We start from the raw sequence: 56,537 nt of genomic DNA, 5'->3' as shown, positions 1-56,537 counted from the left end.
TCCTCGTCCGGAATGCCCTGGGGCGGCCGCGCCGCGAACACGGTGTTGGGCTCCAGGGTCAGCTGGTAGTGCGAGATGTGCGCCGGCTGCAGGGCGAAGGCGCGCTCCAGGTCGCGCTCGGCCATGGCCAGGGTCTGGCCGGGCAGGGCGTACATCAGGTCCAGGTTGAGATTGTCGAAGCCGGCGTCCTGGGCCAGCTTGACCGCGGCCTCGGCCTCGTCGCTGTCGTGGATCCGGCCCAGCCGGCGCAGGCAGTCGTCGTCGAAGCTCTGGATGCCGAAGCTCAGCCGGTTGACCCCCGCGGCCTTGTACAGCTCGAAGCGGCCGTGTTCGGCGGTGCCGGGGTTGGTCTCCAGGGTGATCTCGCAGCCCGGCGCCAGGCGCAGGCGGGCGGCGGCGGCCTGCAGGAAGCGGTCGACGAATTCCGGCGGAAACAGGCTCGGGGTGCCGCCGCCGAAGAACACGCTGTGCACCGGCCGGCCCCAGACCAGCGGCAGGTCGTGCTCCAGGTCGGCGATCAGGGCGTCGACATAGGCCTGGAACGGCAACGGGCCGCGGCCCTCGTGCGAGTTGAAGTCGCAGTAGGGGCATTTGCGCACGCACCAGGGCAGATGCACGTACAGCGACAGCGGCGGGGTGCTCAGGGTCGAGCCGGCCGGGGGCTGGCTGGCGGGGGAGAAACTGGCTGGAGTCTGGTTCAACGGCGGGCGGCCGGCTGCGGGGGCCGGCCCGGATGACGGACGGAAGCCGACAGCTTACCGGTCGGCGGCCGTACCGTAGCGATACGGCGCCAGCAGGGCGCGCAGATTGGCGTCCAGGGCCACCTCGGGGCGGGCCCGCACGACCTGGCGGACGATGGTCGCCAGCGGCTCGGCGCGGCCGTCGCCGGACATGTCGCCGTCGAAGATCGCCACCGTGTTCCAGTTGCGGTGCGGCGAGGGGGCCAGGCGCAGTTCCAGGGTCGAGGTCAGGCGCAGGCGCCCGTCCTTGGCCCGGTGCAGGGACATCGAGACCACCTCGGCCGGCTCGAAGGCGCGGCTGCGGTGGCCGCTGGTGATGTTGGCGTAGCGGATCGTGCCGATGCCGCCGTCGGCGTCCAGGCTGACCCGTTGGATCGCCGCCAGGGCGACCAGGCCGACCAGGGCGGCCAGCACCCACAGCGCCAATTCCAGGTCCGAGCCGAAGCTGTGGCTGCCGCTGCTCAGGCCGTCGTGGTGGATCCAGATCGCGATCGGCATCGCCAGCAGGTACAGCACCGCCACCGCCAGCACGGTGTGGCCGCCGGCGCGGAACAGGCGCCGGTGCGGGGCGGCGGTGCGGGCCATGCGGTTCACCCGCGCAGCTCCGGCAGGCGCGCGCGCAGCGCGGCCAGGGCGCGGGCGCGGTGGCTGACCCGGTTCTTGAGTTCGTCCTCGATCTCGCCGGCGGACACGGCGTATTCGGTGTCGAAGAACACCGGCTGGTAGCCGAAGCCGCGCTCGCCCTGGCGGGCGTGCAGGATGCGGCCGTTCCAGACCCCTTCGGCGATGATCGGACGCGGGTCGCCGGCATGGCGCAGCAAGACGATGACCGCGTAGAAATGCGCGCTGCGCTGCTCGTCCGGCACCCCGTGCAGGGCGCCGAGCAGCTTGTCGATGTTGGCCTGGGCGTCGCCGTGGCGGCCGGCGTAGCGGGCCGAGTACAGGCCGGGGGCGCCGCCGAGCGCGTCGACGCAGATGCCCGAGTCGTCGGCCAGCGCCGGCAGGCCGGTGACCGCCGAGGCATGACGGGCCTTGAGCAGCGCGTTCTCGACGAAAGTGCTGCCGGTTTCCTCGATGTCTTCGACCCCCAGATCCGTTTGCGCCACCAGTTCGATTCCGGTGTCGCCGAGCAGGTCGCGCAGCTCCGCCAGTTTGCCGGCGTTGCTGCTGGCCAGCACTAATCTCATGCCTTCAGTTCCAGCAAATCCCAGCGGTTACCGTACAGATCTTCGAAAACGGCGACCGTGCCGTAGGTCTCGACGCGGGGAGATTCCAGGAAGCGCACGCCGCGGGCGAGCATCGCGGCGTGATCGCGGGCGAAGTCGTCGGTGTGCAGGAAGAACCCGACCCGGCCGCCGGTCTGGTCGCCGACCCGGGCGCGCTGCGCGTCGCCGTCGGCGCGCGCCAGCAGCAGCGCGGTTTCGGCCTGCGCGCTGGGCGCGACCCGGACCCAGCGCTTGCCGCCGCCCAGGTCGGTGTCCTCGAGCAGGACGAAGCCCAGTCGCTGGGTGTAGTAGGCGATGGCCTGGTCGTAGTCGCCGACCACCAGGGTCAGGCTGCCTAGGGTGCGATGCATGGGCGCGGCGCTCGTCGGTGAGGGCCGGCCAGTGTGCGCGCGCGGCCGCCGCGGCGGCAGCCCGGCGCGGCGGTGCCTGCGGTCCGGACTTGGCCGCAACCGGTGCGCGCTTTCGGTGTGCGCGCGGTCGCGCCGGACTCAGCCGGCCAGCGCCTCGCGCTGCTTGGCGATCAACTCGGCGATGCCGGCTTCGGCCAGGCCGAGCAGGCCGTCGAGCTCCTCGCGCCGGAACGCATGGCCTTCGGCGGTGCCCTGCAGCTCGATGAAGCCGCCGCCGTCGTTCATGACCACGTTCATGTCGGTGTCGCAGTCGCTGTCCTCGGCGTAGTCCAGGTCCAGCACCGGCGAGCCGCGGTAGATCCCGACCGAGACCGCGGCGACCGCGCCGAAGATCGGATCGCGGGCGATCTCGCGCCGCGCCTGCAGCCAGCGCACCGCGTCGACCAGGGCCACGTAGGCGCCGGTGATCGCGGCGGTGCGGGTGCCGCCGTCGGCCTGCAGCACGTCGCAGTCCAGGGTGATGGTGCGCTCGCCCAGCGCCTTGCGGTCGATGCAGGCGCGCAGGGCGCGGCCGATCAGGCGCTGGATTTCCAGGGTCCGGCCGCCCTGCTTGCCGCGCGCGGCCTCGCGGTCGCTGCGGGTGTGGGTGGCGCGCGGCAGCATGCCGTACTCGGCGGTGACCCAGCCCTCGCCCTTGCCGCGCAGGAAGGCCGGCACCTTGTTGTCGACGCTGGCGGTGCACAGCACCCGGGTCTGGCCGAAGCTGACCAGCACCGAGCCCTCGGCGTGGCGGGTGTAGCCGCGCTCGATCCGGACCTCGCGCATCTGCCCGGCGCTGCGCCCGCTGGGGCGGACGACCGGGGCGGCCGGGGCCGGAACGGGGGCGGCGAGGGGACCGGTCATGGGACGAAGTTACCGTTTTGAGGGCCGGCGAGTTTACCATTCACCCCCCGTAAGGCTCGGAATCAGCGAATGATTCGCAGCATGACCGCCTTCGCCAGCGGCGAACGCGCGACACCCTGGGGCACGCTCGGCTGCGAGCTGCGCTCGGTCAATCACCGCTTCCTCGAGCTGGGCGTGCGCCTGGCCGACGAGCTGCGCGTGCTCGAACCGGCGCTGCGCGAACGCGTCGGCGCGCGCCTGAGCCGCGGCAAGCTCGACCTGACCCTGCGCCTGCGCGCGCCGGAAGGCGGCGACGCGCTGCAGCTCAACCCGACCCGGCTGCGCGAGCTCAGCGAACTGGCGATCGACCTGTCGGCGCGGTTCCCGGCGCTGCGCACCGAATTCACCGAGTTGCTGCAGTTCCCCGGCGTGCTGCAGGCCCCGGCCGCGGATCCGGCGGCGTTGCAGGCCGAGGCCCTGGCCCTGCTCGACGGCGTGCTCGACGAATTCGTCGCCTCGCGCGAACGCGAGGGCGCCAAGCTCGCCGCGGTGATCGGCGAGCGCGTCGACGGCATCGCCCGCATCGCCAGCGAGGTGCGCACGATGATGCCGGCGATCCGCGCCGGCCAGCGCACCAAGCTGGAAACCCGCCTGGCCGACCTGGCCCAGCCGGCCGACAACGGCCGCCTGGAGCAGGAACTGGTGTTGTGGCTGCAGAAGCTCGACGTCGACGAAGAACTCGATCGGCTCGACTCGCATGTCGCCGAAGCCCGTCGCGTGCTCAAGCTGCGCGAAGCGGTCGGCCGGCGCCTGGATTTCCTGTTGCAGGAATTCAACCGCGAAGCCAACACCCTGGGCTCCAAGTCGGTCGACGCCCGCAGCTCCGCTGCCGCGGTCGAGCTCAAGGTGCTGATCGATCAGGTGCGCGAGCAGATCCAAAATATCGAGTGAAGAGCTGAGCAGAAGCGAGGAGCGAGCGTTTCCGCTCACTTTCTCGCTCCTCTTCGCTCGTTCCTGTGCCGCATTTTTAGTGGACCCGACCGACCTATGCGCGGAACCCTCTACATCGTCGCCGCCCCCTCCGGGGCCGGCAAATCCAGCATCGTCAACGCGGTGCTCGCGCGCGACCCGAACATCCGGTTGTCGATCTCGTTCACCTCGCGCCAGCCGCGTCCGGGCGAGCGCCACGCCGAGCACTACCACTTCGTCAGCGCGCAGGAATTCGAGGCGATGGTCGAGGCCGGCGATTTCTTCGAGCACGCGCGCGTGCACGGCGACTGGAAGGGTTCGGCGCGGCAGTCGGTGGAGCCGTTCCTGGCCGCCGGCAAGGACGTGCTGCTGGAAATCGACTGGCAGGGCGCGCGCCAGGTGCGGGCCAAGGTGCCGGACGCGGTCAGCGTGTTCATCCTGCCGCCCTCGCGCCAGGCGCTGGAGTCGCGCATGCGCTCGCGCGGCCAGGACAGCGAGGAAACCATCCGCCAGCGCCTGGATGCGGCGCGCGAAGAGATGTCGCACTACCACGAGTTCGACTACGTCATCGTCAACGAGGTTTTCGAGACAGCCGTCGACGAGATGTGCGCGATCTTCCTCGCCAGCCGCCTGCGCCGCGAGCCGCAGGTCGCCCGGCACTCGCGGCTGATCACCGCTTTGTTGGTGGACTAGGGTTTCGGGTTTCGGGTTTCGGGTTTCGGGACTCGGGACTCGGGACTCGGGACTCGGGACTCGCCAGGGCCGCCGAGGGCCGCCGAGGGCGCCCGGCGCAACGCCCCCGCGTTTTCCCCCCTTTGAAAAAGGGGGGGAGGGGGGATTTGCTCCTGCTCATCGGTTCTGCCGACATAATGGTCGCAGGCGCTGCGCTATCTGATTGATTCATAAAGCCTTGCCGCCGGAAGCCTTGCTTCGCCGGACGCCTCCGTCTAGACTCCCCGGTCCCCAACCGCTTGCAAGACGGCCGCACCGGCCGCAGGAGCCCCATGGCCCGCATCACCGTCGAAGATTGCCTGGAAGTGGTCCCGAACCGCTTCGAACTCGTCATGCTGGCCGCCAAGCGCGCCCGTCAGCTGGCCAACGGCGTCGAGCCGCAGCTGGACAACAGCGAAGCCAACGACAAGCCGACCGTGCTGGCGCTGCGCGAGATCGCCGCGCGCCAGGTCAACCCGGACTACATCGACGCGGTCGAGAAGGCCGAGCGCGAGCGCAAGGAACGCGAAGCCCTGGAGTGGGCCGCGGCCGAAGTGGTCGCCGACGACGACCTGTCCAAGGGCGACGACTGATCTTCCGGGCCCGCGCGCCGCGCGGGCGATCCGGCATCGCGAAACGGCTCCGCTGCGGCGGGGCCGTTTTCGTTTTCAGCCCGGCCACGCGGGCGCTTGCCGGCGCGCGGCGTTCGCCTACCTGAACCGCGCGGCGCGCCGCTCGCGCCGGATTTCGCTGCCGGCTTGCGCCGCTGCGGACCGGCGCCACCTTTGAAACAGCCCCGTGCGTTGCTTCCTGCGCCTGAGCGCGCGTAAATTTCCGTTATGACTCCTGCCGAGCCCGCGCTTACCGTCTATCCCGTCGCTCCCGAAGACACGGAGCTGCCGGACTACGTGCGCGAACTGGAACTGGCCGCGCACTATCTGCCCGAGGCGCAGCGCCAACTGCTGCGCCGCGCCTGGGCGGTCGGCGCCGCCGCGCACGCCGGGCAGACGCGCAAGTCCGGCGAGCCCTACATCACCCATCCGGTCGCGGTGGCCAAGGTCCTGGCCGAGCAGGGCCTGGACGTGGAGACCCTGGTCGCGGCGATCCTGCACGACACCATCGAAGACACGCCGCTGACCCGCGAGTGCCTGGCGACCGAGTTCGGCCCGACCGTGGCCGAGTTGGTCGACGGCGTCACCAAGCTGGACAAGCTGCAGTTCCGCGACCGCCAGGAAGCGGCCGCGGAAAGCTTCCGCAAGATGCTGCTGGCGATGGCGCGCGACCTGCGGGTGATCCTGATCAAGCTCGCCGACCGCCTGCACAACATGCGCACCCTCGGCGCGCAGAGCGCCGAGGCGCGCGAGCGCATCGCCCGCGAGACCCTGGAGATCTACGCGCCGATCGCCCAGCGCCTGGGCATGAACCTGATCAAGGCCGAGCTGCAGGACCTGGGCTTCCGCGCCCTGCATCCCTGGCGCCACGCGGTGATCGAAAAACGCATCCGCACCCAGCCGGTGGTGCGGCGCGAGTCGCTGGTGCAGATCGAAGCGCATCTGGCCCAGCGGCTGGCGAAGGAGAAGCTTCAACACCGCCTGATCAGCCGGGTGAAGTCGCCGTGGAGCATCTACACCAAGATGCATCACGAGCATAAGAGCTTCAATCAGGTGATGGACGTGTTCGGCTTCCGGGTGGTGGTGCGCAGCGTGCCGGACTGCTACCACGCCCTGGGCGTGGTGCATTCGGCGTACAAGCCGCTGGATTCGCGCTTCCGCGACTTCATCGCGATCCCCAAGGCCAACGGCTACCAGTCGCTGCATACAGTGCTGTTCGGCCCCTACGGCTCGCCGGTCGAAGTGCAGATCCGCACCGAGGACATGGACCTGATCGCCGAGCGCGGCATCGCCGCGCACTGGTCGTACAAGCACGGCGGCGAAGGCCCGAACAGCGCCCAGTCGCGCGCGCACAGCTGGATCGCCAGCCTGGTCGAATCGCAGCGCGCGACCGGTTCGTCGCTGGAGTTCCTGGAGAACGTCAAGGTCGACCTGTTCCCGGACGAGGTCTACCTGTTCACCCCCAAGGGCGACATCATGTCGCTGCCGCGCAATTCGACCGCGCTGGATTTCGCCTACGCCGTGCACACCGACGTGGGCAACCGAGCGGTCGCCGCGCGGGTGGACAGCAAGCTGGTGCCGCTGCGCACCAAGCTGGCCAGCGGCCAGCGGGTCGAGATCATCACCGCCAAGTCGTCCACGCCCAAGCCGCAGTGGCTGGAGTTCGTGGTCTCCGGCAAGGCCCGCACCTCGATCCGCCAGCAGCTCAAGCAACTCGAGCACGAGGACGCGGTGCAGCTCGGCCATCGCATGCTCGACCGCGCGCTGGAAGCGCTGGAGACCTCGCTCGACCGGATTCCGGCGCTGCGCCTGGAGGGCTACCTGGGCGAGTACCGCTACCCGCGCCTGGAGGCGCTGTTGGCCGACATCGCGCTCGGCAACCGGATGCCCAACCAGGTCGCGCTGGCGCTGGCGCGCGAGGCGCCGGGCAAGTCGCGCGGCCGTCCGATCGACCGGCCGCGCCTGCCCGAAGACAAGATCCTGATCACCGGCGCCGAGCGCGGGGTGATCAGCTTCGCCAATTGTTGCCTGCCGCTGCCGGGCGACGAAATCATGGGCTACCACACCGCCGGCAAGGGGATCGTGGTGCACCGCCTGGATTGCCCCAACGTCGCCGACTACCGCAAGTCGCCCGACCGCTGGGTCGCGATCGGCTGGGACCGCCAGGTTTCCGGCGATTTCTCCGCCGCGCTGCGGATCGAGGTCGACAACCGCCCCGGCTCGCTGGCCCAGGTCGCCGCCGCGATCGCCGAAGCCGAGTCCAACATCGACCGGGTCGAATACCTGGAGCGCGACGCCAACATCGCGATCATGCGATTCGCGATCGAAGTCAGCGACCGCCGCCACCTCGCCGACGTCATGCGCCGGGTCCGGCGCCTGACCGTGGTGCTGGGCGTGCAGCGGATGTAGCGGCGGCTTCGCCGCCGCCGGGACTCGGGACTCGGGATTCGGGACTCGGGACTCGCAAGAGCAGGTGGGGTCCGGGCGATTTTGCTTTTAGGATTGCTGTCTCGAACCTCGAGTCCCGAGTCCCGAGTCCCGAGTCCCGAAGCTCCCGAAGCCCCCGAACCTATCCCAACCTGGCCCACCCATGTCCCGAGAAATCATCCACACCGACCAAGCCCCGGCCGCGATCGGCCCGTATTCCCAGGCCGTGCGCGTCGGCGACACGGTGTATCTGTCCGGCCAGATTCCGCTCGACCCGGCCAGCGGCCTGGTCATCGAGGGCGACATCGAAGCGCAGGCGCACCGTGCGTTCCAGAACCTCAAGGCGGTGTGCGAAGCCGCCGGCGGCTCGCTCGCCGAGGTGGTCCGGCTCGGCCTCTACCTTACCGACCTGGGCGCGTTCGGCAAGGTCAATTCGGTGATGGGCGAGTACTTCAACCCGCCGTACCCGGCGCGCTCGACGGTCGAAGTCTCGGCCCTGCCGCGCGGCGTCGCGTTCGAAGTCGACGCGATCCTGGTCCTGCGCTGAGCCGCAGCGTCAAACCCAACGACGGCCGCACCTGCGGCCGTCGTGCTTCTATGCTCCCGCAGTCCCGCAGTCCCGCAGTCCCGAGTCCCCTCATCCCCGCTCAGACAGAAACCGCTCGCGCAACGCGCGCGGCGTCTCCCCGGTCAGGCGCTTGAAGGCGCGGCGGAAATCGCGCGGGTCCTTGTAGCCGACCGCGGCCCCGACCGCGGCGATGGTCGGCTGGCGTTCGCGCAGCAGGGCGTAGGCGCGGTCGATGCGCAGGCGGTCGTGGATTTCGTGGAAGCTGGTGCCCTCGCCGGTGAGCTGGCGGCGCAGGGTGCGTTCGCTGACATGCAATTGCGCGGCGATTCCGGCCAGCTTCGGGTCCTGGGCCAGTTGCGCGCGCAGCAGGCGCTCGACCGCGGCGGTGACTTCGCCCGGCAGCGGGCCCTGCGGCATCTGCGCCTCGCACAGCGCCAGCACCTGGCGCGAGGCGATCGGGTTATGGGTCGGCAGCGGCGCCGCCAGCCAGTGCGCGTCCAGCACCAGCCGGTCCTGCGGCTGGGCGAACGCCAGCGGGCAGTCGAACACTTCGCGGTAGCGCGCCTCATAGGCCGGGGCGGGGTAGCTGAACTCCACCCGCAGCGGCCGCAACCGCTCGCCGACCAGGCCGCGCGCCAAGGCCAGGCAGCTGCTGAAGAACTCCTCGCAGACGAAGCGGTGGATCGCCGGATAGCTCAGGGTCATGCGCCCGGCCAGGGCCAGGGTGCCCGGTTCGGACACGCTTTCGACGAAGCGCATCAGGCTGCCGACCACCGGGGTGAAGCGCAGGCCGATCTGCAGCGCGTCGCCGAAGGTCGGCGCGGTGGTCATGGCCAGGCCGAGCAGGCCGAAGTTGCCGATGTGCTGGGCGTGGCCGATGTCCAGGCCGATGCTTGCCGGCAGCACCCGCAGCGCGCGCTCGATCACCACCGCGGTCGGCCGGTCGGGCAGGCGCACGCCGGGGTCGCTGACCTGGGCGCGGCTGAGCCCGGTGCCGGCGAACCAGTCGTCGCTGGGCGCGCGCAGCCGGTCCGCCGCTTCCAGCAGACCCCACAGCAGGTTGGGCGACATCATCGCGACGTCGTCCTGGGTTTGGTCCCGATCGGATGGCTGGCGCATCTCCCCACGCTCCTGGCCGCACGGTTGACCGCGATTGCCCCCCTAGTGTGCCGCATTCGCCCTCACGCGCGCTCACGGCGCCGACCCAGACTCCTGGCTTAGCCGTGCGGGGGCACGCCGCGACGCGAACCGCGCCGCATCCGCGCACCGCAAGCCAAACCGGAGAGACCCATGAGCCCGCCGATCCGCGCTGTCGCCGTCGCCGTCCTCGCCGCCGCCGTGGCCGCCTGCGGCCCCGAACAAGCCCAGCACACGCCCAGCCCGCAGGTCGCCGCCGGCGACGCCGCCTTCGCCGAGGCCTTCCGTACCCGCCTGCTCGACGCCAAGCCGGGCGAGGTGATCGAGGTCCCGCCGGGCCGGCACAGCTTCGACCGCAGCCTGACCCTGCGCGTGGACGGGGTCACCATCCGCGGCGCCGGCCCGGACAAGTCGGTGCTGAGCTTCAAGGGCCAGAAAGCCGGCGCCGAGGGGCTGCTGGTCAACGCCAGCCGCTTCGTGCTGGAGAACATCGCCATCGAGGACAGCAAGGGCGACGGGCTCAAGGTCAACGAAGGCGAGCACATCACCATCCGCAACGTGAGGGTGGAATGGACCGGCGGCCCCAGCACCAAGAACGGCGCCTACGGCCTGTACCCGGTCAAGACCCGCAACGTGCTGATCGAGAATTCGGTGGCGATCGGCGCCTCCGACGCGGGCATCTACGTCGGCCAGTCGCGCGACGTGATCGTGCGCAACAGCCGCGCCGAGTTCAACGTCGCCGGGATCGAGATCGAAAACACCGTCAACGCCGACGTCTACGGCAACGTCGCCACCAACAACACCGGCGGCATCCTGGTGTTCAACATGCCGGCGCTGTCGCAGCAGGGCGGCGCGATCCGGGTGTTCCAGAACAAGGTCTACCAGAACAACACCGCCAACTTTGGCGCCAAGGGCACGCCGGTGGCCAGCGTGCCGGCCGGCAGCGGCATCGTGGTCAACTCCAACGACGACGTCGAGATCTTCGACAACGAGATCCGCGACAACGCCACCACCAACATCATCGTCTCCAGCGTCTATTCGACCGGCTACAAGGACGACAAGGCCTCGAAGGATTTCGATCCCTACCCCGAGCGCATCGCGATCTACGGCAACCGCCTGTCCGGCGGCGGCGACTCGCCCGACGGACTCGACCTGAAGGCGCTGAAGACCGCGATCTACGGCTTGCGCGGCCGCCTGCCCGACGTGCTGTGGGACGGCTACGCCAACGCCAAGCTCGCCGGCGGGCCGCAGATCTGCATCCGCGACGTGTCCGGGGTGATCGACGCCGACGGCCCCGGCGGCTACAAGAACCCGAGCCAGGACACCAAGCGCTACGACTGCAGCCTGCCCAAGTTGCCGGCCATCGACCTCAAGCGCGGCTGATCCATGCGAACGAACGCGATCGGCCGCGGTTGGATCGGATTGTTGCTGTCGCTGTGCCTGGCGGCGTGCGCGCGCGAGGCCGCGCCGCCGCCGGTGCGCTTCTTCGCCGAAGGCCAGCCGGCGGACCTGGCCGAATGGAACCTGCTGCGGGTCGCCGACGGGCGCCTGCGCCTCAACCAGGGCGTGCTGGCCTACGACCTCAACACGCCGCTGTTCTCCGACTACGCGCACAAGCTGCGCACGGTGTGGATGCCGCAGGGGCAGGCCGCGGCCTACGACCCCGAGCGCGCCTTCGATTTCCCGGTCGGCACCGTGCTCAGCAAGACATTCTACTACCCGCGCGGCGAGGGCGATGCGGTGCTGCGCAGCGTCGACGGCGGGCCGGCACTGCGCGGCGGCGGGCTGGAGCTGAGCCAAGTGCGGCTGATCGAGACCCGCCTGCTGGTGCGTCGCCGCGAGGGCTGGGTGGCCCTGCCCTATGTCTGGAACGAGCAGCAGACCCAGGCCCGGCTGATGCGCGGCGGCGAACTGGTGCCGCTGCGCCTGCTCGGCGCCGATGGCCGTAGCCAGGACCTGGAGTACCAGGTGCCGGACCAGAACCAGTGCGCCGGTTGCCACGGCACCGACATGAAGATCAAGGCGCTGCAGCCGATCGGGCCGAAGGCGCGCCATCTCAATCGCGATTTCGCCTACGACGACGGCCTGGCCAACCAGATCGCGCGCTGGACCCGGGCCGGCTATCTGCGCGGCGCGCCGGCGCCGCAGGCCGCGCCGCGCGCCGCCCGCTGGCGCGATCCGCGCGCGGATCTGGACGCCCGGGCGCGGGCCTATCTGGACGTCAATTGCGGCCATTGCCACAGCCCCCAAGGGCCGGGCAACACCTCCGGCCTGTGGCTGGACGCGGCCACCCGCGAGCCCTTGCGGCTGGGCCGCTGCAAGCTGCCGATCGCCGCCGGCAAGGGCACCGGCGACCGCCGCTACGGCCTGGTGCCGGGCAAGCCGGAGGAATCGATCTTGGTCTATCGCATGCTCAGCGACGATCCGGCGGTGATGATGCCGGAACTCGGTCGCAGCGTGACGCACGTCGAGGGCGTACAACTGATCCGCGATTGGATCGCCGCGCAGCAGGGGAGCTGCGGCTAGGCGCCCGGCGGTTGGGGAACGCGCCGAACGCGCGCGTTCGATTCTGGAACGAACGAGAGGGGAGCTTTCGATGTCGTTGCGCAAACACCGCCTGGTCGTCGCGACCGGCACCGCCATCGCCGCGTTGTGCGGCGGCGCCTTCCTGCCCGCTGCGGCGCAAGCGCCGGACCAGCCCAAGGAACTGGACAAGATCACCGTCACCGCGCAGAGCCGCGAGCAGGAACTGCAGGACGTGCCGATCGCGTTGCAGGTGGTCACCGACCAGCTGATCGACGACATCGCCGCCCAGGACCTGGGCGACCTGGACAGCTTCGTGCCCGGGCTGGTGGTCGACAGCCAGCAGCCGACCCAGCCCGGGTTCCAGTTGCGCGGCATCAGCACCGACGACTTCGGCATCGGCACCGATCCGGCGGTCGGCGTCTACGTCGACGGCGTCTATGCCGGCCGCGGCGGCGGCGTACTGCTGCCGTTCACCGACGTGGAACGGATCGAGGTGCTGAAGGGGCCGCAAGGCACCTTGTTTGGCCGCAACACCGCCGCCGGCGCGATCTCCATCATCACCCGCAAGCCGAGCACGGCGGCGACCGAAGTCGCGGCTAAGCTGCGCATCGGCAACCACGGCAAGCAATACGTCGACGGCATGCTCAACCTGCCGGTCAGCGACAACTCGGCGTTCCGCTTCAATGCGCTGATCAATCACGCCGACGGCTGGATCCAGGACGCGCAGACCGGGCGCGACCTGAACCCGGAGAACAACTGGGCCACGCGGGCCGCATTCAAGACCCGCTTCGGCGAGCGCACTTCGGTGCTGCTGAGCTGGGACCACGAGAATCTGGACCAGCTCGGCCAGGCCACCACCGGCATCGTCGCCTTGCCGCCGGCGCCGGGACTGCCGCCGCTGCCGGTCGACGAATCGGCCTATCTGGACCCGCGCAAGGTGCCGACCTACAGCGACGCCGAGGGCAACGAAGAGTCGCGGCGCTTCGACGGCGTGACCCTGATCGTCGACCACGGCACCGACTGGGGCAGCTTCACCTCGACCACCTCCTGGCGCGATTACGATTCGCTCAACCGGGTCGAGGAGGACGGCACCAACCGCCGTTACCTGTACGTCGATTCGACCAATACCGAGAGCAACCGCAGCTTCTACCAGGAGTTCAAGTTCGCCGGCAGCAGCGATAAGCTCGACTGGGTCGCCGGCGCCAGCTATTTCGACGAGCGCGCGCGCCAGACCAGCGAGGTCAATGCGATGACCGACTCGGTCGACAGCATCGTCCACAACCTCGGCCTGGCGCCGACCCCGACCGGCTATCTGTTCGGCTACGTCGACCAGCAACTCGGCGCGCTCGGCATTCCGATCAGCCTGCTCGGCCACCGCTGGAACGAGAAGTTCAACAACACCCTGGACACCCGCGCCTACGCGGTGTTCGGCGACGTGATCTGGCACGCCACCGACAAGCTCAACCTGACCTTCGGCCTGCGCTACACCCGCGACGAGAAGAAATTCAGCTGGCTCAACACGCCGCGCTCGGCGCCGGAGCTGGACGCGGCGCTGGATCAGCTCGACGCGCTGGGCTTCTTCGACCTGGCCGGGATCCCGCGCGAGTTTTTCGTCTTCGACGTGGCCTTCATCGACCCGCCGGCGCTGATGAACAAGGGCGTGTTGCGCCGCACCTCCGACAGTTGGACCGATTTCAGCCCGCGCTTCGTCGTCGACTACCACTTCAGCGACGACACCATGGTGTTCGCCTCGCTGGCCAAGGGCTACAAGGCCGGCGGCTTCAACTCGCTGCAGATCGGCAGCAGCTTCGAGAACGAGGACGTCTGGAACTTCGAGACCGGCATCAAGCAGGCCTTCCCGGACCAGCGCCTGCAGCTCAACGCCTCGGTCTACTACTACGTCTACGACAACCGCCAGGCGATACGGCTGGACAACAGCACCGACATTCCGCGCTTCGTCATCGATACCTCCGACCTGGAAGCCTACGGCCTGGACTTCGACCTGCGCTGGCAGGTCAGCGACGCGTTCGGCCTGGACTTCAACGCCGGCTTCATCGACTCGACCTACAAGAACTACGTCACCGCCGACGGCATCGACACCAGCGGCGACCCGACCGGCCTGCCGTACTGGTCCTTCGCCGGCGGCGCGCACTACCGCTGGGACCTCGGCGGCCGCGGCGACCTGCGCGCGTCGTTGCGCCATGCCTACCGCGGCAAGGTCCGCTGCAGCGACGAGTCGCGTTCGCAGAACCGCTGCGGAGTGAGCCCGGCCCTGGACCTGGGCGAAGCGCAGAACCGCACCGACCTGCGTCTGGCCTGGACCTCGCCGCAGGGCCGCTGGGGCTTGGCCGCGTACGCGAACAATGTGTTCGACCACCAGTACGTCAATGCGCTGGGCACCTACGGCAAGAGCGTGCTCGGCACCGTCGGCGCGCGCGTCAGCGAGCCGCGCAGCTATGGGGTGGAGTTCGTGGCGCGTTATTGAGATTGGATCGAGCGGGACTCGTGGCTCGGGACTGGGGACTGGGCAAAAGCGGATGTCGCACATCCGGAGGCCGCGCTGGACAATCGCGTCCAGCGCGCCAATGCTCTTCGAGTCCCGAGTCCCGAGTCCCGAGTCCCGCCCTCATTCCCTTATCCTTAGGGGCATGCCTGCCCGCAAGGACGGACCGTCCGTCGATCTCCACAGCCAGCCGTTGCCGCGCCTGCCCGGGGTCGGGCCGCGCGTGGCCGAAAAGCTCGCCGCGCGCGGGCTGACTACGCTGCAGGATTTCTGGCTGCAGCTGCCGCGGCAATACGAGGACCGGACCCAGATCACCCCGATCCGATTGCTCCAGCCCGGCGTCGCGGCGCAGGTCGAGGGCCGGGTCGAGGCGGTCGAGCGCGGGTTCCGCTATCGGCCGATGCTGCGGGTGGCGATCGACGACGGTTCGCGTTCTTCCCTGGTGCTGCGCTTCTTCCATTTCCGCGCCGCGCAGGTGGCGCAGTTCCGGATCGGCGCGCGGGTGCGGCTGTACGGCACGCCCAAGCCGGGCCAGAACGGCCTGGAGATCGTCCATCCCAGTTACCGCGTGCTCGACGACGAGGCCGAGGTGGCGCTGGGCGAGCGGCTGGATCCGGTTTATCCGACCATCGAGGGCATCGGACCGGCGACCTTGCGGCGCCTGATCGGCTATGCCCTGGACCGCTTGCCCGACGAGACCGAGCTGGAGCTGCTGCCGCAGGACCTGCGTCGGCGCCTGAAGCTGCCGACCCTGCGCGAGGCCTTGCTGACCGTGCATCGGCCGCCGGTCGACGCCGATGTGGCCGCGCTGATCGAAGGCCGTCACCCGGCCCAGCGCCGGCTGGCCCTGGAGGAACTGCTGGCCCATCACCTGAGCCTGCGCCGCCAGCGCATCAGCCAGCAGGCGCACCGCGCGCGGCCGCTGAAGCAACTGCCGCTGGCCGAACGTTTGCGCAAGTCGCTGCCGTTCAAGTTGACCGCGGCGCAACGGCGGGTGTTCGACGAAATCCGCGCCGACCTGGCCAAGCCCTCGCCGATGCTGCGCCTGGTGCAGGGCGACGTCGGCAGCGGCAAGACCGTGGTCGCCGCGTTGGCGGCGATGCTGGCGGTGCAGCATGGCCGCCAGGCGGCGCTGATGGCGCCGACCGAACTGCTCGCCGAGCAGCACCTCAACAACCTGCGTCGCTGGCTGGAGCCGCTGGACGTGCGCGTGGCCTGGCTGGCCGGCAAGGTCACCGGCCGCGCGCGCAAGCAGGTGCTGGCCCAGGTCGCCGCCGGCGAGGCCCAGATGGTGGTCGGCACCCATGCGCTGATGCAGGAGGGCGTGGCCTTCCGCGATCTGGCCCTGGCGATCGTCGACGAACAGCATCGCTTCGGCGTGCACCAGCGCCTGGCGTTGCGCGACAAGGGCGCCGGCGGCAGCGTCGGCGCCGATGCGATCGTGCCGCACCAGTTGGTGATGACCGCCACGCCCATTCCGCGCACCCTGGCGATGACCGCCTACGCCGACCTGGACGTGTCGGCGATCGACGAACTGCCGCCCGGGCGCACCCCGGTGCAGACCGTGGCGCTGAGCGAAGAGCGCCGGCCCGAACTGGTCCAGCGCATCCGCACCGCCTGCGCCGAAGGCCGCCAGGCCTACTGGGTCTGCACCCTGATCGACGAGTCCGACGAGGTCGTGGCCCAGGCCGCGCAATCCACGTTCGAGGAACTGTCGCGCCAGCTCGCGCCTTTGCGCGTGGGCCTGGTGCACGGGCGGATGAAGGCCAAGGAGAAGCAGGCGGTGATGCAGGCCTTCAAGGACGGCGCGCTGGACCTGCTGGTGGCGACCACGGTGATCGAAGTCGGGGTCGACGTGCCCAATGCCTCGCTGATGATCGTCGAGAACGCCGAGCGCCTGGGCCTGGCCCAGTTGCATCAGCTGCGCGGGCGGGTCGGCCGCGGCAGCGCCGCCTCGACCTGCGTGCTGCTGTATCGCTCGCCGCTGTCGGGGCTGGCGCGGCAACGCCTGGAGACCATGCGTCAGACCCACGACGGTTTTGTCATCGCCGAGAAGGACCTGGAACTGCGCGGCCCCGGCGAACTGCTCGGCACCCGCCAGACCGGCCTGGCCGGATTCCGCGTCGCCGATCTGGCCCGCGACGCCGACCTGCTGCCGCTGGTGCAGGAACTGGGCGAGAAACTGCTCGCGCAATCGCCGCAACTGGCCGAGCGCATCGTCGCGCGCTGGGTCGGCGGCGCGGCGCGCTACGCCTCGGCCTGAACCCCCAAGGCGATCATCGCCTGCGCCTGCGCCTGCGCCTGCGCCTGCGCCTGCGCCTGCGTCTGCGTCTGCGTCTGCGTCTGTGCGACATGGCTCTGCTGCAATGATCGCGCGAGCGTGCGCCGCACGGCCGCACCGAGCGCGGAGGGAGTCCCGCGCATTCACGACAGGAGCGTCCTATGCCCGCTTTGTTCGATGTGCCGCAGCACGAATTCGCGTCGTTGCCGGCGGTGGCCGGCGAAGTCCGCCAGGTCGGCGATATGGAATGGGGCCGGGCGACGCGCGATGTGCTGCGTTACCCGGCCGGTCGCCTGTGGCGCGTGCAGTTGTCGGGGCAGGTGCTGACCGGCACTTCCGGCGACGACAGCCTGACCGGCGGCGCCGGCGACGATACGCTGTACGGCCTGGACGGCAACGACCTGCTGCTGGGCGAGGGCGGCAACGACACGCTGTACGCCGGCGACGGCGACGACATCCTCGCCGGCGGCAGCGGCGACGACGCCTTGCACGGCGAACTGGGCAACGACGCCTACGTGTTCGGCCTGGGCGACGGCCACGACCGCATCCACCAGAGCGACGTCGAGGGCCAGTTCCTCACCATCCTGGTGCTGAAGCCCGGCGTTCATCCGGACCAGGTGCAGCTCGAACGCGACGGCCTGGATCTGGTCGTGCGCCTGGCCAGCGCGGAGACCGTCACCCTGGAGGCTTTCTTCCCGCCCGCCGACGATCCCTGGCAGTGGCCGCGCGCGGTGGACCAGTTCTGGTTCCAGGAGGGAGCGGCCTGGGAAATGAGCGACATCCTCGCCCGCCTGCCCGGCGCCGCGACCGCGTCGGCAGGCTGGCGCGGCGGCGTTTCGCCGGTGCCGGTTGCCGGACGGGCGTCGCCGCCGTGCGCGACGGCGCTCTCGCCCGGGCGCCGGTGCGGGGCCTTGTAAGCGCGGCGGGCGCGCTCCCGGTGCCTGAAGCGCCTGGCCGGGAAGCCCGGCGCCAGCCGAAACCCTCGTGCCCGGTCAGCCCGGGCACGACGGTCCCCGAACAGCGCCAAGAGGGCTTGCATTTCGGCCGTGGGATTTGGCTATAGTGTCCCGCCCGCTGGAGCGCCTCACCCGGATGCCGGGAGCCCCTCACAACGCGGCGATGCACTGGTTCGGCCCGGCCTTCGAGCGGCTGCACCCGCGCCTGCAAGCTTTGCACCGCAGCGGCGGTGCGCTGAACGGGCAGATCGGGATTTCCACCGGTCGCGGCCTGGCCGGCCTGATCGGTCGCCGCCTCGCCGCGCGCCTGGGCATTCCCACCGACCGCGCGCTGCGTGGGTTTCGGGTCGACATTTCCCACAGCCAAGACGCCATGCGCTGGCGCCGCCGTTTCGACGACGGCGGCGAACTGCTGTCGGTGTTCCGTCCGGTCGGGCGCTATCCGCAGGGGCATTGGCTCGAATCCACCGGTCCGGCGCGAATCAAGCTGGGCGTCGATCTGGAAGGCGGCGGCTGGCGCTGGCGCGTGCTCGGCGTCGCCGTAGCCGGCGTGCCGCTGCCGCGTTCCGCGTTTCCGCGCACTCAAGCCTACAAGCGCATCGAATCCCATCCCGACGGCGAGCGCTATCGCTTCGCTGTCGCGTTCTCCTGGTTTCCCTTCGGCGAACTGCTGCGCTACGAAGGCGCACTGCACGCCATCCCGGCCGAATCGGCCGATCCTGTCGAAAGAGTGGTTACATGACCGATCGCATTCCCCTGCTTATCGATACCGACCCCGGCGTGGACGATGCGCTGGCGTTGTTGATGGCGTTCAACGACCCGCGCCACCAACTGGTCGGGTTGACCATCGCCGCCGGCAACGTCGGCCTCAAGCACACCGTGGCCAACGCGCTGAAGCTGTGCGAAGTCGCCGGGGTCGAGGTGCCGGTGTTCGCCGGCGCCGACGCGCCGCTGCTGCATCCCTCGCCGGACGCCGGCTACGTGCACGGCCAGGACGGTTTCGGCGACGTCGGCTACGAGCCCGCGCAGCGCCAGGCCGAGGCCGAGCACGCCGCGCTGGCGATCATCCGCCTGTCGCACCAGCACGCCGGCAAGCTGTTGCTGGTCGCGCTGGGCCCGCTGACCAATGTCGCTCTCGCGCTCAAGCTCGACCCGACCTTGCCGCAACGCATCGCGCGCCTGGTGGTGATGGGCGGCGCGGTGACCTGCCAGGGCAACATCACCCCGGCCGCCGAATTCAACATCTACTTCGACCCGGAAGCCGCGCACATCGTGTTCGAAGCGTTCGAGCGCATCGACCTGGCGGACTGGGAAGCGGTGATCGCCCACGGCCTGCACCACGATCGCGTGCTGGAGTGGTTCAAGACCGATTCCGTGCGCGGCCAGTTCTACGAGCGCATTTCCGAGAAGACCCGGATGTGGTCGATCGACCGCCGCGGCGATCATTGGCACGCCGCCGATGCGCTGGCGATGGCGTTCGCGCTCGAACCCGAAGGCGCGCTCGACCTGCAGGCGCGGCCGGTGTCGATCGAGCTGGAGGGCACCCACAGCCGCGGCGCGACCGTGGTCGACTGGCGTCGCCAGGAGGGACGTCCGGACAAGGTGACGATCCTGATGAAATACGATCAACAGCGCTTCGAATCCCTGCTCCAGGCAGCCCTATCCGCGTCCCCCGCGTAGGCGGTCGGCAGCCGGCGCCAGCGGCCGAAGCGCGTCCCTCGCGTAGAAGGTCGGCAACCTGCGCCGGTGGCCGAAGCGACCGTATGCCCCGCGTAGGCAGTCGGCAACCGGCGCCCGTGGCCGAAGCAGGTCCCCCGCGTAGAAGGTCGGCGACCCGCGCCGGTAGCCGAAGCGACCGCGTCCCCCGCGTAGGTGGTCGGCAACCGGCGTGAGGGTCCGAAGAGGGGCCTCCGCGCAGAAGGTCGGCAACCTCGCTGGTAGCCGAAGCGAGCGCGTCCTGCGCATAGGCGGTCGGCAACCGGCCTGTCCCGCGCCAGCCGGCCAACCAGCGGCGGGGCGGGGTGAGGGCGCCCCGCCGCAAAGCGCAGCTCATCGGCCTGTGTCGCCGCAAACGCCGCTTTTGAGTGGCAAGGGCGCCGTTGGCGGGGTTTTCCCGTCGCCGCCAGGGCGGCGGACCGGGCGGGACGCTCTCAGCGCCCCATGCGATGAGATTCGTTGCTTTCCAGGCTTGCGTAACCCGCGGATAGCTGGCTATACTGCGCGACTTTCCCGCACACCTTAAGGTTGAGTGCCATGAAGGCAGGCATCCATCCCGAGTACCGCGACGTCGTGTTCCAGGACGTCACCACCGATTTCCAGATCCTGACCCGTTCGACCCTGTCGAGCAAGGAAACGATCAAGGTCGACGGCGCCGAGTACCCGCTGATCAAGGTCGATATCTCGTCGGCCTCGCATCCGTTCTACACGGGCAAGCACAAGATCGTCGACACCAGCGGTCGCGTCGACAAGTTCCGCAAGCGTTACGCGCAGAAGTAATTCCGCGTCGCATCGCTGTACGTCCAACGGCTGCCCGCAAGGGCGGCCGTTTGCGTTTGCGCGCCGCAAGGGCGCGCGCCGAGGCGTCCCATGCGCGCCGTCGGCGGTGGCGGGTTTCGGCTGGGGCGCGCGCCGCGAGTCCTGCGGTGTGCGGGCTGGCGCGGCGCCCGCCAGCGGCCCGCTGCTGCCAGCGCTTTCGCCAGGACCCGCAAGCCGGCGTCCGCGGCGCGGGCCGCGAGCCCGCGCCGGCGGGGCTTCCCGCGCCGCGCCGGCAACGCACCGTGCCGCCGCAGGCGCCGTCCCGACCAAAGTCCGAGCTTGGGCTCTGGAATCGTTGTGCGATAATTCAGCCATCGCAATCCGATTGTGACCCCTGTTGCCCTCCTGCCGCGGCCCTCCCTGCGGCAGCAGACCGAGGAGTGTTTCGTGTCCGATGATTCCAAAAAAGCCGGCCTTGATCAGGTCACCCTGACCGCCGGCGACAAGAACGTGGTCCTGCCGGTGCAGCATCCGGTGCTCGGCGCTCCCTGCGTCGATATCGCCAAGCTGCCGAAAGAAACCGGGATGTTCACCTACGACCCGGGTTTCACCGCCACCGCCAGCTGCAAGTCCGCGATCACCTACATCGACGGCGACCAGGGCGTCCTGCTGTACCGCGGCTACCCGATCGAGCAGCTCGCCGAGAAGTCGAACTTCCTCGAAGTCGCCTATCTGCTGATGAACGGCGAACTGCCGAACGCCGGCGAGTTCGCCAAGTTCGAGCACGAGGTCACGCATCACACGATGATGCACGAGGCCTTCCGCACCTTCCTCTACGGCTTCCGCCACGACGCCCATCCGATGGCGATGCTGGTCGGCATGCTCGGCTCGATGGCGAGCTTCTACCACAACGATCTCGACCTGGAAGATCCGGAACAGCGCCGCCTGGCCGCGATCCGTCTGATCGCCAAGGTGCCGACGATCGCCGCCGCCTGCCACCGCTATTCGATCGGCTGGCCGATCCGCTACCCGAAGAACAGCCTGGACTACACCACGCGCTTCCTGCACATGCTGTTCGAGGTGCCGAGCGAGCCGCTGGAACTGAACCCGGTTGCGGCCAAGGCGATGGACCTGTTGTTCATCCTCCACGCCGACCACGAGCAGAACGCCTCGACCTCGACCGTGCGCCTGGTCGGCTCGACCGGCGCCAACCCCTACGTCAGCGTCGCCGCCGGCGTCGCCGCGCTGTGGGGACCGGCCCACGGCGGCGCCAACGAGGCGGTGCTGAAGATGCTGGAAGAGATCGGCCGCCCGGAGAACGTCAAGTCGGCGGTCGACAAGGCCAAGGACAAGGAATCGGGCTTCCGCCTGATGGGCTTCGGCCACCGCGTCTACAAGAACTACGACCCGCGCGCCGCGCTGGTGCGCAAGATGACCCACGACGTGCTCGGCGCGCTGGGCGTCAACGATCCGCTGCTGGAAGTGGCGATGAAGCTGGAAGAGGCGGCGCTGCAGGACGAGTACTTCGTCCAGCGCAAGCTCTACCCGAACGTCGACTTCTACTCGGGCATCATCTACAAGGCGCTCGGCATCCCGGTGGAGATGTTCACCGTGATGTTCGCCATCGCCCGCACCGCCGGCTGGGTCTCGCACTGGCTGGAGCAGCAGAACGATCCCGAGAACAAGATCGGCCGTCCGCGCCAGATCTACACCGGCCACGCCACCCGCGACTACGTCGGCGTCGGCCAGCGCTGACCGGCGCCGGTTTCCGGACGCGAAAACGCCCCGCTTCGGCGGGGCGTTTTCGTTTGCGCCGGCGCTTGCCGGCGCGCGCCGCTTACTCGACCGCGCAGCCGGTCAGGCTCATGTAGTCGCTGCCCGAGGTGAAGCCGACGGTGCAGGTCGCGACGAACGCCGTGCCGGGCTCCAGCGCAGACAGTTTGCGGCTCTGTTCCGGGTCGTCGCTGCTCAGGCGCGCGTACTCGACATCGCTGCCGGCGTCGGTGGCCGAGGTCAGCGCGGTGTCGGCCAGCGAGGTGTTCTGTTCCAGCACTACGGCGCTGATCCGCACCGCCTGGTCGTACTCGGGCATCGACAGGGCGCTGTAGTCGGCGCTTTCGTAGCTCGCGTACAGCTTGGAAAGGGCGAGCGGCGTCGCCGCCGCAGCGGTGCCGGCGACGAGGGCGGCGAGGGGCAGCAGGCAAAGCGCGGCGGTTTCCTTGATTCGCATCGGACATCCTTGATGGGGGTGTCCGGCGATTGTGGCGGCAGCGCGCGCCAGCGTCATCCGATACGCGGCGAATCTGCTTCGCCGCGGTTTGCCCGTCGTGTCGTTGCGCGTGCGCGGGTCGCGGCGCGCCGATGGCCGCCGACGCCGGGATCGAGCGCGCTCGAATTCAACCGCGCTCGAACTCGGAGATTTCCTCGTCCGCCAACAACTGGCGCAGTTGGGTCGCCGAGGCGCGTTTCATCGGCTTCTCGTCGACGCTGGACAGCGGCGCTTGGCGCAGCACGTCCAGTGGCAGCACGCTGAGGTCGAAGCTCAGCTCTTCGGCGGAGAACAGCCACACCGGCGCGTCCAGGCTGCGCTCCCGGTCCAGACGGAAGCGGCGCTCGCGCGCCTCGGCCGGGATGCGGTGCTGTTCCAGGAAGCGCGGTACCGCATCGGCGTCGTCGCTGTACAGCTGCAATGCGACCGGGCTGCGCGCGTCGGCGGTGCCGTCGAGCACCGGACCGACCAGGCGCGGCTCGAACGAAGCGAAGAACTCCATCGCCCGCAGCGCGGCTTCGCGGCGCTGGCGCAGGCCGCCCAGGTTGTCGCGCTGGAACAGGCGCTGGTACTCGCGCAGGGCGTCTTCGATTTCCCGGTTGCGCGGCAGCGAGGCATCGTCGTAAATGCCCAGGCGCTCGGCGGCCTTGAGCTTGGCCTGGTGGTAGTCACGGATGCCGCTTTCGGCGATCAGCCGGGCCGCTTCGTGGGCGAGCCGGTGGCGGCGCTCGCGGATGCGGGTTTGCGCGTGCTGGTGTGCGTGCTGTCGGGCCTGGTGCATCTCGACCTCCGGGCGGGCACTCTACGGCGAGGGCGCTCGCCGCGGCCGGGATCTGCCGGCGTCCCCACGCTAGCACGTTCGTGCGCCGGGTTGATGTACGGGCCGGAACCGGGCCGCGCGAGGCGCCAGAACGGGCAAGATCGAATCCATCGGGCAACAAAAAGGCCGCATGCGCGGCATGCGGCCGTTTCGTTCGAACGCTTGTGCGGCCCGGCGGCCGGGCGGCGTCAGAAGATGTCGAAGGACTCTTCCGACGGCGCCGCGTCTTCGTTGCCGTAGTCGGTGTAGGTCTGCATGCGTTCCAGGTCCTCGGCCTTGACCCATTCGATCACGCCGCCGGCGCCGTCCGGGATCAGCGCGCCGTTGCCGGCCACCGACACCTTGACCATGCCCTGCGGCGGTTCGTTGGCCGCGACCGGCTGGTCCTTGAGCGCCACGCGCATGTAGTCGATCCAGATCGGCAACGCCGCCTTGCCGCCGTACTCGCGGTAGCCCAGCGACTTGTAGTTGTCGCGGCCGACCCAGACGGTGGTGACGTAGGGGCCGCCGAAGCCGGAGAACCAGGCGTCGCGGTGATCGTTGGTCGAACCGGTCTTGCCGCCGACGTCTTCGCGGCCGAGCACCTTGGCCGCGGTGCCGGTGCCGCGCTTGACCACGTCGCGCAGCATCGAGACGATCTGGTAGGCGATGCGGTCGTCGATCGCGCGCGGGGCGATGTGCATCGCCGCCATTTCCTCCTTGGTCGGCGGCTTCTTGGCCGGCGCCGCCGCGGCTTCGGGCTGCTTGGGCTTGCCCTTGTCGCCGGCCGCGGCGCCGGCGCCGGGCGAGGGGCCCAGGTCGAAGCCGTCGACGACCTGGCTGACCGGCGCGGCCACGGCCTGGCCGCGGCCGCCGCACTCGGGGCAGGCCACCGCCGGCTTTTCCTTGAACACCATCGCGCCGGCGCGGTCCTTGACCTCGTCGATGAACCACGGGGTGATGCGGAAGCCGCCATTGGCGAAGACCGCGTAGCCGCGCGCCACCGACAGCGGGGTCAGCGAAGCGGTACCCAGCGACATCGACAGGTTCGGCGGCAATTGTTCGATCTCGAAGCCGAAGTGGCTGATGTACTTGCGCGCGAAGTCGACGCCCATCGCGTCGAGCAGGCGCACCGAGACCAGATTGCGCGACTGTACCATCGCCTCGCGCACCCGCATCGGTCCGGCGAAGTTGCCGCCGTCGTTCTGCGGCCGCCACAGGTGGCCGCGGCGGTCCTTGAACACCACCGGGGCGTCGAGCACGATCGAGGCCGGGTTGTAGCCGCGCTCGAACGCGGCCGCGTACACGAACGGCTTGAAGCTCGAGCCCGGCTGGCGCCGCGCCTGGGTGGCGCGGTTGAACTTGGCGCCGGCGAAGCTGTAGCCGCCGGACAGCGCGCGCAGCGCGCCGTTGGCCGGTTCCAGCGAGACCAGCGCGGCCTGCGCCTGCGGCAGCTGGTCGAGGCGGTAGCTGATCGTCGTCGGCGCCGGCGGCGCGGCGGGCGCGTCGCCGGACGCGTCGCCGGCCGGCTTGGCCGGGGCGGGCGCCGCGGTCTCGATCTTCGCCACCCGCACCAGGTCGCCGCGCTTGAGCAGGCTGCCCGGGCTGCGTCCGGCGAAACCCTGCTTCTCGCTCAGGTCCAGCTCGGTGCCGTCGGCGAGCACGACCTGGGCCTGGCCGCCGCGGGTGCCGAGCACCACCGCCGGCAGCAGGTTGGCCTGGGCCGGGATGCCGCGCAGGCGCAGCCGGGCGGCGGCCGCGTCGTCGCCGGCGGCGAGATCGAAGTGCTGCTCGACGCCGTGCCAGCCGTGGCGACGGTCGTACACCGACAGGCCGTCGCGCACCGCCTTGTCGGCCGCGGCCTGCAGGGTCGGGTCGATGGTGGTGGTGACGTGGTAGCCCTTGGTCAGCGCCTCGGCGCCGTAGCGGGCGACCATTTCCTGGCGCACCATCTCGGCGACGTAGGGCGCGTAAACCTCGATCGGGCGCTCGTGCGGGCTGGCGTGCATCGGCGCGGCCTTGGCCTGCGCGGCCTCGGCGGCGCTGACGTACTGCAGCTCGGCCATGCGGTCGAGGATGTAGTCGCGGCGGATCTTGGCGCGCTCGGGGTTGCTGAGCGGATTGCCGCTGGACGGGAACTTGGGGATGCCGGCCAGCGAGGCCATTTCGTCGAGCGAAAGCTCGCTCATCTTCTTGCCGTAGTAGAACTCGGCCGCGGCGCCGACGCCGTAGGCGCGATTGCCGAAGAAGCTCTTGTTGAGATACAGCTCGAAGATCTCGTCCTTGCTGAGCTCGCGTTCCATGCGCATCGCCAGCAGCATTTCGCCGAGCTTGCGCTTGTAGCTGTATTCCGAGCTCAGGAAGTACTGGCGCGCGACCTGCTGGGTGATGGTCGAGCCGCCCGGCACGCGCTTGTCGTCGGTGGTCGCCAGCAGCCAGACCGCGCGCGCCACGCCCTTGTAGTCGATGCCGTGGTGCTTGTAGAAGCGCGCGTCCTCGATCGCGATGAAGGCCTGCTTCAGGCGCTCGGGCACGTCCTCGATCGCCACCGGGTAGCGCCGGGTTTCGCCGAACATGGCCATCAGCCGGCCGTCGCGGGCGTAGACGTACATCGGCTCCTGCAGCTCGATGCTGCGCAGGGTCTCGACGTCGGGCAGCTTGGGAACGATCAGGTAGTACAGGGCGCCGAGCGCGATCGCGCCCAGCAGGACCGCGCCGATGAACGCGTAGAGCGCCCAGCGCAGCCAACGGCGAATACGGGACATCGAAGCGGGTTCCGGATCGTGATGGTTATGGCCGGCAAGTATAGAGGAGCGGGCCGGCGCTCCCGTCGGGGGCTGAGACGCGGGCTGCCCTGGGTCTGGGGGGCAGGGGGCGGGCAGGGCCGCCGCCGCCGGTCGCGGGCGGCCGCGCGAACCTCGGAACCGCCGAACCGGGCACGTTCCGGTTTCCCCATTCAGGGCAGTCTCGGACTGGCCGACGAACGGTCCGCCTTGTCCCGGCGCGGATCGTAAGGACTGACGGAGCGGGTCACATGACGTTGCGGGTCAAAAAAGCACGACTGGGTTGGCAATCGTGAACAAAGTGGTTGCCAGCCTGTGAAAAGTCCGTTATCTAAGCCGGGGCCACACGAAGTGCGCGTAAGCGCTTGTGGCATGGGGAGATAATTGTGGGACTCATCACAAAAAGCCAGCCGGCGCTCGTCGGCGTGGACATCAGTTCGACCGCGGTAAAGCTGTTGCAACTCTCTCGAGTGGGCAACCGCTACCGCGTTGAGCATTATGCTGTCGAACCGCTGCCGCCGAACGCGGTAGTGGAGAAGAACATCGTCGAAGTCGAGGCGGTCGGCGAAGCGATCAAGCGCGCCGTCGCCCGGTCGGGGACCCGCATCAAGCACGCCGCCGCGGCGGTCGCCGGCTCCTCGGTGATCACCCGGGTGATCGGCATGCCGTCGGATCTGGACGACGACGAGTTGGAGTCGCAGATCGAGCTGGAGGCGGCCAATTACGTGCCGTATCCGATCGACGAAGTGAACCACGACTTCGAAATCCTCGGTCCGATGCCGGGCAGCCCGGACATGGTCCAGGTGCTGCTGGCGGCGTCGCGCTCGGAGAACGTCGAAGTGCGCGCCTCGGCGCTGGAGCTCGGCGGCCTGATCCCGAAAGTGATGGACGTGGAAGCCTTCGCGATCGAGAACGCGTTCTCGTTGCTGGCCGACACGCTCAGCGGCCCGCGCGACGGTCTGGTCGCCCTGGTCGACTCGGGCGCGACCATGACTACGCTGAACGTGCTGCGCAACGGTCGCAGCCTCTACCACCGCGAACAGGTGTTCGGCGGCAAGCAGCTGACCGACGAGGTCATGCGCCGCTACGGCCTGAGCTACGAGGAAGCCGGTCTGGCCAAGCGCCAGGGCGGTTTGCCGGAGAGCTACCAGGCCGAGGTGCTGGAGCCGTTCAAGGAAGCGATGGTCCAGCAGGTCAGCCGTCTGCTGCAGTTCTTCTACGCCGGCAGCGAGTTCAACCGCGTCGACCAGATCGTCCTGGCCGGCGGCGGCGCTTCGATTCCGCGCATCGCCGAAATGGTCGAAGAACAACTCGGCGTGCCGACCACGGTGGCCAACCCGCTGGCGCACATGACTCTCGGCCCGCGCGTCCAGGCGCATGCGCTGGCACAGGACGCTCCCGCGCTGATGATCGCTTGCGGCCTGGCCCTGAGGAGCTTCGACTGATGGCACGCATCAACCTGCTCCCGTGGCGCGCCGAGCGGCGCAAGGCACGCCAGAAGGAATTCGGCGCGATCCTCGGCCTGTCGGCCCTGGTCGCCGTCGCCCTGTCGGTGCTGATCGTCTTCTACTACAACAGCGAAATCAGCGGTCAGCGCAAGCGCAACGCCTTCCTCGACGCGCAGATCGCCGAAGTCGACAAGAAGATCACCGAGATCGAAGAGCTCGACAAGAAGAAGAGCAAGCTGCTCGCGCGCAAGGAAGTGATCGAGAAGCTGCAGTCCAACCGTTCGCAGATGGTGCACCTGTTCGATTCGCTGGTGCGCACCATTCCCGACGGCGCGGTGCTGACCGCGATCAAGCAGGACGCCGAGACGCTGACCCTGGAAGGTCGCGCCCAGTCCAATGCCCGCGTCAGTACCTACATGCGCAATCTCGAGGTGTCCGGCTGGATGACCAAGCCCGACCTCAACGTGATCGAGGCCAAGGGCAACGAGAAGGGCCTGCCGTACGAGTTCAAGCTGCAGGTCAAGCTGGCCAACCCGAACGCGCCCAAGGACGAGGACGGCGACGGCGTGCCGGACGAGCCGGTCCCGGCCGCGCCGGAAGCCGCTGCGGCCGCCGCGTCGTCGGCTGCCGCGGCCGCCGCTGCGGGACAGCCGGCCGCCGCCCAGCCGGGCGCCGCGACCGCTCCGGCCGCCACGGCTCCGGCTCCTGCCGGTAGCGCCCCGGCCAAGCCGGGCGAAGCCGCCAAGCCCGCCGCCGCCCCCGCCAAGCCCGCCGCCGCGCCGGCTGCCCCGACCAAGACAGGAGCCGCGTCGTGAGCAAGAAGGCTTCTATGAAGAATCTGGACTTCAACAACATCGGCGGCTGGCCGCGCCGCGCGCAGATCGTGTTCTGCGCCGTGGTCGGGCTGGTGATCGTCGGCCTGGCCTGGTGGCTGTTCGTGCGCGAGAAGCGCGAAGAGCTCGAGGGCCTGGAGCGCCAGGAAACCGAGCTGCGCACCACCTTCGAGACCAAGCAGGGCCGCGCCGCCAACCTGGAGCCGCTCAAGCAGCAGCTGGCGCAGATGGAGCAGCAGCTGCAGCAGATGCTGCGCCAGCTGCCGAGCAAGACCGAGATGCCCGACCTGATCGTCGACATCTCCCAGACCGCCCTGGCCACCGGCATCTCCAACGAGCTGTTCCAGCCGGGCGCGGAAGTGCCGAAGGAGTTCTACGCCGAGAAGCCGATCGCGCTGCGCATGGTCGGCACCTACCACCAGTTCGGCGCCTTCGTCAGCGGCGTGGCCTCGTTGCCGCGCGTGGTCATCATGACCATGCACGACATCTCGCTGAAGCCCAAGGGCAACAACAACAAGGACGCGGCCGGCGGGATCACCCCCAACAGCCCGCTCGAGCTGGCCGGCACGGTCAAGACCTATCGTTATCTGGACGAGGAAGAAATGGCCGCGCAGAATCCGCCGGCAGACGGTTCCGCTCCCGCCGCCGCTGACGGCGCCGCGGGCGGCGACAGCAAGAAGGAGGGCAGCTGACATGCGCACTCGCTTCGTTGGTCGTTCTTCCCTCGCCGGCCTGAGCGCGCTGGCCCTGGCGCTGCTGGCGACCGGCTGCTTCCGCAGCGTCACCAGCACCCCGGGCGACGCGCCGAACCTGGAAAAGTGGGTCGCCGAGGTGAAGGCCAAGCCGGCCCCGCCGCTGGACCCGCTGCCGGTCATGCAACAGTTCGAAACCTTCGAATACAACGCGCAGGACATGCGCGACCCCTTCAGCACCGCGTTCACCGACGAAGACACCGGCTCCGGCCTGCGTCCGGACAAGGCGCGGCGCAAGCAGCCGCTGGAGATGTTCCCGCTCGACGGTCTCGACATGGTCGGGACTCTGGGCCGCGGGGGCGGTATGGTGGCGCTGGTGATGGCGCCCGACAAAGTGACTTATCGTGTTCGACCCGGTGCGTACATGGGGCAGAACGACGGTCGTGTGACCGCCGTGTCTGAGGAGCGCATCGACTTGGTCGAGCTGGTGCCGGATGGCGCAGGCGGCTGGCTGGAACGACCGGCCTCCGTGGCGCTGGAAGATCAATGATTAGGGGATAGCATGATGATCGTATTCAACGCCAAAACCATGCCGTCGGCCCGACGCCCCATGGCATCGCGCCCGCGCCTGGCGGGGCTGGTGGTCGGCCTGCTGGCCGGCATCAGCGCAGTCCAGGCGGCGCCCCAGACCGCTGCGACCGCGCCGGCCGCCGTGCCCGCGCCCCAGGTCGCGCCGACCCCGAGCAACGACCCGGCCAAGCAACTGCCGGGCACGATCTCGGTCGCCAACATCGACTTCAAGCGCGGCGACGGCGGCTCCGGCAAGCTGATCGTGCGCTTCAGCGGCGACGGCGCCATGCCCGACCTGCGCAACCAGGGCGCCGAAGTCCTGGTCAACGTCGGCAACGCCCAGCTGCCGGCCGAGCTGCAGAAGCCGTTGAACGTGGTCGACTTCGCCACCCCGGTGCAGCGCATCGATGCGCGCACCAGCGGCACGGGCACCCAGTTGGTGCTCAACACCGCCGGCGCCTACGACACCATGGCCTACCAGACCGGCCGCGAGTACATCGTCGAAGTGGTGCCGCGCGCCGCCTCGGCCGGCAACCGCGCCGTCGGCGCCGCCGGCGGCAAGACCGCCGGAGCGACCGCGGCCACCGTCGGCCAGGCGCCGGCCGGCGTCGCCCGCAGTTATTCAGGCCGCCCGGTGACCTTCAACTTCCAGGACGTGCCGGTGCGCACCGTGCTGCAGTTGGTCGCCGAGGAATCCAACCTCAACATCGTCGCCGCCGACACGGTGCAGGGCAACGTGACCCTGCGCCTGGTCAACGTGCCGTGGGACCAGGCCCTGGACATCGTCCTGCAGGCCAAGGGGCTGGACAAGCGCCGCAGCGGCAACGTGGTGTGGGTCGCGCCGCAGGCCGAGGTGGCCAAGTACGAGCAGGACCGCGAGGACGCGCGCATCGCCCTCGACAACCGCGTCGACCTGACCACCGAATACATCCAGATCAACTACCACAACGCCGGCCAGATCTATAAGGCGCTGACCGAGGCCAAGGGCATCGGCGGTAGCGGCGGTGGCGGAGAAGGTGGCGCCAATAACGAAAACGGGTTCCTTTCGCCGCGTGGCCGCCTGGTCGCCGACGAGCGCACCAACACCCTGATGATCAGCGACATTCCGAAGAAGGTCGCGCAGATGAAGGAACTGATCCGGGTCATCGACCGTCCGGTCGATCAGGTCCTGATCGAGGCCCGTATCGTCATCGCCACCGAAAGTTTCGCCCGCGACCTGGGTGCGCGTTTCGGCGTCTCCGGCCAGAAGGGCGATGTGATCACCAGCGGCACGCTGGACAGCATCAACAACTATCGCAACACCGCGGCCAAGAACGACCTGATCCGCCAGCAAGCGAACAAGCTGACGCAGGATGCGGACCTCTTCCGCATTTCCGATCCGACCAAGTACAACTCGCTGCTCGATCAGGCTCGTTCGTTGCTGCAGACCATGACCAACCCGGCGTTCCTGTTCCCGGCCAGCCTCAACAGCAACGTTGGCGTGCTCAACCCGGCTGGCGCGCTGGCGTTCACCATCCTCGGCAAGTACGTCAACCTGGACATGGAGTTCAGCGCGATGCAGACCGAGGGGCGCGGCGAAGTCGTGTCCAACCCGCGCGTGGTCACCAGCAACCAGCGCGAGGCGGTGATCAGCCAGGGCCAGGAAGTCGGCTACGTGACGATCTCGCCGCAGCAGGGCGGCAACAGCATTCCGATCCCGAACGTACAGTTCAAGGACGTGCTGATGGAGATGAAGGTCAATCCGACCATCACCAACGACGGCCGCGTGTTTCTGAACATGAACGTCAAGAAGGACGAGATCCAGGGCTTCATCGACACCTCGATCGGCCAGGTGCCGCAGATCAACAAGCGCAACATCAACACCGCCGTGCTGGTCGAGGACGGTCAGACCGTCGTGATCGGCGGCGTGTACGAGTTCCGCGATCGCACCGACCTGTCCAAGGTGCCGTTCCTGGCCGACATCCCGTTCCTCGGCAATCTGTTCAAGAAGAAGAGCCGCAGCAAGGAAAAGGCCGAGCTGCTGATCTTCGTCACGCCGAAGGTGATGCAGGTGACCCAGCGCTGATCGGCGCCGGGTATGCCGCGAAAAGGGCCTTCGGGCCCTTTTCGCGTTTCTGCGCCCGCGGCCGGATGACCTCGCCCGCCGGTCTGCGCCGTGAGCGCGTCATGAACTGGCCGAGGCCGCGCCGCGACGCGGTTGAACCTCTCGCGCCGGTTTGGGTCAAAATCGGCGCGTATCGCTCCCGATCGTTACTGGATACCGGATGGACAGCGCAACCGACCGTTCCCCCGACCTGCACGGCGCCGACGGCGCGCGCCTGCACGACGACTTCCGCGCCCTGCGCGACGCGCTGGCGCTGGAGATCGTCGGTCAGGCCGAGCTGATCGAGCGCTTGCTCATCGCCTTGCTCGCCGACGGCCACCTGTTGGTCGAGGGCGCGCCCGGCCTGGCCAAGACCAGCGCGGTGCGCGCCCTGGCCGCGCGCCTGGAAGCGGACTTCGCCCGGGTCCAGTTCACCCCCGACCTGCTGCCGGCGGACCTCACCGGCACCGAGGTCTGGCGCCCGCAAGAGGGGCGTTTCGAATTCCAGGCCGGGCCGATCTTCCACCCGATCCTGCTCGCCGACGAAATCAACCGCGCCCCGGCCAAGGTCCAGTCGGCGCTGCTGGAGGCGATGGGCGAGCGCCAGGTCACCGTCGGCCGCGCCACCTACGCCTTGCCGCCGCTGTTCCTGGTCATGGCGACGCAGAACCCGATCGAGCAGGAGGGTACCTTCCCGCTGCCGGAGGCGCAGTTGGACCGCTTCCTGATGCATGTGCGCATCGGCTATCCGGAGGCCGCCGCCGAAACCGAGATCCTGCGCCTGGCGCGGGAGCGCGCGCGGCAGACTCTGCGCACCGCCCCGGCGGCGGTGGCGCGGATGCCGCAGGCCGACGTGTTCGCCGCCCGCGCCGCGGTGCTGGACCTGCACGTGGCGCCGGCGGTGGAGCGCTATCTGGTCGAGATCGTGCTGGCCTCGCGCGACGCCGGCCGCTACGACCCGGCGCTGGCGCGGCGCATCGCCTGGGGCGCCAGCCCGCGCGGTTCGATCGCGCTGGAGCGTTGCGCGCGCGCCCACGCCTGGCTGGCCGGACGCGATTTCGTCACCCCCGACGACGTGCGCGCGATCGCGCCCGAGGTGCTGCGCCATCGCATTCTGCCCAGCTACGAGGCCACCGCCGAAGGCTGGGACGGCGATCGCCTGCTCGGCGAACTGCTCAAGCGGGTGCCGTTGCCTTGAAGGCCGGGATTCGGGATCGGGGATTCGGGATTCGCAGCGGAGGCTGGCGGTGAGCGAAGGCGTGGTGCCGAGTCTGGGCGAACTGGTCGCGCTGCGCGCGGCGGTGAGCGGGCGGCGCGCGGCGCGCCAAGGCCGTCACGGCGTCAGCGGCCAGGCCTTGTCGCCGTTGCGCGGGCGCGGCATGGAGTACGCCGAATCGCGCGAGTATTCGCACGGCGACGACGCGCGCCACATCGACTGGCGCCTGACCGCGCGCACCGGCCGCGCCCATACCAAGCTGTTCCAGGCCGAACGCGAACGGCTCAGCCTGATCGTCGCCGACACCGCGCCGTCGCTGTATTTCGGCACCCGGGTTCGATTCAAATCGGTGCAGGCGGCGCGCGCCGGCGCGGTCGCGGCCTGGGCCGCGGTGCGCGACGGCGACCGCATCGCCGCCTTGCGCGGCAGCCTGCGCGAGCCGCCGGTGACGCCGGCGGCGGGGCCGCGCGGCGCCTTGCGCGTGCTCGACGCGATGGTGCGCTGGTATGCGCAGGCCCCGGCCGACGACGCCGGCCTGGAGGTGGCGTTGGACCATGCCGCGCGCCTGTTGCGCCCCGGGTCGCGCCTGCTGGTGCTGGCCGATCCGGCCAGCGTCGCCGCGCTGCCGGCCCGGCGCTGGGCGACCCTGGCCCAGCATCATGAAGTCGTGGTGTTGCTGCTGACCGATCCGGTCGAGACCCAGCCGCCGCGGGCGATACTGCCGTTCAGCCGCGAAGGCCAGCGGATCGAACTCGATCTGGGCGCCGACGAAGCGCGCCGGCGTTGGCGCGAGACCTTCGTCGCGCCGGTGGAGGCCGCGCTGGAACAGTTGCCGGCGCGCGGCGTGCGCGCGCAGGCGCTGGCGACCGACGCGGCCAGCGAGTCCTGGCTGCCCCTGCTCGGCCGCGCGCGGCCGCTGGTGGCCTGATGGCCGCGCCGCTGCCGCTGCGCGACGTGCATCTGCCGCCGGCGCCCTCGTGGTGGCCGCCGGCGCCCGGCTGGTGGCTGCTGGCCGCGGCGCTGCTGGCGGTGGGCGCGGCGGTCTGGTTCTGGCGCCGCCGTCGCGCGCGTCGTCGCGCGGCGATCGAGCGCGTGTTCGACCAGGCCCTGGCCGCGGCCGAAACGCCGAGCGCCCAGGTCGCGGCGATCTCCGAACTGCTGCGGCGCGCGGGGCGGCGGCGCGATCCGCAAGCCGACCGCCTGCAGGGCGAGGCCTGGCTGGAGTTCCTCGATCGCGGCAGCAAACGTCGCGACTTCGCCGACGGCGCAGGGCGGGTCCTGCTCGATGGCGCTTACCGGCGCGAGGTCGAGCCGGCGCGGGTCGCGGCCCTGCACGATCTGGCCCGGCGCCGGTTTCTGCAATGGATGGGGGCCGGCCGGTGAACGCGCACGACCGAGGCGCCGGCGCATGAGCGACTGGCTGAGCCGATTGAGCGAAGTTTTCGCCTGGCCGTGGTGGCTGCTGGCCCTGCCGCTGCCGCTCTTGGCGCGTTGGCTGCTGCCGCCGGCGCGCGAGGCGTCGGCGGCGCTGAAGGTGCCGTTCGGCGCGCGCCTGGACGCGGTCGCCGGCCATGGCGGCCGCGGTCTGCGCGGCGGCGGCGCCGGCTGGTGGCTGTGGCTGGCCTGGGCGTTGCTGTGCGTGGCCGCGGCGCGGCCGCAACAACTCGGCGAAGCGGTGCAGCCGCCGCAGGTCGGCCGCGACCTGATGCTGGCGCTGGACCTGTCGGGCAGCATGAGCGAGCCCGACATGGCCTTGAACGATCGCCCGGTCGATCGCCTGACCGCGGCCAAGGCGGTGCTGGCCGACTTCCTGGAGCGCCGCCAAGGCGACCGGGTCGGCCTGATCGTGTTCGGCCGCCGCGCCTACGCCTTGGCGCCGCTGACCCTGGATCGCGCCACCGTGCGCGATCAACTGCGCGACAGCGTGGTCGGCCTGGCCGGCCAGGAGACCGCGATCGGCGACGCGATCGGCCTGGCGGTCAAGCGCCTGCGCGAACAGCCGGCCGGGCAGCGGGTGCTGATCCTGCTCACCGACGGGGTCAACACCGCCGGCGCGCTGGATCCGCGCAAAGCGGCCGAACTGGCGCGCGACGACCGGGTGCGCATCCACACCATCGCCTTCGGCGGCGACGGTTCCTTGTCCCTGTTCGGGTTCAAGATCGCCGTGCCGGGCGGCGACGCGATCGACGAAAGCAGCCTGCGCCAGATCGCCCAGAGCACCGGCGGGCGCTTCTTCCGCGCTCGCGATACCGGCGAACTGGTCGGGATTTACGCCGAGATCGACCGCCTCGAACCGATCAGCCGCCCCGGCAAGGCGGTACGGCCGCGCATCGAACGCTACTCCTGGCCCTTGGCCGGCGCCCTGGCGCTGGCCTTGCTCGGGTTCCTGTGGCCGCGGCGGAGGCCGGCATGAACGCGCCCGCCTGGCCTTGGTGGAACGAGCTGCATTGGCTGCGTCCGCAGTTCCTGTGGCTGTTGCTGGCGCTGCCGGCATTGGCCTGGTGGTGGCGCCGCCGCCGGCGCGATCGCAGCGTCTGGCGCGGCGCGGTCGATGCGCATCTGCTGCCGCACCTGCTCGACGGCCGTGCCGGGCGCGCCTCGCGCCTGGCGGCGATCGCCGCGGCGCTGGGCTATGCGGTCGCGGTGCTGGCGCTGAGCGGACCGAGCTGGCGCGAAAGCGAACAGCCGTTGTGGCAGACGCGCACGCCGTTGGTGCTGGCGCTGGACTTGTCCAGCCGCACCCTGGCCGGCGACCTGCCGCCGAGCCGCCTGGCGCAGGCGCGGGCCAAGCTGGCGGCCTTGTTGCGCCGGCGCGACGGCGGCCAGATCGGGCTGGTGGTGTACGCCGACGACGCCTACACCGTCGCGCCGCTGACCGACGACGCGCGCAACGTGGCGATCTTCCTCGACGCGCTGGCGCCGGAGATCATGCCCGGCGACGGCCAGCGCGCGGACCGCGCGATCGCCTGGTCGGCGCGGCTGTTGCGCCAGGCCGGCTTCGATCGCGGCGAGATCCTGCTGATCACCGACCACGCCGACCGCGCCGATCGCGCCGCGGCGGACAAGGCCCGCGAGCAGGGTTACCGGGTCTCGGCGCTGGGCCTGGGCGGCGACACCGCGACGCCGTTCCGTCGCCCCGACGGCGAGATCGTTTCGGCGGCGCTGGACGCGGACTCTCTGCGCCGCCTGGCCAGCGACGGCGGCGGCCGTTACGCCAGCATCGGCCAGGACGATGCCGACCTGCGCGCGCTCGGCGTGCTCACGGCGAAACTCGCCGACACCGGCACTCAGCAGGGCAAGCAAGGCCTGGCCCGCGAGGACAACGGCTACTGGCTGTTGCCGCCGCTGTTGCTGTTGGGCCTGTTCGCGTTCCGCCGCCGCAGCGGCGCGGCCGCGCTGGCGCTGCTGCTGTGCCTGGGCCTGCCGCTGGCGCCGGCGCGCGCGCAAGGCCTGTGGCAGCGCGCCGACCAGGCCGCGCATGCGCGCATCGAAGAGGGCACGGCGGCCTATCGCAAGGGCGAATTCGAGCGCGCCGGCGAGCTGTATCGCCAGGGCCGGGGCGCCGACGCGCAGTACAACCTCGGCAACGCCCTGGCGCGCCAGGGCCGTTACGACGAAGCCATCCGCGCCTACGACCAGGCCTTGAAGCTGCAACCGGGCATGGCCGATGCGTTGGCCAACCGGCGTGCGGTCGCGGCGGCGAAAAAACGCCCGCCGCCGCCCAAGGGCGAAGGCAAGCAGAACGCGCCGCGGCAAAACGGCGGCGGGCAGAGCGGGCAAGGCGCGCAAGGCGGCCGCAGCGGCAACCAGGATCCCAAGCCGCAGCCGGCGCGCGACGGCAACCAGGACGGCCGGCCCGAGCCGAGCACGGCAGGCGATCGCAAGCCGGGGCAACCACAGCAGCAACCGCAACAAAAACCGCAGCCGCAACCGTCCGCAGGCAATGGCGCCGGCGAGGCGCCGCGCGCGGCCGACCAGGCCGCGCAGCAGCAGGCCGACGCCGCCCAACGCGAACGCATCCGCCGCGAGCTCGAGCGTCAGGGCAAGGGCGGCCAGGCGCAGCGTGGCGAGCGCCCGGCGCCGGCGCCGGGCCGCGAGAGCGCGCAGCAGCGCGAACGCCGGCTCGCCAACGAGGCTTGGCTCAAGCGCGTGCCGGACGATCCGGGCGGGTTGCTGCGGGAAAAGTTCAAGATCGAATACGAGCGGCGGCAGATGCAGTCGCTGCGGGGAGACTGAGGCGATGAGGCGAAAGCTGGCCCAATTCGGACTGTGGCTGCTGTTGGCCCTGCTCAGCGCGGGCGCGTTGGCGCAACCGCGCGCCTGGCTCGACCGCGAGCGCATCCGCACCGGCGAGACCGTCACCCTCAACATCGAACTGGTCGGCTCGGTCGGCGGCCGTCCCGACTACACCCCGCTGCACGCCGATTTCGAAGTCACCGGCAGCACCAGCAACAGCCAGGTCGTGCCCGGCCAGGGCGGGGTGGCGGTGCGCAGTCTGTACGCGGTGGCGTTGGCGCCGCGGCGCAGCGGGCGGATCGAGATCCCGCCGCTGTCGGTCGCCGGCCAGCGCACCAAGCCGCTGCAGCTGGAGGTCGTGGCCGACGCCGGCGGCACCCCGCAGGGCGCCGGTGCGGACGTGTTCATCGAAAGCGAGGGCGACGATCTCAGCCCTTACGTGCAGCAGGCCGTGGGCTGGGTGGTGCGGTTGTACGCGGCGGTGCCGTTGCTGTCGGGCAAGATCGACCAGCCCGCGCCCGACGGCGCTTCGCTGATGCGGGTCGGCGACGACGCCCAGTACAGCCGCGACCTCGCCGGCCGCCGCTATACCGTGGTCGAGCGCCGTTTCCTGCTGGTGCCCGAGCGCAGCGGCGCGCTGACCGTGCCGCCGGCGGTGTTCGAAGGGCGCAGCGCGCCCGGCATGCTCGACCAGATGATGGGCGGCAGCGGCGACGAGCAGCGCGCCCGTACCCGCCCGCGCACGCTCGAGGTGCAGGCGCTGCCGGCCAACGCGCCGCAGCCGTGGCTGCCGCTGCGCGCGCTGAGCCTGCGCTACCGCACCGCGCCGCAGGAACTGCGCGCCGGCAGCGCCGCCAGCCTGGTGCTGGAAGCGCGGGTCGACGGCGCCGGCGCGGCGCAACTGCCGGAACTGCAATTGCCGCCGATCGACGGGGTGCAGGTGTTTCCCGAGCCGGTGCAGGCCGACGAAAGCTTCGTCGACGGCCGGCCCAGGGTGGTGTTGACGCGCAAGTTCTCGCTGGTGCCGGCGCGCGCCGGCGCGGTGCGCCTGGATGGCGTGCGCCTGGACTGGTGGGATGTCGGCGCCGGCCAGGCGCGCAGCGCGAGCCTGCCGCCGCTGACTTGGAACGTGCTCGCCGGCGCCGCTGCGGCGGCCGCGCCCGGGGCGGCGCCGCGCAGCACCGCCCCGGTCGCCGACGGCGCCACCGCCGGCGCCCTGGCGACCGCGAGCGAAGGCGGCGGCGTGGCCGGCGGCAAGCTGTGGGCCCTGGCGGCGTTCTTCTTCGCCGCACTGTGGCTGGCGACCCTGTTGTGGGCGTTGCATCTGCGCGCGCATCCGGCGCTGCCGGGCGTTGCGGCCGCAGCCAGCAGCGCGCCGGGCGGCGCATCGAGTGCCGCGCCGAACGCTAGCGCGCGGCCGTCGGCGGCGTTGCGCGAACTGCTCGACCGCGGCGACTTCGAGCAGATCGCCGCGGCGCTGCGTGCCAGCGCCACGCCGCCGGCGGCCGACGACGACGAGTTGGTCGAACGCCTGGCCGATCCGCTCCAGCGCGAGGCGGTGCAGGCCCTGCGTCGGGCGCGCTGGGGCGGCGGCGACGGCGTCGCCGCGCGGGCGTTGCTGCGCGACGCCTTCGCCCGCGGGCCGCGCTGGCGCGCGCGCGAGGCCCAGCCCGACTCGCCGCTGGCGCCGCTGTACCCGCCGCGCCGCGGGGCCTGAGCCGGGCCCGGCCGCCGCGGCGGGCGCCCGCCGGCCCTGGTGTATCCTGCCGGCTGTTTTGGCCGGGCCGGATTCATGAGCGAAACCCTGAACGCGCGCAAGTCGCTCCCGCTGCACTGGAAGATGGCGATCGGCTTCCTGGCCGGCCTCACCCTGGGCCTGATCGTCTACGGCCTCGGCCTCAACAGCCTCACCTGGGCCCAGCTCGGCGGTCAGACCTGCGTGCCGGCGGTCGCCGGCGCCGAGCAGATCTGGCAGTGCCGGCCGCTGCTCAAGTTGCTCACCGAAACCGTCACTGGCCCCGCCGGCGAGATCTTCCTGCGCCTGATCTTCATGCTGGTGATCCCGCTGCTGTTCTCGGCCCTGGTCATGGGCGTCAGCGAGATGGGCGACATCCGCGCCTTCGGCCGGGTCGGCTGGCGCACCCTCGGCCTGACCATCCTGATGTCTTCGCTGGCGGTGGTGCTGGGCCTGCTGATGGTCAACCTGTTCCAGCCCGGCGCCGGGGTTGATCCGGCCCTGGCCCAGCAGCTGATGAGCGAGAACGCCGAGCGCGCGCAGAGCATCGTCAAGGGCAGCGCCGACGCGCCCAAGGGCATCCAGATGCTGGTCTCGATCGTGCCCAGCAACGTGATCCAGGCCGCGGCCAGCGACGCCATCCTGGCGGTGATGTTCTTCGCCCTGATGATCGGCGTGGGCATGGTGCTGACCCGTTCCCAGGCCGTGGACACCCTGCGCGAGGGCATCCAGGGCCTGTTCGACATCTCCATCACCCTGATCGGCCTGGTCATCAAGCTGGCCCCGTACGCGGTGTTCTGCTTCATGTTCAACCTGGCCTCGGCGTTCGGCTGGGACCTGCTGTTCAAGCTGGCCAAGTACGTCGCGGTGGTGGTCGCGGCGCTGGCGATCCATCTGTTCGTGGTCTATTCGCTGGCGCTGAAGTTCATCGGCGGGCGTTCGCCGGCCGCGTTCTTCAAGGGCGTGCAGGAAGCGATGGTGCTGGCGTTCTCGACCGCGTCCAGCAACGCGACCCTGCCGACCGCGCTGCGCGTGGCCGAGGACGAACTCAAGCTGCCGCGGCGGGTGTCGCGCTTCGTGCTGACCGTCGGCGCCACCGCCAACCAGAACGGCACCGCGCTGTTCGAGGGCGTCACGGTGATCTTCCTGGCCCAGTTCTTCGGCGTCGACCTGAGCCTGGGCCAGCAGGTGATGGTGATGCTGGTCTGCATCCTCGGCGGCATCGGCACCGCCGGCGTGCCCTCCGGCTCGCTGCCGGTGGTGGCGATGATCTGCGCCATGGTCAAGGTGCCGCCGGAAGGCATCGGCCTGATCCTCGGCGTCAATCATTTTCTCGACATGTGCCGGACCACGCTCAACGTCACCGGCGACATCGCCATCGCCTCGATGGTCTCGCGCGGGGTCAACGACCCGCCGGCGGAGCAGCTCGGCGACTGAGCCGCGCCGCCGTTCCCGTCCCGCGACGGCCCGCCGCTTGGCGGGCCGTCGCGTTTGGGCCGCCCGGGCGGCGCCGGGCTGGAGCCGGCTTGCCGGCCCTCGCGCGGCCGTGCGTTGCCGATGCTGGCCGCCGGCCGTTCGCGGGCGGGCGCGGCGGCGCCTGGGCCGGCGCCGCGCCGGTCCGGCCCAGGGTTTGGGGCGACAGGGCGGGCCCGGGATGGGACAATGGCCGCTCTTCGCCGCTCCCCGACCCGCGCTCCGCCGCGGGACCGGCCTTCCAGTTCCGCCTCCCAGCCTCAGCCGCCCAAGCCCAATGACGACGCCCAGCCGCCGCGACCTCGCCAACGCCATCCGTTTCCTCGCCATCGACGCGGTGCAGGCCGCCAACTCCGGCCACCCCGGCATGCCGATGGGCATGGCCGACATCGCCGAAGTGCTGTGGAACGACTACCTGAGCCACAACCCGAACAACCCCAAGTGGCCCAACCGCGACCGCTTCGTGCTGTCCAACGGCCACGGCTCGATGCTGCAGTACGCGCTGCTGCACCTGGCCGGCTACGACCTGTCGATCGACGAGCTCAAGCGCTTCCGCCAGCTCGATTCCAAGACCCCGGGCCATCCCGAGAATTTCATGACCCCGGGCGTGGAGACCACCACCGGCCCGCTCGGCCAGGGCTTCGCCAACGCGGTCGGCATGGCCCTGGCGGAGAAGCTGCTCGCCCAGCGCTTCAACCGCGAAGGCCATGACGTCGTCGACCACCGCACCTGGGTGTTCATGGGCGACGGCTGCCTGATGGAAGGCATCTCGCACGAAGCCGCCTCGCTGGCCGGCACCTGGGGCCTGGGCAAGCTGGTCGCGTTCTGGGACGACAACAAGATCTCGATCGACGGCAACACCGACGGCTGGTTCACCGACGACACCCCGACCCGCTTCGAGGCCTACGGCTGGCGCGTGATCCGCAACGTCGACGGCCACGACGCGGTCGAGATCAAGACCGCGATCGACACCGCGCTCAAGCACGGCGACAAGCCGACCCTGATCTGCTGCCGCACCACCATCGGCTTCGGCTCGCCGGCCAAGGCCGGCAAGGAGTCCTCGCACGGCGCGCCGCTGGGCAAGGACGAGATCGTCGCCACCCGCGCCGCGCTGAACTGGCCGCACGCCGAGTTCGAGATCCCCGAGGCGATCTACGACGGCTGGCGCTCGCGCGCCGCCGGCCAGAGCCGCGAAGACGAGTGGAACCGCGCCTACGCCGCCTATGCCGCGCAGTTCCCGGCCGAAGCCGCCGAACTGAGCCGCCGCACCGCCGGCGAGCTGCCGCAGGACTTCCGCGCCCAGGCCGACGCCTACATCGCCAAGCTGCAGGCCGACGGCCCGACCGTGGCCTCGCGCAAGGCCTCGCAGATGGCGATCGAAGCCTTCGCCCCGCTGCTGCCGGAACTGGTCGGCGGCTCGGCCGACCTGGCCCACTCCAACCTGACCCTGTGGAAGGGCAGCAAGTCGGTCGCCAGCGCCGATCCGAACGCCAACTACATCTACTACGGCGTGCGCGAGTTCGCGATGACCGCGATCGGCAACGGCCTGCAACTGCACGGCGGCTTCATCCCCTACGACGCCACCTTCCTGGTGTTCAGCGACTACGCCCGCAACGCGGTGCGGATGAGCGCGCTGATGGGCGCGCACGCGATCCACGTCTACACCCACGACTCGATCGGCCTGGGCGAGGACGGCCCGACCCACCAACCGATCGAGCACCTGGCCTCGCTGCGCTACATCCCCGACAACGACGTCTGGCGTCCCTGCGACGCGGTCGAATCCGCGGTGTCCTGGCGTGCGGCGATCGAACGCCAGGACGGTCCGAGCTGCCTGATCTTCTCGCGCCAGAACCTGCCGCATCAGCCGCGCAACGACGAGCAGGTCGCGCAGATCGCGCGCGGCGGCTACGTGCTGCGCGACAGCGACGGCGCGGCGGACGCGATCCTGATCGCCACCGGCTCGGAAGTCGGTCTGGCCACCCAGGCGGCCGAGCGCCTGAGCGCCGAAGGCCTCAAGGTGCGGGTGGTGTCGATGCCGTCCAGCGACGTGTTCGACCGCCAGCCGGCCGAGTACCGCGAGTCGGTGCTGCCCAACGCGCTGCGCAAGCGGGTCGCGATCGAAGCGGGCGTCAGCGACTTCTGGCGCAAGTACGTCGGCCTGGACGGCGCGGTGATCGGCATCGACACCTTCGGCGCGTCGGCGCCGGCCGAAGCCCTGTTCCCGCACTTCGGCTTCACCGTCGAGCGCGTGGTCGAGGCGGTCAAGCGGCTGGGCTGAGCCCGCTCGCAGGCGGGTCCGGCGAGCCGGGCCCGCGCGCCGCGATTTGCCCGATCGGGCGTTTCGGCGGTTTTGTAAAAATGCGCGCCACGGCCGCTACCGTGGCGCGTTTTCGTTTCTAGAATCGCCCGTTCTCTTCAGCGAGCGGCCGATTGGCGCGCGCGTCCGCCCAGGGCGCCGGCGCGAGGCGTCGGGCCGCCACCGAGCCCGCCGCGCATGTCCGTACCCGCCGAATCCCCGCAACGCCTGCCGCAACTGGACGCCTTGCGCGGCCTGGCGGCGCTGTACGTGATCGTCTATCACGTCATGGCCATGCCCGAGCCCGACCTGGTCCTGCCGGGCGCGATCGCGCCCCTGGTCGGCATGGGCGGCAGCGGCGTCGCCCTGTTCTTCGTCATGAGCGCGTTCTCGCTGTGCCTGACCTGGCCGCGCCACGCCGCCAGCGGACTGCCGTTGCGCAGTTTCTATCTGAGCCGGCTGGCGCGGATCGCGCCGCTGATGCTGGCGCTGCTGACGTTGATGGTGGCCAAGGACCAGTTGCGCGCGGTGCCGCTGCGCGGCGTCGAGGAAGTGGCCTGGAACTACTCGCTGCTGTTCGGGCTGTCGGCGCCGTGGCAGAGCGGCATCGTCATGGGCAGTTGGACCATCGGCGTGGAAATGCTGTTCTACGCGATGTTTCCCTTGATCGCGCTAGGCGTGCGCGGCCTGTGGCGGCAGTCGGCGTTGCTGGCGGCCAGTTTCGCGCTGGCGTGGTGGGCGGCGACCGGGCTGCCGGCGCCGATCGCCCATTTCGGCGGGTCGTTCGGGTTGATCCGGCAACTGCCGGTATTCGTGCTGGGTTGCCTGCTGTTCGAGTTGTGGCTGCGCTTGCGCGAGGCGCCGGCCCGGCGCCGGCTGGCGCTGGGAGCGTCTTTGTCGTTGGCGGGCCTGGCCGGCCTGGGCGCCCTGTTCTACGGCGTGCTGGCGCCGATTCCGGTGATCGGCGGCGATTGGTACCTGGCGTCGCTGGGTTACGGCCTGCTGCTGCTGGGCCTGCTGTTGGCGAGCAACCGCCTGTTGGTCAACCGCTTGACCTGTTTCCTCGGCACGATCAGCTACTCGCTGTACCTGGTGCACCCGTTCCTGGTCTCGCGCCTGTACGGCATGTTCGCCCGCTGCTATGCCGAACTTCCGCCGGGCGCGGCCTATGCCGCCTGCCTGGCCCTGAGCCTGGCCTTGACCGTGCCGGCCGCATGGCTGACCTATCGCTGGATCGAGAAGCCCGGCATCCGCCTCGGTCACCGCCTGTTCGCGCGCCTGCGCGACCGCCGGCAGGCGCGCGCGCTGCAGGCGCAGGCGGCGGTTGGCCAGGCCTGATCGGCCTCAAGCGCCGGCGCTTTCGCGCAAGCCCAGCCGCAACAAGCGCGCTTCGAGCCGCTCGCCGATGCTGCGCGGGGCCTGCAGGCCCATGCGCTGCATCGCCTCGTCGTCGGCCCCGGTCACGACCGTCAGCGCGCGCAACACGGTGCGCAGCTTGGCCGCGCGCGTCGCGGTGTTGGCCTTCAGCCAGCCCAGTGCCTTGACCAGCCGCCGTTCGACCGGGCTGAAATCGCTGCCTAGCGGGTAATCGGGCAGGCTGCCGTCGGCGCGGAACGGCGCCAGGGTCGCGCCCAGCCGTTGCGCGGTGTTGTTTCGGTGGGGCTGCGGAGCGTGCGGCGGCAACTTGCCGTGATCGATCGCGGTCAGGCGCAGGGCGACGCCGGCGCCGGCTTCGGCCACCGCGGCCATGGCCTGGATGCAGTCCTCGTCGGTCTTGCCGCGCAGGTCGGCGATGCCGTACTCGGTGACGTAGACGTCGCGCAGATGGCGCGGGATCGTGGTCTGGGCGTAGTTCCAGACCAGGTTGGAACGGACCTGGCCGGCGCTTTCGCGGGTCGCCCGCAGCATCAGCACCGAGCGCGCGTCGGGCAGGGCGTGGGCCATGGCGACGAAGTTGTACTGGCCGCCGACGCCCGACACCACCCGGCCGTCGTCGAGCGTATCCGACACCGCCGCGCCGAGCGCGGTCGCCATCATGCAACTGTTGAAGAAACGCGCATCGCGGCGCTGCAGGCGCTCCAGGGTTTCGTTGCCGCCGTAGAGTTCGTTGACCTCGCTGATCCGGCGCATGCCGATGCCGTGGCGCTGCGCTTCGGGCAGATCGCGCAACCAGGCGTAGAAGTCCGGCGAGCCCAGGTAGAAGCCGCCCTGCAGGAACTCGCCCTCGCGTTCCAGCCGTGCGCGGTCGTCCGCATTCGCCGTGCCGTCGTGAAGGCGCCGCATCAACTCCAGGTCGTCGACGACTTTGCGTTTGATCACGCCGACTTCGACCAAGCGACGAAAACCTTCGTTGATCATCTCGGAACAGCCAAAAAGCCCAGCGTCAAACGGTCCGAGCGGCGCAACCGGCGCCTTCGCGTTACGGTCTCCGGCCAGGTCACCCTGCAAAGAAGCCGCGTGTCCGAGCGGCGCAACCGGCGCCTTCGCGTTACGGTCTGCGGCCAGGTCACCCTGCAAAGAAGCCGCGTGTCCGAGCGGCGCCTTCGTTTCCGCAACCTCGATCCCCAGCGCCCGCACCACCCGCAGATACGCCGCGTTGTCGGTATGCCGCAGCACCAGCGCGTGGCACAGCGCATCGGCCAGGGTGCCGATGCCGATCTGCAGAGTGCCGCCGTCGCGCACCAGGGTGCTGGCGTAGAAACCGATCGCATAGTCGGCGTCGGACACCGGCTGGCGCGGCAGGCCGAACAGGGCGGGGTAGGGCGGCGGCGGCAGCACCACCGCATCGAAGAAATCCGCGTCGACCGCGGCGCTGCCGCCGAGCCAGGGCAGTTGCGGGTCGATCTCGGCGATCAGCAGCGGCCGCGGCAGGCCGCGCGCGACGATCGCGTCGACCGCGTCGAAGGTCAGGTCGGTATTGCACGACAGCGACAGGCGCGCGCCGCCGGCGGGATCGGCGGCGACCTTCTGCACCACGGCGTTGACGCCGCGGTCGGCCAGGGCGCGGGCGACGTGGGTGTAGTTGAGGCTGGCGTAGCGGCGCTGGCTGGCGGCGGCGTTCAACAGCGCGCCGGATTGCAGATAGAACTCCTCGATCTCGATGTGCGCCGGCAGCGCGTTGCGCTTGAGCGCCTCGACATAGCGCAGGCGCGGAAAGTCGGCGCCGAAGTGACGCTGCGCGAACGGCGCCACGAACCGGCCTTCCAGGCCGCGGCCGCCGCCGGGCGGGTCCAGCGACAGCGCGGTGTACAGGTGCAGCGGCCGCGTGCTGTCGCGTTCGGCGCGGCCGTAGATCGCGTTGAGCAGCCGGTGCGGCTTGCCCAGGCCGAGCGGGGCGCCCAGGTGCAGCGGGCCGTCGACGCGGTCGTAGAGGAAGTCGACGGCGTCGTCGAGGCGGTCAAAGCGCGCGGGTCGGTTCATGCGACCAGTATCTCAATCCGCGCATCCGGGCGCTTGCAAACTTCGTTTACAGGTGTAATCTGATGAAAAAATACGGATGTAAACGATGCAGATCAGCGAAGCCGAATCCGTGGTCATGGACGTGCTGTGGCAACGCCACCCGCTCAGCGCCGAGGAGGTGGTGGCGGCTTTGGCCGGCAACCAGTCCTGGCAGGAAGCCACGGTCAAGACCCTGCTCAACCGCTTGTTGAACAAGGGCGCGATCCGCGCCGAGAAGGACGGGCGGCGGTACCTCTATGCGCCCCTGCTCAAGCGCGAGGACTGGGTCATGGAGGAGAGCCAGGGCCTGCTCGAGCGGCTGTTCGGCGGTCGCGTCGCGCCCCTGGTCGCGCACTTCAGCGAACAGCGCAAGCTCAGCCGCAAGGACATCGCCGAGCTGCGCAAGCTGCTTGACGAGATCGACGATGAGCGCCGCTGAGCTGCTCGGCCTGCTGGCCGAGACCACCGTGGCGATGAGCGCGGCGGCGGCGCTGGTGCTGGCCCTGCGCCGGCCTTTGCGGCGCGCGTTCGGCGCCGGCACGGCCTACGCCGCCTGGTGGCTGCCGCCGCTGGCGACCGCGGCGGTGCTGCTGCCGGCCGCGCCCCGCCCCGACGCGCCGGCGCAGTGGCTGGTCGCGGCCGGCGCGCCGATGGCGTCGGCGCCGATCGCGCCGCCGGGGCCGACCGGCACCGCGTGGGTCGCGCTGAGCCTGCTGTGGCTGGCCGGCGCCGTGGCGATGGCGGCGCGCGCCTGGCGCCAGCAACGTCGGTTCGAGCGGCGCCTGGGCCGGCTGCGGCCGCGCGCCGACGGCAGCGTGCAGGCGCAGAGCGACTACGGCCTGCCCGCGGCGATGGGCCTGTTGCGGCCGAAAGTGGTGCTGCCGCGGGACTTCGAACGGCGCTACGACGCGCGCCAGCGCCGGCTGATCGCGCTGCACGAAAGGATCCACATCGCCCGCGGCGATCTGTACGCCAACGCCGCCTGGTTGCTGTTGTCGTGCCTGTACTGGTTCAACCCGTTGTTGCATTACGCCGCCCGCGCTTTCCGCAGCGACCAGGAACTGGCCTGCGACCAGCGCGTGCTGCGCCGCCTTCCCACGGCGCGGCGCAGCTACGCCGAGGCCTTGCTCAAAGCCGCCCTGCGCGGCGGGTCCTCGCCGTTGGCCTGCACGTGGTCCTCCTCGCATCCGCTCAAGGAACGCATCGCCATGCTCAACCGTACCGCCCCCACCGCCGTCCGCCTGCGCTTCGGCGCCGTCGTTTTGATCGCACTCGCCGCCGCCACCGGCTTCGGCGCCTGGGCCGCGCAACCCGCCTCCGCCCCCGGCGAACGCCGCTTCGACCTGGAGACCGGGCAGATGAGCCAGCGCCAGTACGCCGACCGCGTCGCGCAACTGGCCGGACTGCGCATCGACAACCCGGAACTGCTCAGCGACGCGGTCGCGGTGAACGCAGCGCAGCTGCGCCGGGTCGATGCGCGGATGGCCTTCGCCCTGCTGCGGATGCAGACCGGGCTGGAGGCGAAGATCGACGGCGACCGGGTGCGCTTCGTCGCCGGCGAGCGCCCGCAGGCGCCGGCTTCCAACTCGGTGGTGTTCTACCGCGAGGGCGCGGCGCGCTGATCGCGCGACCGCCGCCGCACGCGCCACGACGCACGAACCCCGATGCGAGAGCGGATCGATCCGTCGTCGCGCCGAGCCGCACCAGGGGAGGACTTCGATCATGAATTCCGTCATGAATTCCATTGATACCTTGCGACTGTTGGCCGAGACCGCACTGGCGATGAGTCTGGGCCTCGCCGTGGTCCTGGCGTTGCGCCTGCCGCTGCGGCGCTGGTTCGGCGCCGGCGTGGCCTATGCGGCGTGGGCGATCGTGCCGGCGGCGACGCTCGCGGTGCTGCTGCCGGCCGCGCCGCGACCGGCCGCGGGAACGCTCTCCCTGGTCGCGGCGGCGCCGGCCGCCGCCTTGGGCCTGGTCGATGCGGCGCCGGCCGCGGCGGCGCAGGCCTGGGCGCTGGCGGGGCCGGTGTGGGCGATCGGCGCCGTCGCGACGGCCCTGCTGACGCTGTGGCGGCAATGGCGCTTCCAGCGCGGCCTGGGCGCCTTGCAGCGGCAGCCGGACGGCCTGTATCGGGCGCAGCGCGATCGCGGCCTGCCGGCGGCGATCGGTCTGCTGCGGCCCAGGATCGTGGTGCCGGGCGATTTCGAGCAACGCTACAGCGCCGCCGAGCGCCGCCTGATCCGCGCCCACGAACGCAGCCACATCGTCCGCGGCGACCTGCACCTCAATGCCTTCGTCGCCCTGCTGTCCTGCCTGTACTGGTTCAACCCGATGTTGCACTACGCCGTCGGCCGCTTCCGCGCCGACCAGGAATTGGCCTGCGACGCGCGCGTGCTGCGCCGTCATCCGAACGCGCGGCGCAGCTACGGCGAAGCCATGTTGAAGAGCGCCTTGCGCGCCGGCCCCGCGCCCTGGGCCTGTTCGTGGGCGTCCACCCACCCGATCGCGGAGAGAATCGCCATGCTCAAACATCCCTTGCCCGGCGCGGGCCGGGTCCGCTTCGGCGCGTGCGCGCTGATCTTGTGCGGCACCGTGTCCGCGTTCGCGGCCTGGGCGGCGCAACCGGCAACGGCGCCGCAAGAGCGGCGGATCACGATCGCCGCCCAGGGCCTGCTCAGCGAGCGCGGATTCGCGCAGCGGATCGCGGCGCAGGCCGGCCTGCGGTTGAGCAATCCGGAGGTGCTCGACGACAGCCGCAAACGGCTCAGCGCCGATCTGCAGGGCGTCAGCGCGCGGCACGCGTTCCTGGCCCTGCAGGACGCATCGGGCTGGAGCGCGCAGTACCACCGGGACCAGGTGCGTTTCGTGCTCAGCGCCGGGCCGCGCCGCGCGACAGCCGCCGGGCCCGCCCCGGCCGCGTCGCGGTAGTCGGTTTCGATCATGACCCGGTTCGATCTGCTGCATGGCTTGATCGTCGCCGCCTGCAGCGGCGGTGCGGCGAGCCTGCTGGTGCTGGCCTTGCGCCGGCCGTTGCGCCGCCGCTGCGGCGCCGGCGTCGCCTACGCCGCCTGGCTGGCGCTGCCGGCGGCGTTGCTGGCGCCGCTATGGCCGATACCGGCGCCCGCGGCGCTGGTGTGGTCGCCGATGCCCGGGGCGATGCCGGACTGGGCCGCGACCCCGGCCGCGCAGCTTGCCGCGGGCGATGCGGATGCGGCCGGCTGGTTGCTGGCGCTGTGGCTGTCCGGTGCGTCGATCGCGGCGCTGCGGACCTTTCGGCGCCAGCGTCGTTTTGATCGCGCGCTAGGCCCTCTTGTGCCGCTCGGCCGCGGGCTGTGGCGCGCCCAGGCCGGCGTCGGCCTGCCGGCGGCGTTCGGCCTGCTGCGCCCGCGGATCGTCGTGCCGGCCGATTTCGCCGAACGCTACGACCGCCGCCAGCGCGCGCTGATGCTGCGCCACGAGCGCGTGCACATCGCCCGCGGCGACCTGTGGGTCAACGCGGCCGTCGCCGCCGTGGCTTGCCTGCTGTGGTTCAACCCCTTGCTGCACCTCGCCGCCGCGCGGTTGCGCGAAGACCAGGAACTGGCCTGCGATGCGCGCGTGCTGGCGCGCCACCCGCGCGCGCGGCGCGCCTATGCGCAGGCGATGCTCGTCACACAGCTCGCGGCGCAGTCCACGCCGCTGGGTTGCCATTGGGGTCCGCCCCATCCCTTGCTGGAGAGAATCGACATGTTGAAGCACCCCGCAGTCGCGCCGCGTTGGCGCCACCTCGGCCTGTTGCTGGTCGCGGCCCTGACCGGCGGCAGCGCCGCGGCCGCCTGGGCCGCGCAATCGGCGCCGCAAGCCGCCGCGCTGGCCGCGCCGGCCGGCTCGGTGACGATGGAGTTCGTCGCCCGCAGCGGCGGCCGCGAAAGCCGTTTCACGATCGTCGAAGCGGCCGGCCGGCCGTTCTCGGCGACGATGTTCGAGGATGGGGCGCATTGGCGCATCGACGGCGTGGCCACGGTCGGCGCGGACAAGGCCGTCTATCCCGAATCCGACGACGACACCGTGTGGCTGAAGATGAGCCTGCTGCGCGACGGCGCGTTGGTCGGCCAGCCGCGGCTGGCGATGCAGAGCGGCGGCAGCGGCCGGGTGGTGCAGGAGGACGCTGCGGCCGCCGGCCCCGGGCAGCGGCTGGAACTGGACGTGCGGATGACCGCGGCGCGGTAAGCGCCGCAGCGGACGCGCTTCAGCGGCCGCGGCGCTGGGCGAACAGCCAACGCCACATCGGCGCGTAGGCGTAGGCGGCGTCCCAGCTGTTGTGGTTGGCCTCGGCGAATTCGGTATAGCGCGCCTCGCGCGCGCCGGCCGCTTTCAGCGCCGCGTCCATGCGCCGCGATTGCGCCGGCGGCACCACATCGTCCTTGCCGCCGTGGAAGATCCAGACCGGCACCTCGCGCAGGCGCTGCGCGGCCGCGGCGAACGGGTCGGCGGCATCGGCGACGCTGTGCGCGCGCATGCCCGGGCGCGCATCGGTCCAGTCGACGGTGATGCCGCCGCAGACCGGCACCAGGGCGGCGAAGCGCTGCGGATGCTGCAGGGCCAGCTCCCAGGTGCCGTAGCCGCCCATCGACATGCCGGTCAGGTAGACCCGGTCCGGGTCGCCGCGGAACTCGCCCAGCGCCGCGTCCAGCGCCGCCATCGCGATCGGGCCGGCGTCCTGGGTCCATTCGGTGTTGTCGGGCGCCTGCGGGAACACGACGACGGCCGGGAACTGCGCGGCATGCCGGCGCAGGTAGGGCCCCAGGCCGGCCTGGGTCTGCCTGGCGCCGTCGTCGCCGCGTTCGCCGGACCCGTTGAGGAACAGCACCACCGCGGGCCGGCCCTGGCGCAGGTGCGGGGCAGGGACGAACACCTGGTAGCGGTAGGTTCTGCCCGCGAGGTTCAGCTGGCGCGGCAGGAACTCGCCGCCGGTCGCGGGGGCGGTGGTCTGGCAGGCGCTGGCGGCGATCGACAGCAGGCCCAGGCAGGCGGCGCTCAGAAGACGCATCAGGCATCGCTCGGGGAAACCGATCCGCAGCATAGCGCGGCGGCGGGGCTCAGCCGATGCGGTGCGCTTCGTCGGCGATGCGCCGCACTTCGTCCGGGTAATGGCTGACGTAGATCATCGGCAGCGCGGTCTCGTCGCGGACCCGCTGCAGATACGGCAGCAGCTCGTCGCGGCGGTCCATGTCCAGCATCGACAGCGGTTCGTCGAGCAGCAGGATGCGCGGCTGCGACAGCAGGGCGCGGCCCAGCGCGACGCGCTGGGTCTCGCCGCCGGACAGGCCGGCGGTGCCGCGGCCGAGCAGGGCGCCGATGCCGAGCAGCTCGACGATGGCGTCGAACTCGAAACGGGGCTCGCTCCGGGCCTCGCGCCGGGCCTCGCCGCGCCAGCCGTAGAGCAGGTTGCGGCGCACGTCCAGGTGCGGAAACAGGCGCGCGTCCTGGAACACGTAGCCGATCCGGCGCCGGTGCGCCGGCAGGTCGACGCGCGCGGCGCTGTCGAACAGGCAGCGGCCGGCGATCTCGATCCGGCCGCGCGCCGGCCGCAGCAGGCCGGCGATGGCGTGCAGCAGCGAGGTCTTGCCGGCGCCGGATTCGCCGATCACGGCGATCACCCGCTGCTCGCTGCGGATCTCGACCCGGCGCAGGAAATCGCCGCGGCGCAGTTCCAGTTCGAGCAGGAAGGTCGGCGCGGCGCTCATCGCTGCGCGCTCGCGCGCTGGCGCTGCACCAGCCATTCCGAGGCCAGCACCGCGGCGAAGGATATGGCCACCGCGACCGCGGCCAGGCGCAGCACGCCGGCTTCGCCGTCGGGCACCTGCATCAGGCCGTAGATCGCCGAAGACAGGGTCTGGGTTTCGCCGGGGATGTTCGAGACGAAGGTGATGGTCGCGCCGAACTCGCCCAGCGCCTTGGCGAAGGACAGCACCGCGCCGGCCAACACGCCCGGCCAGGCCAGCGGCAGGGTCACGCCGAAGAATACCCGCCAAGGATTCGCGCCCAGGGTCGAGGCCGCCTGCTCCAGGCGCCGGTCGACCGCTTCGATCGACAGCCGGATCGCTCGGACCAGCAGGGGAAAGCCCATGATCGCGCTGGCCAGCGCGGCGCCGGTCCAGCGGAACGCGAAGCTCAGGCCCCAGTGTTCGTACAGCCAACGGCCGAGCGGTCCCTGCGAGCCGAGCAGGACCAGCAGGGCGTAGCCGGTCACCACCGGCGGCAGCACCAACGGCAGGTGCAGCACGGTGTCGAGCAGCAGTTTGCCGGGAAACCGCACCCGCGCCAGCAACCAGCCCAGGGCGATGCCGAACGGCAGGCTGGCCAGGGTCGCGACCGTGGCGACCTTCAGGCTGAGCCAGATCGCAGTCAGTTCGGCGTCGCTGAACTGCATCGCGCGCTCACTTCAGTACCGCGAAGCCGTGACGGCGGAAGATCGTCGCCGCGGCCGGCGTGCCCAGCCAGCGCACGAACGCGGCCGCGCCCGGGTGTTTGCTCGAGACCAGCCTCGCCGCCGGATAGACGATCGGCGGATGACTGTCGGCCGGGAAGGTCGACAGCACCCGCACCTTGGGTTCGGCGTGCGCATCGCTGGCGTAAACCACGCCCAGCGGCGCTTCGCCGCGCGCCACCAGCATCAGCGCAGCGCGCACGTTCTCGGCTTCGGCCACGCGCGGTTGCAGCGCATCCCACACGCCGTAGCGGACGAAGGCGGCGCGGGCGTACTTGCCGGCCGGCACGCTCGCGGTCAGGGCCAGGGCCAGGCGGCCGTTTCCGAGCCAAGGCTTGAGATCGACCCCGGGCTTGAGCGCGACCGCGCGCGCGCGGCTGGCTTGCGGCGCGATCAGCACCAGCCGGTTGCCGAGCAGGTTGCGTCGGCTGGGCACGTCGATCAGGCCGCGCTCCTGCAGATAGTCCATCCACTCCAGATCGGCCGAGACGAAGGCATCGGCCGGCGCACCCTGTTCGATCTGCCGCGCCAGCGCCGAACTGGCCGCATAGGAGACCCGCACCGGAACGCCGCCGCTGCGCTGGAACGCGGCCGCGGCTTCGTCCAGCGACTCCTTGAGGCTGGCGGCGGCGAACACCGTGACCGGGGCGGCGGCGTTGCGCGCTTGCGCGGCGAGCGGACCGGCGGCGAGCAGGCCGACGACGCACAAGACGCCGAGCAAACGGCGGAGCAGGCGGGGCATGGCGCGAAGCCTCGGTGGGTGGGGTAGGGCGAGAGTAGCGCGAAGCGCCGTCGCCGTGCCTGCGCTCAGGGCGCGTCGACGACCTGGGTCGAGTCGGCCAGGCGCACCCAGCGCGCCGGCCGCGATTCGGCCGGCGCGATCAGCCGCCAGGGGCCATCTTGCGAACCCGGGGCGGCGCCGTTGCAGCGGTCGGCGAGCAGCGCCTCGCGCGCGCCCGGGCGGGGATCGAGCTCGGCCAGCGAGAACGCGGCGCGGTAGCCGTCGCGGGCGCGCACCACCGCCACCCGCGCCGGCCCGGCGCCGCGCAGCGGTTGGTTCGGCATGGCGCCTTGCTTGCGCAGCAGCGCGTGCAACGGCACGCCTTCGCAGTCGAGCGTGCGGCCATGGCCTTCGCCGCTGGCGCGAGCGCGGCATTCTGGTGTGCGGTGGAGGCCGATCGCCCGCTCGAGTCGTCGGGCTATAGACGATCGAGCGGCAGCTTCAGATAGCGTTGGCCGTCGGCGTCCGCTTCGGGCAGGGCGCCGCCGCGCAGATTCACCTGCAGCGCCGGCAGGATCAGCGCCGGCACCGCCAGGGTCGCGTCGCGCGCCTGGCGCAGGGCCACGAACTCGGCCTCGCCGGTATCGGCGCGCACATGCGCGTTGCTGCGCTTCTGTTCGCCGATCGTGGTTTCGCAGGCCGGTTCGCGGTCGGGCTTGCCGTAGTCGTGGCAGACGAACACCCGGGTCGCGTCGGGCAGGCGGTACAGGCGCTGGATCGAGCGATACAACTGCGCCGCATCGCCGCCGGGAAAGTCGCAGCGCGCGGTGCCGCTGTCGGGCAGGAACAGCGAATCGCCGACGAACAGCGCATCGCCGATCAGATAAGCCAGGCTGTCGCGGGTGTGGCCGGGCACCGGGATCGCCTGCGCCGGCAAGCCGCCGACGCGGAAGCGCTCCTCGTCCTCGAACAGGCGGTCGAAGGCCGGCGCCGGGTCGCGCTCGGGCAGGCCGAACAGCGGAGCGAAGTGGCGGCGCACCTGCTCGATGCCGCGGCCGATCGCCAGCTGCGGCGCGGCGCCGCCGGCGCGCAGACGCTCGCGCAGCAGGTGCGCGGCGCTGAGGTGGTCGGCATGGGCATGGGTTTCCAGCAGCCACTGGATCCGCCAGCCGCGCTGCGCGGCGGCGTCGAGCAGGCGTTGCGCCGAGTCCAGCGCGGTGCGCGCGGAGGCGGCCTGATAGTCCAGCACCGGATCGACGATCGCCGCCGCGCCGCTGTCGGGGTCGGCGACCAGGTAGGACCAGGTGCCGGTATCGCGATGGTGGAAGGGCAGAACCTGCGGCGTCATGCCGGTCTCCTGCAGCGCGGCTGCTGCGGCCTAGCGTTCGCTATCCAGGATACGGCAGCGCTCGCTGCGCTTGCGGCCGCCGGTCAGCGCCGCGGCGCGAGCGCGGCGTCGAGCACGGCGGCCAGGCGCGCGCCGCCGAGCCGCAACTGCTGCTCGGCGACCGGGCGCCAGGTCGCGACATAGGACGCATCCAGGGTATGGCTGGGCGGATACAGGCCCGGCCGTTCGACGATCCGGCACGACTGCCGGGCCCAGTCCGCCGCCGCCGGCGGCAGGCCGATCGCCTTGACCTGCGGCAGCGGGTTGCGCCGCAGCTTGGCCAGGTAGGCCGCATCGTCGAGCCTGGCCATGCTCAGCATGCGGCTGTCCCACAGCGAATGCAGGTTGGTGCCGTAGCCGTCGGCCGGCTCGGGCTCGCCGTCGATATGGATCTGGAAATCGTTGCCGCCCTTGTCGTCGGCGTAGCCGGCGTGCAGCGGCTGGTGCACGTCGCCGACCAGATGGACCACGAACTTCAGCGCCTGCAGGCGCTCTGCGCGGCTGCGGCCGGGGTCGGCGAGGATCGCGGTCTGGTTGCGGATCGCTTCGATCGCGCAGTCGCCGCCGGGGCAATGCCGGGCCGGCTGATAGGCGCAGTCGTTGCCGGTGCCGCGCTCGGCCAGGTTGACGTAATGCCACTTGGCGCTGAGCTTGCCGAGCTTGGGATCGTTGGCGCGCAGCTCGTCGGCCCAGTTGGCGATGCCGGGCAGGGTCGGGTCGGCTTCGCCGGCCAGCAGCCTTTGCGCCTCGGCGCGGGCCTGCGGGCTCAGTCGGTCCCAGGCCAGGGCGGCGACCAGGCGGTGGCCTTGCGGGCCCCAGGCCAGGCTTTGCGCCGGCACGGTCAGCAACGCCGCGGCGCAGGCCAAAGGGCGCAGGACGCGTGCGGCCAGGGAGGAGGAAGTCAGGCGAGGGGACAGGTTCATCGGCCCACTCTACCGAAGCCCGCCGCAGCGGAACTGTCCCAACATGGCGGTGCGCGGCGCGGGCCGCCATCGCCGCGCGACGGCCGCGCCGCAAGCGCGGCGGCGGCCGGGGCGACGGGCCGGGGCTTTATCGGCCGAGGCCGGGCGCGGATCAGAACTTCATCACGTAGGCCAGGCCGTACACGGTCGGGTCGATCTCGGCCTTGCCGACCTTCTGGCCTTCGATCTCGACGTCGGAGGAGATGTCCATCCAGCGCGCGTCGACCCGGATCGCGCTGCGCTCGGTCAGGATGAAGTCGATGCCGGCGTGGGCGGCGACGCCGACCGAGTCCTCCAGGCGCAGGTCCAGCCCGTCCAGCGCGCCGCTGGTCTTCTCGCTGAAGAAGGTCGTGTAGTTGACGCCGACGCCGACGAAGGGCGAGACGGTGCCGCGGCTGTTCCAGTGGTACTGCAGCGAGAAGGTCGGCGGCAGGTGCTTGGTCTGGCCGACCTTGCCCACGCCCTTGACCGCGATGTCGTGCTTGAACGGCGTTGCCGCCAGCACTTCGATGCCGAGGTTTTCGCGGATGAAGTATTCGAAGGTGAAGGTCGGCTGGACGTTGTCGTCGATTTCCAGCTGGGCCGCGCCGTTGAGGACGGTGCCGTTGTTGGACTTCGGGTTGACCTGGTGGGCGCCGATGCCGATGGTGAAGTTGCCGGCTTGCTGGGCCAGGGCCGGCTGGGCGGCGCAGGCGAGGGCTGCGGCGAGGGCGCCGCCGATCAGTCGATGGTTCATTCCTTGAGTCCCCTGGGTGGTCGGAAAGG

The 56,537-nt window shown here is 70.8% G+C and carries 51 protein-coding genes (1 of these 51 only partly in view); 32 read left to right on the top strand and 19 right to left on the bottom strand.

Annotation, left to right across the window (positions count from 1 at the left end; translation table 11 throughout):
• The 5 genes from hemW to rph form a co-directional block, all read right to left on the bottom strand.
• Positions 1–701: the 5' portion of a radical SAM family heme chaperone HemW gene (gene hemW / locus AC3A57_RS20780; RefSeq protein ID WP_487580637.1), read on the bottom strand. The gene continues 508 nt to the left of window position 1, outside the view; 701 of the gene's 1,209 nt are visible here — the first part of the coding sequence; its start codon is at positions 699–701; its stop codon lies off the left edge, out of view.
• 54 nt (positions 702–755) lie between these two features.
• Positions 756–1,325 carry a hypothetical protein gene (locus AC3A57_RS20775; RefSeq protein WP_487580636.1) on the bottom strand — a complete coding sequence of 190 codons (570 nt, stop codon included), beginning with the start codon at positions 1,323–1,325 and terminating at the stop codon, positions 756–758.
• A gap of 5 nt (positions 1,326–1,330) precedes the next feature.
• On the bottom strand, positions 1,331–1,927 hold the full coding sequence (rdgB, locus tag AC3A57_RS20770) for an RdgB/HAM1 family non-canonical purine NTP pyrophosphatase (RefSeq protein ID WP_221671406.1): 597 nt from the start codon (positions 1,925–1,927) through the stop codon (positions 1,331–1,333).
• On the bottom strand, positions 1,924–2,316 hold the full coding sequence (locus tag AC3A57_RS20765; protein WP_487580635.1) for a VOC family protein: 393 nt from the start codon (positions 2,314–2,316) through the stop codon (positions 1,924–1,926). Before AC3A57_RS20765 ends, rdgB begins: the two co-directional genes overlap by 4 nt.
• A 138-nt stretch (positions 2,317–2,454) precedes the next feature.
• Positions 2,455–3,219 carry a ribonuclease PH gene (gene rph / locus AC3A57_RS20760; protein WP_221671408.1) on the bottom strand — a complete coding sequence of 255 codons (765 nt, stop codon included), beginning with the start codon at positions 3,217–3,219 and terminating at the stop codon, positions 2,455–2,457.
• A gap of 69 nt (positions 3,220–3,288) precedes the next feature.
• Here rph and AC3A57_RS20755 point away from each other — a divergent pair, with 69 nt between their 5' ends.
• The 5 genes from AC3A57_RS20755 to AC3A57_RS20735 all read left to right on the top strand — a co-directional run bounded on the left by AC3A57_RS20755 (position 3,289) and on the right by AC3A57_RS20735 (position 8,463).
• On the top strand, positions 3,289–4,149 hold the full coding sequence (locus AC3A57_RS20755; protein WP_221671409.1) for a YicC/YloC family endoribonuclease: 861 nt from the start codon (positions 3,289–3,291) through the stop codon (positions 4,147–4,149).
• A 96-nt stretch (positions 4,150–4,245) separates the two neighbouring features.
• Positions 4,246–4,860 (top strand): guanylate kinase, encoded by a 615-nt coding sequence (gene gmk / locus AC3A57_RS20750; protein ID WP_487580634.1) that lies wholly within the window; start codon positions 4,246–4,248, stop codon positions 4,858–4,860.
• 311 nt (positions 4,861–5,171) lie between these two features.
• Positions 5,172–5,471 (top strand): DNA-directed RNA polymerase subunit omega, encoded by a 300-nt coding sequence (gene rpoZ, locus AC3A57_RS20745; RefSeq protein WP_057946389.1) that lies wholly within the window; start codon positions 5,172–5,174, stop codon positions 5,469–5,471.
• A gap of 246 nt (positions 5,472–5,717) precedes the next feature.
• Complete coding sequence (locus tag AC3A57_RS20740) at positions 5,718–7,898, top strand: RelA/SpoT family protein (RefSeq protein ID WP_221671411.1); 2,181 nt, start codon at positions 5,718–5,720, stop codon at positions 7,896–7,898.
• Positions 7,899–8,079: 181 nt separating this feature from the next.
• Positions 8,080–8,463, top strand: coding sequence for a RidA family protein (locus tag AC3A57_RS20735; protein ID WP_221671412.1), 384 nt, complete (start codon positions 8,080–8,082; stop codon positions 8,461–8,463).
• 90 nt (positions 8,464–8,553) lie between these two features.
• Here the strand turns inward: AC3A57_RS20735 and AC3A57_RS20730 are convergent, their stop codons facing one another.
• Complete coding sequence (locus AC3A57_RS20730) at positions 8,554–9,603, bottom strand: AraC family transcriptional regulator (RefSeq protein WP_487580633.1); 1,050 nt, start codon at positions 9,601–9,603, stop codon at positions 8,554–8,556.
• A 171-nt stretch (positions 9,604–9,774) separates the two neighbouring features.
• Between AC3A57_RS20730 and AC3A57_RS20725 the strand changes: the two genes are divergently transcribed.
• From AC3A57_RS20725 to recG, 4 genes are all read left to right on the top strand, one after another.
• Entirely contained in the window at positions 9,775–11,004 is a 1,230-nt protein-coding gene (locus AC3A57_RS20725) for a parallel beta-helix domain-containing protein (RefSeq protein ID WP_487580632.1), read from the top strand.
• Positions 11,005–11,007: 3 nt separating this feature from the next.
• Positions 11,008–12,147, top strand: coding sequence for an SO2930 family diheme c-type cytochrome (locus tag AC3A57_RS20720; protein WP_487580631.1), 1,140 nt, complete (start codon positions 11,008–11,010; stop codon positions 12,145–12,147).
• A 70-nt stretch (positions 12,148–12,217) separates the two neighbouring features.
• Positions 12,218–14,632: a TonB-dependent receptor gene (locus AC3A57_RS20715; protein WP_487580630.1), complete on the top strand. Its 2,415-nt coding sequence runs from the start codon at positions 12,218–12,220 to the stop codon at positions 14,630–14,632.
• Between the two features lie 163 nt (positions 14,633–14,795).
• Positions 14,796–16,913, top strand: a complete 2,118-nt coding sequence (gene recG / locus AC3A57_RS20710; RefSeq protein ID WP_487580629.1) for an ATP-dependent DNA helicase RecG — start codon at positions 14,796–14,798, stop codon at positions 16,911–16,913.
• Here recG and AC3A57_RS20705 read toward each other — a convergent pair.
• The gene (locus AC3A57_RS20705) at positions 16,898–17,074 is read right to left on the bottom strand and encodes a hypothetical protein (protein WP_487580628.1); all 177 of its coding nucleotides are present in this window, start codon (positions 17,072–17,074) and stop codon (positions 16,898–16,900) included. The two genes, recG and AC3A57_RS20705, sit on opposite strands and share 16 nt — an antisense overlap.
• 18 nt (positions 17,075–17,092) lie before the next feature.
• Between AC3A57_RS20705 and AC3A57_RS20700 the strand changes: the two genes are divergently transcribed.
• The 5 genes from AC3A57_RS20700 (at position 17,093) to AC3A57_RS20680 (ending at position 22,117) form a co-directional block, all read left to right on the top strand.
• Positions 17,093–17,848, top strand: coding sequence for a hypothetical protein (locus AC3A57_RS20700; protein WP_487580627.1), 756 nt, complete (start codon positions 17,093–17,095; stop codon positions 17,846–17,848).
• Positions 17,849–17,915: 67 nt separating this feature from the next.
• Positions 17,916–18,629, top strand: coding sequence for a DUF4166 domain-containing protein (locus AC3A57_RS20695; RefSeq protein WP_487580626.1), 714 nt, complete (start codon positions 17,916–17,918; stop codon positions 18,627–18,629).
• Positions 18,626–19,567 carry a nucleoside hydrolase gene (locus tag AC3A57_RS20690; protein WP_487580625.1) on the top strand — a complete coding sequence of 314 codons (942 nt, stop codon included), beginning with the start codon at positions 18,626–18,628 and terminating at the stop codon, positions 19,565–19,567. Before AC3A57_RS20695 ends, AC3A57_RS20690 begins: the two co-directional genes overlap by 4 nt.
• A 573-nt stretch (positions 19,568–20,140) precedes the next feature.
• Positions 20,141–20,383, top strand: a complete 243-nt coding sequence (locus AC3A57_RS20685) for a type B 50S ribosomal protein L31 (protein WP_221671421.1) — start codon at positions 20,141–20,143, stop codon at positions 20,381–20,383.
• 426 nt (positions 20,384–20,809) lie between these two features.
• Positions 20,810–22,117: a citrate synthase gene (locus AC3A57_RS20680; protein ID WP_487580624.1), complete on the top strand. Its 1,308-nt coding sequence runs from the start codon at positions 20,810–20,812 to the stop codon at positions 22,115–22,117.
• Between the two features lie 82 nt (positions 22,118–22,199).
• Here AC3A57_RS20680 and AC3A57_RS20675 read toward each other — a convergent pair whose 3' ends face one another.
• From AC3A57_RS20675 to AC3A57_RS20665, 3 genes are all read right to left on the bottom strand, one after another.
• On the bottom strand, positions 22,200–22,592 hold the full coding sequence (locus AC3A57_RS20675; protein WP_221671423.1) for a hypothetical protein: 393 nt from the start codon (positions 22,590–22,592) through the stop codon (positions 22,200–22,202).
• A gap of 166 nt (positions 22,593–22,758) precedes the next feature.
• A complete protein-coding gene (locus AC3A57_RS20670; RefSeq protein ID WP_487580623.1) occupies positions 22,759–23,412 on the bottom strand; it encodes a hypothetical protein in 654 nt (217 codons plus the stop codon).
• Between the two features lie 227 nt (positions 23,413–23,639).
• Complete coding sequence (locus AC3A57_RS20665; protein WP_487580622.1) at positions 23,640–26,195, bottom strand: penicillin-binding protein 1A; 2,556 nt, start codon at positions 26,193–26,195, stop codon at positions 23,640–23,642.
• 404 nt (positions 26,196–26,599) lie between these two features.
• Between AC3A57_RS20665 and AC3A57_RS20660 the strand changes: the two genes are divergently transcribed.
• From AC3A57_RS20660 to AC3A57_RS20595, 14 genes are all read left to right on the top strand, one after another.
• Positions 26,600–27,658, top strand: coding sequence for a pilus assembly protein PilM (locus AC3A57_RS20660; protein ID WP_487580621.1), 1,059 nt, complete (start codon positions 26,600–26,602; stop codon positions 27,656–27,658).
• On the top strand, positions 27,658–28,476 hold the full coding sequence (locus tag AC3A57_RS20655; RefSeq protein WP_487580620.1) for a PilN domain-containing protein: 819 nt from the start codon (positions 27,658–27,660) through the stop codon (positions 28,474–28,476). Before AC3A57_RS20660 ends, AC3A57_RS20655 begins: the two co-directional genes overlap by 1 nt.
• Positions 28,473–29,186, top strand: a complete 714-nt coding sequence (locus AC3A57_RS20650) for a type IV pilus inner membrane component PilO (RefSeq protein WP_487580619.1) — start codon at positions 28,473–28,475, stop codon at positions 29,184–29,186. The genes AC3A57_RS20655 and AC3A57_RS20650 overlap by 4 nt, the downstream gene beginning before the upstream one ends.
• 1 nt (position 29,187) lies before the next feature.
• Complete coding sequence (locus AC3A57_RS20645; RefSeq protein WP_487580618.1) at positions 29,188–29,736, top strand: pilus assembly protein PilP; 549 nt, start codon at positions 29,188–29,190, stop codon at positions 29,734–29,736.
• 15 nt (positions 29,737–29,751) lie between these two features.
• Positions 29,752–31,821: a type IV pilus secretin PilQ gene (locus AC3A57_RS20640; protein WP_487580656.1), complete on the top strand. Its 2,070-nt coding sequence runs from the start codon at positions 29,752–29,754 to the stop codon at positions 31,819–31,821.
• A 199-nt stretch (positions 31,822–32,020) separates the two neighbouring features.
• A complete protein-coding gene (locus AC3A57_RS20635; RefSeq protein WP_487580617.1) occupies positions 32,021–33,037 on the top strand; it encodes an AAA family ATPase in 1,017 nt (338 codons plus the stop codon).
• Between the two features lie 49 nt (positions 33,038–33,086).
• Positions 33,087–33,983, top strand: a complete 897-nt coding sequence (locus AC3A57_RS20630) for a DUF58 domain-containing protein (RefSeq protein ID WP_487580616.1) — start codon at positions 33,087–33,089, stop codon at positions 33,981–33,983.
• Positions 33,980–34,438 carry a DUF4381 family protein gene (locus tag AC3A57_RS20625; RefSeq protein ID WP_487580655.1) on the top strand — a complete coding sequence of 153 codons (459 nt, stop codon included), beginning with the start codon at positions 33,980–33,982 and terminating at the stop codon, positions 34,436–34,438. Before AC3A57_RS20630 ends, AC3A57_RS20625 begins: the two co-directional genes overlap by 4 nt.
• A gap of 25 nt (positions 34,439–34,463) precedes the next feature.
• Complete coding sequence (locus AC3A57_RS20620; protein ID WP_487580615.1) at positions 34,464–35,468, top strand: vWA domain-containing protein; 1,005 nt, start codon at positions 34,464–34,466, stop codon at positions 35,466–35,468.
• On the top strand, positions 35,465–37,291 hold the full coding sequence (locus AC3A57_RS20615) for a tetratricopeptide repeat protein (RefSeq protein ID WP_487580614.1): 1,827 nt from the start codon (positions 35,465–35,467) through the stop codon (positions 37,289–37,291). Before AC3A57_RS20620 ends, AC3A57_RS20615 begins: the two co-directional genes overlap by 4 nt.
• A gap of 4 nt (positions 37,292–37,295) precedes the next feature.
• Positions 37,296–39,008, top strand: a complete 1,713-nt coding sequence (locus tag AC3A57_RS20610) for a BatD family protein (RefSeq protein ID WP_487580613.1) — start codon at positions 37,296–37,298, stop codon at positions 39,006–39,008.
• A gap of 75 nt (positions 39,009–39,083) precedes the next feature.
• The gene (locus AC3A57_RS20605; protein ID WP_487580612.1) at positions 39,084–40,463 is read left to right on the top strand and encodes a dicarboxylate/amino acid:cation symporter; all 1,380 of its coding nucleotides are present in this window, start codon (positions 39,084–39,086) and stop codon (positions 40,461–40,463) included.
• Positions 40,464–40,776: 313 nt separating this feature from the next.
• Positions 40,777–42,777, top strand: coding sequence for a transketolase (gene tkt, locus AC3A57_RS20600; protein WP_487580611.1), 2,001 nt, complete (start codon positions 40,777–40,779; stop codon positions 42,775–42,777).
• Positions 42,778–42,993: 216 nt separating this feature from the next.
• Positions 42,994–44,133: an acyltransferase family protein gene (locus tag AC3A57_RS20595; RefSeq protein ID WP_487580610.1), complete on the top strand. Its 1,140-nt coding sequence runs from the start codon at positions 42,994–42,996 to the stop codon at positions 44,131–44,133.
• Between the two features lie 6 nt (positions 44,134–44,139).
• Here AC3A57_RS20595 and AC3A57_RS20590 read toward each other — a convergent pair whose 3' ends face one another.
• Positions 44,140–46,215: an acetyl-CoA hydrolase/transferase C-terminal domain-containing protein gene (locus AC3A57_RS20590; RefSeq protein ID WP_487580609.1), complete on the bottom strand. Its 2,076-nt coding sequence runs from the start codon at positions 46,213–46,215 to the stop codon at positions 44,140–44,142.
• An 85-nt stretch (positions 46,216–46,300) separates the two neighbouring features.
• On the opposite strand from AC3A57_RS20590, the gene AC3A57_RS20585 reads away from it, so the two are divergent.
• The 4 genes from AC3A57_RS20585 to AC3A57_RS20570 all read left to right on the top strand — a co-directional run bounded on the left by AC3A57_RS20585 (position 46,301) and on the right by AC3A57_RS20570 (position 50,442).
• Positions 46,301–46,672, top strand: a complete 372-nt coding sequence (locus AC3A57_RS20585; RefSeq protein ID WP_487580608.1) for a BlaI/MecI/CopY family transcriptional regulator — start codon at positions 46,301–46,303, stop codon at positions 46,670–46,672.
• Complete coding sequence (locus tag AC3A57_RS20580) at positions 46,659–47,855, top strand: M56 family metallopeptidase (RefSeq protein ID WP_487580607.1); 1,197 nt, start codon at positions 46,659–46,661, stop codon at positions 47,853–47,855. The genes AC3A57_RS20585 and AC3A57_RS20580 overlap by 14 nt, the downstream gene beginning before the upstream one ends.
• 112 nt (positions 47,856–47,967) lie before the next feature.
• On the top strand, positions 47,968–49,161 hold the full coding sequence (locus tag AC3A57_RS20575; protein WP_487580606.1) for a M56 family metallopeptidase: 1,194 nt from the start codon (positions 47,968–47,970) through the stop codon (positions 49,159–49,161).
• A gap of 12 nt (positions 49,162–49,173) precedes the next feature.
• Positions 49,174–50,442, top strand: a complete 1,269-nt coding sequence (locus tag AC3A57_RS20570) for a M56 family metallopeptidase (protein WP_487580605.1) — start codon at positions 49,174–49,176, stop codon at positions 50,440–50,442.
• 19 nt (positions 50,443–50,461) lie between these two features.
• Here the strand turns inward: AC3A57_RS20570 and AC3A57_RS20565 are convergent, their stop codons facing one another.
• The 8 genes from AC3A57_RS20565 to AC3A57_RS20530 form a co-directional block, all read right to left on the bottom strand.
• A complete protein-coding gene (locus tag AC3A57_RS20565; RefSeq protein WP_487580604.1) occupies positions 50,462–51,262 on the bottom strand; it encodes a carboxylesterase family protein in 801 nt (266 codons plus the stop codon).
• A gap of 49 nt (positions 51,263–51,311) precedes the next feature.
• On the bottom strand, positions 51,312–51,959 hold the full coding sequence (locus AC3A57_RS20560; RefSeq protein WP_487580603.1) for an ATP-binding cassette domain-containing protein: 648 nt from the start codon (positions 51,957–51,959) through the stop codon (positions 51,312–51,314).
• Entirely contained in the window at positions 51,956–52,645 is a 690-nt protein-coding gene (gene modB / locus AC3A57_RS20555; protein ID WP_487580602.1) for a molybdate ABC transporter permease subunit, read from the bottom strand. The genes AC3A57_RS20560 and modB overlap by 4 nt, the downstream gene beginning before the upstream one ends.
• A gap of 7 nt (positions 52,646–52,652) precedes the next feature.
• Positions 52,653–53,444: a molybdate ABC transporter substrate-binding protein gene (modA, locus tag AC3A57_RS20550; protein ID WP_487580601.1), complete on the bottom strand. Its 792-nt coding sequence runs from the start codon at positions 53,442–53,444 to the stop codon at positions 52,653–52,655.
• Positions 53,445–53,509: 65 nt separating this feature from the next.
• Positions 53,510–53,803 (bottom strand): hypothetical protein, encoded by a 294-nt coding sequence (locus tag AC3A57_RS20545; RefSeq protein ID WP_487580600.1) that lies wholly within the window; start codon positions 53,801–53,803, stop codon positions 53,510–53,512.
• A gap of 98 nt (positions 53,804–53,901) precedes the next feature.
• Positions 53,902–54,771 carry an MBL fold metallo-hydrolase gene (locus tag AC3A57_RS20540; RefSeq protein WP_487580599.1) on the bottom strand — a complete coding sequence of 290 codons (870 nt, stop codon included), beginning with the start codon at positions 54,769–54,771 and terminating at the stop codon, positions 53,902–53,904.
• A gap of 83 nt (positions 54,772–54,854) precedes the next feature.
• A complete protein-coding gene (locus AC3A57_RS20535; protein WP_487580598.1) occupies positions 54,855–55,733 on the bottom strand; it encodes a S1/P1 nuclease in 879 nt (292 codons plus the stop codon).
• A gap of 151 nt (positions 55,734–55,884) precedes the next feature.
• A complete protein-coding gene (locus tag AC3A57_RS20530) occupies positions 55,885–56,508 on the bottom strand; it encodes an OmpW/AlkL family protein (RefSeq protein ID WP_487580597.1) in 624 nt (207 codons plus the stop codon).
• Positions 56,509–56,537: the final 29 nt, after the last annotated feature.

This window comes from Lysobacter sp. Soil_C_15 (assembly GCF_057657315.1).
The sequence above is the reverse complement of the archived record's forward strand: the minus strand, read 5'-3'. Positions and strand labels throughout refer to the sequence as shown.

Coding starts and splice junctions, on each gene's coding strand:
- AC3A57_RS20775 (WP_487580636.1), bottom strand. CDS start 1,325: ATGGCCCGCACCGCCGCCCCGCACCGGCGCCTGTTCCGCGCCGGCGGC.
- rdgB (WP_221671406.1), bottom strand. CDS start 1,927: ATGAGATTAGTGCTGGCCAGCAGCAACGCCGGCAAACTGGCGGAGCTG.
- AC3A57_RS20765 (WP_487580635.1), bottom strand. CDS start 2,316: ATGCATCGCACCCTAGGCAGCCTGACCCTGGTGGTCGGCGACTACGAC.
- rph (WP_221671408.1), bottom strand. CDS start 3,219: ATGACCGGTCCCCTCGCCGCCCCCGTTCCGGCCCCGGCCGCCCCGGTC.
- AC3A57_RS20755 (WP_221671409.1), top strand. CDS start 3,289: ATGATTCGCAGCATGACCGCCTTCGCCAGCGGCGAACGCGCGACACCC.
- gmk (WP_487580634.1), top strand. CDS start 4,246: ATGCGCGGAACCCTCTACATCGTCGCCGCCCCCTCCGGGGCCGGCAAA.
- rpoZ (WP_057946389.1), top strand. CDS start 5,172: ATGGCCCGCATCACCGTCGAAGATTGCCTGGAAGTGGTCCCGAACCGC.
- AC3A57_RS20740 (WP_221671411.1), top strand. CDS start 5,718: ATGACTCCTGCCGAGCCCGCGCTTACCGTCTATCCCGTCGCTCCCGAA.
- AC3A57_RS20735 (WP_221671412.1), top strand. CDS start 8,080: ATGTCCCGAGAAATCATCCACACCGACCAAGCCCCGGCCGCGATCGGC.
- AC3A57_RS20730 (WP_487580633.1), bottom strand. CDS start 9,603: ATGCGCCAGCCATCCGATCGGGACCAAACCCAGGACGACGTCGCGATG.
- AC3A57_RS20725 (WP_487580632.1), top strand. CDS start 9,775: ATGAGCCCGCCGATCCGCGCTGTCGCCGTCGCCGTCCTCGCCGCCGCC.
- AC3A57_RS20720 (WP_487580631.1), top strand. CDS start 11,008: ATGCGAACGAACGCGATCGGCCGCGGTTGGATCGGATTGTTGCTGTCG.
- AC3A57_RS20715 (WP_487580630.1), top strand. CDS start 12,218: ATGTCGTTGCGCAAACACCGCCTGGTCGTCGCGACCGGCACCGCCATC.
- recG (WP_487580629.1), top strand. CDS start 14,796: ATGCCTGCCCGCAAGGACGGACCGTCCGTCGATCTCCACAGCCAGCCG.
- AC3A57_RS20705 (WP_487580628.1), bottom strand. CDS start 17,074: ATGCGCGGGACTCCCTCCGCGCTCGGTGCGGCCGTGCGGCGCACGCTC.
- AC3A57_RS20700 (WP_487580627.1), top strand. CDS start 17,093: ATGCCCGCTTTGTTCGATGTGCCGCAGCACGAATTCGCGTCGTTGCCG.
- AC3A57_RS20690 (WP_487580625.1), top strand. CDS start 18,626: ATGACCGATCGCATTCCCCTGCTTATCGATACCGACCCCGGCGTGGAC.
- AC3A57_RS20685 (WP_221671421.1), top strand. CDS start 20,141: ATGAAGGCAGGCATCCATCCCGAGTACCGCGACGTCGTGTTCCAGGAC.
- AC3A57_RS20675 (WP_221671423.1), bottom strand. CDS start 22,592: ATGCGAATCAAGGAAACCGCCGCGCTTTGCCTGCTGCCCCTCGCCGCC.
- AC3A57_RS20670 (WP_487580623.1), bottom strand. CDS start 23,412: ATGCACCAGGCCCGACAGCACGCACACCAGCACGCGCAAACCCGCATC.
- AC3A57_RS20665 (WP_487580622.1), bottom strand. CDS start 26,195: ATGTCCCGTATTCGCCGTTGGCTGCGCTGGGCGCTCTACGCGTTCATC.
- AC3A57_RS20655 (WP_487580620.1), top strand. CDS start 27,658: ATGGCACGCATCAACCTGCTCCCGTGGCGCGCCGAGCGGCGCAAGGCA.
- AC3A57_RS20645 (WP_487580618.1), top strand. CDS start 29,188: ATGCGCACTCGCTTCGTTGGTCGTTCTTCCCTCGCCGGCCTGAGCGCG.
- AC3A57_RS20640 (WP_487580656.1), top strand. CDS start 29,752: ATGATCGTATTCAACGCCAAAACCATGCCGTCGGCCCGACGCCCCATG.
- AC3A57_RS20635 (WP_487580617.1), top strand. CDS start 32,021: ATGGACAGCGCAACCGACCGTTCCCCCGACCTGCACGGCGCCGACGGC.
- AC3A57_RS20620 (WP_487580615.1), top strand. CDS start 34,464: ATGAGCGACTGGCTGAGCCGATTGAGCGAAGTTTTCGCCTGGCCGTGG.
- AC3A57_RS20615 (WP_487580614.1), top strand. CDS start 35,465: ATGAACGCGCCCGCCTGGCCTTGGTGGAACGAGCTGCATTGGCTGCGT.
- AC3A57_RS20610 (WP_487580613.1), top strand. CDS start 37,296: ATGAGGCGAAAGCTGGCCCAATTCGGACTGTGGCTGCTGTTGGCCCTG.
- AC3A57_RS20605 (WP_487580612.1), top strand. CDS start 39,084: ATGAGCGAAACCCTGAACGCGCGCAAGTCGCTCCCGCTGCACTGGAAG.
- tkt (WP_487580611.1), top strand. CDS start 40,777: ATGACGACGCCCAGCCGCCGCGACCTCGCCAACGCCATCCGTTTCCTC.
- AC3A57_RS20595 (WP_487580610.1), top strand. CDS start 42,994: ATGTCCGTACCCGCCGAATCCCCGCAACGCCTGCCGCAACTGGACGCC.
- AC3A57_RS20590 (WP_487580609.1), bottom strand. CDS start 46,215: ATGAACCGACCCGCGCGCTTTGACCGCCTCGACGACGCCGTCGACTTC.
- AC3A57_RS20585 (WP_487580608.1), top strand. CDS start 46,301: ATGCAGATCAGCGAAGCCGAATCCGTGGTCATGGACGTGCTGTGGCAA.
- AC3A57_RS20580 (WP_487580607.1), top strand. CDS start 46,659: ATGAGCGCCGCTGAGCTGCTCGGCCTGCTGGCCGAGACCACCGTGGCG.
- AC3A57_RS20575 (WP_487580606.1), top strand. CDS start 47,968: ATGAATTCCATTGATACCTTGCGACTGTTGGCCGAGACCGCACTGGCG.
- AC3A57_RS20570 (WP_487580605.1), top strand. CDS start 49,174: ATGACCCGGTTCGATCTGCTGCATGGCTTGATCGTCGCCGCCTGCAGC.
- AC3A57_RS20565 (WP_487580604.1), bottom strand. CDS start 51,262: ATGCGTCTTCTGAGCGCCGCCTGCCTGGGCCTGCTGTCGATCGCCGCC.
- AC3A57_RS20560 (WP_487580603.1), bottom strand. CDS start 51,959: ATGAGCGCCGCGCCGACCTTCCTGCTCGAACTGGAACTGCGCCGCGGC.
- modB (WP_487580602.1), bottom strand. CDS start 52,645: ATGCAGTTCAGCGACGCCGAACTGACTGCGATCTGGCTCAGCCTGAAG.
- modA (WP_487580601.1), bottom strand. CDS start 53,444: ATGCCCCGCCTGCTCCGCCGTTTGCTCGGCGTCTTGTGCGTCGTCGGC.
- AC3A57_RS20540 (WP_487580599.1), bottom strand. CDS start 54,771: ATGACGCCGCAGGTTCTGCCCTTCCACCATCGCGATACCGGCACCTGG.
- AC3A57_RS20535 (WP_487580598.1), bottom strand. CDS start 55,733: ATGAACCTGTCCCCTCGCCTGACTTCCTCCTCCCTGGCCGCACGCGTC.
- AC3A57_RS20530 (WP_487580597.1), bottom strand. CDS start 56,508: ATGAACCATCGACTGATCGGCGGCGCCCTCGCCGCAGCCCTCGCCTGC.